Annotated in this window: 51 protein-coding genes (1 of these 51 cut by a window edge); 27 read left to right on the plus strand and 24 right to left on the minus strand. The window is 65.2% G+C overall.

Annotated features, from left to right (window positions below; genetic code table 11):
* The 6 genes from DT069_RS09365 to DT069_RS09390 form a co-directional block, all read right to left on the minus strand.
* On the minus strand, positions 1–460 hold the start of the coding sequence (locus DT069_RS09365) for an SDR family oxidoreductase (RefSeq protein WP_119460025.1). Its footprint begins 509 nt before the window's first position; only the first 460 of its 969 coding nucleotides appear in the window; the start codon lies at positions 458–460; its stop codon lies beyond the left edge, outside the window.
* 269 nt (positions 461–729) lie between these two features.
* Positions 730–1,107, minus strand: coding sequence for a hypothetical protein (locus DT069_RS09370; protein WP_162913082.1), 378 nt, complete (start codon positions 1,105–1,107; stop codon positions 730–732).
* Positions 1,108–1,302: 195 nt separating this feature from the next.
* Entirely contained in the window at positions 1,303–2,400 is a 1,098-nt protein-coding gene (locus DT069_RS09375) for an adenylate/guanylate cyclase domain-containing protein (protein ID WP_162913083.1), read from the minus strand.
* Complete coding sequence (locus DT069_RS09380; RefSeq protein ID WP_119460028.1) at positions 2,397–2,774, minus strand: response regulator; 378 nt, start codon at positions 2,772–2,774, stop codon at positions 2,397–2,399. Before DT069_RS09380 ends, DT069_RS09375 begins: the two co-directional genes overlap by 4 nt.
* Positions 2,775–2,780: 6 nt before the next feature.
* Positions 2,781–5,615 carry a response regulator gene (locus DT069_RS09385; protein ID WP_119460029.1) on the minus strand — a complete coding sequence of 945 codons (2,835 nt, stop codon included), beginning with the start codon at positions 5,613–5,615 and terminating at the stop codon, positions 2,781–2,783.
* A 10-nt stretch (positions 5,616–5,625) separates the two neighbouring features.
* On the minus strand, positions 5,626–6,402 hold the full coding sequence (locus tag DT069_RS09390; RefSeq protein ID WP_425450122.1) for a Tll0287-like domain-containing protein: 777 nt from the start codon (positions 6,400–6,402) through the stop codon (positions 5,626–5,628).
* 348 nt (positions 6,403–6,750) lie between these two features.
* Between DT069_RS09390 and DT069_RS09395 the strand changes: the two genes are divergently transcribed.
* Positions 6,751–7,074 (plus strand): hypothetical protein, encoded by a 324-nt coding sequence (locus tag DT069_RS09395; protein WP_119460030.1) that lies wholly within the window; start codon positions 6,751–6,753, stop codon positions 7,072–7,074.
* Positions 7,075–7,076: 2 nt separating this feature from the next.
* Here the strand turns inward: DT069_RS09395 and ruvB are convergent, their stop codons facing one another.
* From ruvB to DT069_RS09420, 5 genes are read right to left on the minus strand one after another with little or no spacing between them, the layout of a single operon-like run.
* A complete protein-coding gene (gene ruvB / locus DT069_RS09400; RefSeq protein WP_119460031.1) occupies positions 7,077–8,111 on the minus strand; it encodes a Holliday junction branch migration DNA helicase RuvB in 1,035 nt (344 codons plus the stop codon).
* A 21-nt stretch (positions 8,112–8,132) separates the two neighbouring features.
* Positions 8,133–8,444: a hypothetical protein gene (locus DT069_RS09405; protein ID WP_119460032.1), complete on the minus strand. Its 312-nt coding sequence runs from the start codon at positions 8,442–8,444 to the stop codon at positions 8,133–8,135.
* Positions 8,445–8,453: 9 nt separating this feature from the next.
* The gene (locus DT069_RS09410; protein WP_162913084.1) at positions 8,454–8,942 is read right to left on the minus strand and encodes a hypothetical protein; all 489 of its coding nucleotides are present in this window, start codon (positions 8,940–8,942) and stop codon (positions 8,454–8,456) included.
* Positions 8,926–9,351 carry a single-stranded DNA-binding protein gene (gene ssb, locus DT069_RS09415; protein WP_119460034.1) on the minus strand — a complete coding sequence of 142 codons (426 nt, stop codon included), beginning with the start codon at positions 9,349–9,351 and terminating at the stop codon, positions 8,926–8,928. Before ssb ends, DT069_RS09410 begins: the two co-directional genes overlap by 17 nt.
* Positions 9,352–9,405: 54 nt before the next feature.
* Positions 9,406–10,167, minus strand: coding sequence for a hypothetical protein (locus tag DT069_RS09420; RefSeq protein ID WP_425450123.1), 762 nt, complete (start codon positions 10,165–10,167; stop codon positions 9,406–9,408).
* A 452-nt stretch (positions 10,168–10,619) separates the two neighbouring features.
* Here DT069_RS09420 and DT069_RS09425 point away from each other — a divergent pair, with 452 nt between their 5' ends.
* Entirely contained in the window at positions 10,620–11,528 is a 909-nt protein-coding gene (locus DT069_RS09425) for a YqaJ viral recombinase family protein (RefSeq protein ID WP_162913085.1), read from the plus strand.
* 136 nt (positions 11,529–11,664) lie between these two features.
* A complete protein-coding gene (locus tag DT069_RS09430; RefSeq protein WP_119460036.1) occupies positions 11,665–12,300 on the plus strand; it encodes an XRE family transcriptional regulator in 636 nt (211 codons plus the stop codon).
* A gap of 21 nt (positions 12,301–12,321) precedes the next feature.
* On the opposite strand, the gene DT069_RS09435 is transcribed toward DT069_RS09430, so the two are convergent.
* The 4 genes from DT069_RS09435 to DT069_RS09450 form a co-directional block, all read right to left on the minus strand.
* Complete coding sequence (locus DT069_RS09435) at positions 12,322–13,746, minus strand: FAD-dependent oxidoreductase (protein WP_119460037.1); 1,425 nt, start codon at positions 13,744–13,746, stop codon at positions 12,322–12,324.
* Positions 13,721–14,899, minus strand: coding sequence for a polysaccharide pyruvyl transferase family protein (locus DT069_RS09440; RefSeq protein WP_162913086.1), 1,179 nt, complete (start codon positions 14,897–14,899; stop codon positions 13,721–13,723). The genes DT069_RS09435 and DT069_RS09440 overlap by 26 nt, the downstream gene beginning before the upstream one ends.
* A gap of 96 nt (positions 14,900–14,995) precedes the next feature.
* On the minus strand, positions 14,996–16,570 hold the full coding sequence (locus DT069_RS09445) for an alkaline phosphatase family protein (protein ID WP_162913087.1): 1,575 nt from the start codon (positions 16,568–16,570) through the stop codon (positions 14,996–14,998).
* Positions 16,563–17,501 (minus strand): glycosyltransferase family 2 protein, encoded by a 939-nt coding sequence (locus DT069_RS09450; RefSeq protein ID WP_119460040.1) that lies wholly within the window; start codon positions 17,499–17,501, stop codon positions 16,563–16,565. The genes DT069_RS09445 and DT069_RS09450 overlap by 8 nt, the downstream gene beginning before the upstream one ends.
* Positions 17,502–17,860: 359 nt before the next feature.
* Here DT069_RS09450 and cysQ point away from each other — a divergent pair, with 359 nt between their 5' ends.
* Positions 17,861–18,685: a 3'(2'),5'-bisphosphate nucleotidase CysQ gene (cysQ, locus tag DT069_RS09455; protein ID WP_119460041.1), complete on the plus strand. Its 825-nt coding sequence runs from the start codon at positions 17,861–17,863 to the stop codon at positions 18,683–18,685.
* Between the two features lie 267 nt (positions 18,686–18,952).
* Positions 18,953–19,927 (plus strand): L-threonylcarbamoyladenylate synthase, encoded by a 975-nt coding sequence (locus DT069_RS09460; protein ID WP_119460042.1) that lies wholly within the window; start codon positions 18,953–18,955, stop codon positions 19,925–19,927.
* A 25-nt stretch (positions 19,928–19,952) separates the two neighbouring features.
* Here the strand turns inward: DT069_RS09460 and DT069_RS09465 are convergent, their stop codons facing one another.
* Positions 19,953–20,837 carry a LysR substrate-binding domain-containing protein gene (locus DT069_RS09465; RefSeq protein WP_119460043.1) on the minus strand — a complete coding sequence of 295 codons (885 nt, stop codon included), beginning with the start codon at positions 20,835–20,837 and terminating at the stop codon, positions 19,953–19,955.
* A 178-nt stretch (positions 20,838–21,015) separates the two neighbouring features.
* On the opposite strand from DT069_RS09465, the gene DT069_RS09470 reads away from it, so the two are divergent.
* Genes DT069_RS09470 through DT069_RS09490 form a run of 5 tightly spaced genes read left to right on the plus strand, consistent with a single transcriptional unit; the run spans position 21,016 to position 25,868 of the window.
* Entirely contained in the window at positions 21,016–21,963 is a 948-nt protein-coding gene (locus DT069_RS09470; RefSeq protein ID WP_119460044.1) for an agmatinase, read from the plus strand.
* 32 nt (positions 21,964–21,995) lie between these two features.
* A complete protein-coding gene (locus tag DT069_RS09475; RefSeq protein WP_119460045.1) occupies positions 21,996–22,805 on the plus strand; it encodes an ABC transporter substrate-binding protein in 810 nt (269 codons plus the stop codon).
* 10 nt (positions 22,806–22,815) lie between these two features.
* Positions 22,816–23,541, plus strand: a complete 726-nt coding sequence (locus tag DT069_RS09480; RefSeq protein ID WP_425450124.1) for an amino acid ABC transporter permease — start codon at positions 22,816–22,818, stop codon at positions 23,539–23,541.
* A gap of 31 nt (positions 23,542–23,572) precedes the next feature.
* Positions 23,573–24,364, plus strand: a complete 792-nt coding sequence (locus tag DT069_RS09485) for an amino acid ABC transporter ATP-binding protein (RefSeq protein ID WP_425450125.1) — start codon at positions 23,573–23,575, stop codon at positions 24,362–24,364.
* A gap of 55 nt (positions 24,365–24,419) precedes the next feature.
* The gene (locus DT069_RS09490) at positions 24,420–25,868 is read left to right on the plus strand and encodes an FAD-binding oxidoreductase (RefSeq protein ID WP_119460046.1); all 1,449 of its coding nucleotides are present in this window, start codon (positions 24,420–24,422) and stop codon (positions 25,866–25,868) included.
* A gap of 24 nt (positions 25,869–25,892) precedes the next feature.
* On the opposite strand, the gene DT069_RS09495 is transcribed toward DT069_RS09490, so the two are convergent.
* Positions 25,893–27,218 (minus strand): NAD(P)/FAD-dependent oxidoreductase, encoded by a 1,326-nt coding sequence (locus DT069_RS09495; protein ID WP_119460047.1) that lies wholly within the window; start codon positions 27,216–27,218, stop codon positions 25,893–25,895.
* A gap of 119 nt (positions 27,219–27,337) precedes the next feature.
* Here DT069_RS09495 and DT069_RS09500 point away from each other — a divergent pair, with 119 nt between their 5' ends.
* On the plus strand, positions 27,338–27,949 hold the full coding sequence (locus tag DT069_RS09500) for a hypothetical protein (protein ID WP_425450126.1): 612 nt from the start codon (positions 27,338–27,340) through the stop codon (positions 27,947–27,949).
* Positions 27,950–27,964: 15 nt separating this feature from the next.
* On the opposite strand, the gene DT069_RS09505 is transcribed toward DT069_RS09500, so the two are convergent.
* A complete protein-coding gene (locus tag DT069_RS09505) occupies positions 27,965–28,720 on the minus strand; it encodes a hypothetical protein (RefSeq protein ID WP_119460048.1) in 756 nt (251 codons plus the stop codon).
* A gap of 146 nt (positions 28,721–28,866) precedes the next feature.
* On the opposite strand from DT069_RS09505, the gene DT069_RS09510 reads away from it, so the two are divergent.
* Positions 28,867–30,675 carry an acyl-CoA dehydrogenase gene (locus DT069_RS09510; protein WP_119460049.1) on the plus strand — a complete coding sequence of 603 codons (1,809 nt, stop codon included), beginning with the start codon at positions 28,867–28,869 and terminating at the stop codon, positions 30,673–30,675.
* Between the two features lie 81 nt (positions 30,676–30,756).
* Here the strand turns inward: DT069_RS09510 and DT069_RS09515 are convergent, their stop codons facing one another.
* Complete coding sequence (locus DT069_RS09515; RefSeq protein ID WP_162913088.1) at positions 30,757–31,491, minus strand: PEP-CTERM sorting domain-containing protein; 735 nt, start codon at positions 31,489–31,491, stop codon at positions 30,757–30,759.
* 591 nt (positions 31,492–32,082) lie between these two features.
* Between DT069_RS09515 and DT069_RS09520 the strand changes: the two genes are divergently transcribed.
* From DT069_RS09520 to DT069_RS09530, 3 genes are read left to right on the plus strand one after another with little or no spacing between them, the layout of a single operon-like run.
* Complete coding sequence (locus DT069_RS09520) at positions 32,083–32,835, plus strand: ABC transporter ATP-binding protein (RefSeq protein ID WP_119460051.1); 753 nt, start codon at positions 32,083–32,085, stop codon at positions 32,833–32,835.
* Between the two features lies 1 nt (position 32,836).
* Positions 32,837–33,547 (plus strand): ABC transporter ATP-binding protein, encoded by a 711-nt coding sequence (locus tag DT069_RS09525; RefSeq protein ID WP_119460052.1) that lies wholly within the window; start codon positions 32,837–32,839, stop codon positions 33,545–33,547.
* Positions 33,544–34,320, plus strand: a complete 777-nt coding sequence (locus tag DT069_RS09530; RefSeq protein WP_119460053.1) for a tetratricopeptide repeat protein — start codon at positions 33,544–33,546, stop codon at positions 34,318–34,320. Before DT069_RS09525 ends, DT069_RS09530 begins: the two co-directional genes overlap by 4 nt.
* On the opposite strand, the gene DT069_RS09535 is transcribed toward DT069_RS09530, so the two are convergent.
* The 3 genes from DT069_RS09535 to DT069_RS09545 all read right to left on the minus strand — a co-directional run bounded on the left by DT069_RS09535 (position 34,304) and on the right by DT069_RS09545 (position 37,655).
* On the minus strand, positions 34,304–35,326 hold the full coding sequence (locus DT069_RS09535) for a branched-chain amino acid ABC transporter permease (RefSeq protein ID WP_425450127.1): 1,023 nt from the start codon (positions 35,324–35,326) through the stop codon (positions 34,304–34,306). The two genes, DT069_RS09530 and DT069_RS09535, sit on opposite strands and share 17 nt — an antisense overlap.
* The gene (locus tag DT069_RS09540; RefSeq protein ID WP_119460055.1) at positions 35,313–36,188 is read right to left on the minus strand and encodes a branched-chain amino acid ABC transporter permease; all 876 of its coding nucleotides are present in this window, start codon (positions 36,186–36,188) and stop codon (positions 35,313–35,315) included. Before DT069_RS09540 ends, DT069_RS09535 begins: the two co-directional genes overlap by 14 nt.
* 180 nt (positions 36,189–36,368) lie before the next feature.
* On the minus strand, positions 36,369–37,655 hold the full coding sequence (locus DT069_RS09545) for an ABC transporter substrate-binding protein (RefSeq protein WP_119460056.1): 1,287 nt from the start codon (positions 37,653–37,655) through the stop codon (positions 36,369–36,371).
* 553 nt (positions 37,656–38,208) lie between these two features.
* On the opposite strand from DT069_RS09545, the gene DT069_RS09550 reads away from it, so the two are divergent.
* The 12 genes from DT069_RS09550 to DT069_RS09605 all read left to right on the plus strand — a co-directional run bounded on the left by DT069_RS09550 (position 38,209) and on the right by DT069_RS09605 (position 53,718).
* On the plus strand, positions 38,209–39,162 hold the full coding sequence (locus tag DT069_RS09550; RefSeq protein ID WP_119460147.1) for an ABC transporter substrate-binding protein: 954 nt from the start codon (positions 38,209–38,211) through the stop codon (positions 39,160–39,162).
* Between the two features lie 108 nt (positions 39,163–39,270).
* On the plus strand, positions 39,271–40,332 hold the full coding sequence (locus tag DT069_RS09555; RefSeq protein WP_119460057.1) for a quaternary amine ABC transporter ATP-binding protein: 1,062 nt from the start codon (positions 39,271–39,273) through the stop codon (positions 40,330–40,332).
* A complete protein-coding gene (locus DT069_RS09560; RefSeq protein ID WP_119460058.1) occupies positions 40,329–42,353 on the plus strand; it encodes an ABC transporter permease in 2,025 nt (674 codons plus the stop codon). Before DT069_RS09555 ends, DT069_RS09560 begins: the two co-directional genes overlap by 4 nt.
* 85 nt (positions 42,354–42,438) lie before the next feature.
* On the plus strand, positions 42,439–43,221 hold the full coding sequence (locus DT069_RS09565) for a bestrophin-like domain (protein WP_119460059.1): 783 nt from the start codon (positions 42,439–42,441) through the stop codon (positions 43,219–43,221).
* 13 nt (positions 43,222–43,234) lie between these two features.
* Positions 43,235–43,864: an HAD hydrolase-like protein gene (locus DT069_RS09570; protein WP_119460060.1), complete on the plus strand. Its 630-nt coding sequence runs from the start codon at positions 43,235–43,237 to the stop codon at positions 43,862–43,864.
* A 190-nt stretch (positions 43,865–44,054) separates the two neighbouring features.
* Positions 44,055–45,557, plus strand: coding sequence for a protein adenylyltransferase SelO (locus tag DT069_RS09575; RefSeq protein WP_119460061.1), 1,503 nt, complete (start codon positions 44,055–44,057; stop codon positions 45,555–45,557).
* A 1,157-nt stretch (positions 45,558–46,714) separates the two neighbouring features.
* Positions 46,715–48,064 (plus strand): reverse transcriptase domain-containing protein, encoded by a 1,350-nt coding sequence (locus DT069_RS09580; protein ID WP_162913089.1) that lies wholly within the window; start codon positions 46,715–46,717, stop codon positions 48,062–48,064.
* 51 nt (positions 48,065–48,115) lie between these two features.
* A complete protein-coding gene (locus DT069_RS09585) occupies positions 48,116–48,331 on the plus strand; it encodes a hypothetical protein (protein ID WP_162913090.1) in 216 nt (71 codons plus the stop codon).
* A 159-nt stretch (positions 48,332–48,490) separates the two neighbouring features.
* Complete coding sequence (locus tag DT069_RS09590) at positions 48,491–48,979, plus strand: hypothetical protein (RefSeq protein ID WP_162913091.1); 489 nt, start codon at positions 48,491–48,493, stop codon at positions 48,977–48,979.
* Positions 48,980–49,099: 120 nt separating this feature from the next.
* On the plus strand, positions 49,100–51,475 hold the full coding sequence (locus DT069_RS09595; protein ID WP_119460065.1) for a glucose/quinate/shikimate family membrane-bound PQQ-dependent dehydrogenase: 2,376 nt from the start codon (positions 49,100–49,102) through the stop codon (positions 51,473–51,475).
* A gap of 151 nt (positions 51,476–51,626) precedes the next feature.
* Positions 51,627–52,655, plus strand: a complete 1,029-nt coding sequence (locus DT069_RS09600) for an alpha/beta hydrolase (RefSeq protein WP_162913092.1) — start codon at positions 51,627–51,629, stop codon at positions 52,653–52,655.
* Between the two features lie 226 nt (positions 52,656–52,881).
* Positions 52,882–53,718 carry an endonuclease/exonuclease/phosphatase family protein gene (locus tag DT069_RS09605; protein ID WP_119460067.1) on the plus strand — a complete coding sequence of 279 codons (837 nt, stop codon included), beginning with the start codon at positions 52,882–52,884 and terminating at the stop codon, positions 53,716–53,718.
* Positions 53,719–53,727: 9 nt separating this feature from the next.
* On the opposite strand, the gene DT069_RS09610 is transcribed toward DT069_RS09605, so the two are convergent.
* Both DT069_RS09610 and DT069_RS09615 read right to left on the minus strand, forming a co-directional pair.
* Positions 53,728–56,589 (minus strand): cation-translocating P-type ATPase, encoded by a 2,862-nt coding sequence (locus DT069_RS09610; protein ID WP_119460068.1) that lies wholly within the window; start codon positions 56,587–56,589, stop codon positions 53,728–53,730.
* Positions 56,590–56,663: 74 nt separating this feature from the next.
* A complete protein-coding gene (locus DT069_RS09615; RefSeq protein ID WP_119460069.1) occupies positions 56,664–57,059 on the minus strand; it encodes a cupin domain-containing protein in 396 nt (131 codons plus the stop codon).
* Positions 57,060–57,148 lie beyond the last annotated feature (89 nt).

Below are 57,148 nucleotides of genomic sequence, written 5' to 3' on the forward strand. Positions count from 1 at the left end.
CCGCCGCGTACGGCGCCGGCACCCAGGCGCCGAGCGAGATCGTGTTGATCAGGACACCGTGCCCCTGGGCGAAGAAGTGCGGCAGGGCCGCGTGCGCACCGTGAATATAGCCGAGGAGATTGGTCTCGACCACGCGCCGGTGCGCTGCGATCGGCGTGTCGGTGAACAGGCCGACCGCACCGACGCCGGCGTTGTTGACCCATATATCGATCGGTCCGAAGGCGCCCGCGGCGGTTCGCGCCAGGCGCTCGACCTCATCGGGCCGGGTTACGTCGGTGGGAACGGCGATCGCCCGCACGCTCCAGGCGCCGCAGGCGTCCGCAAGCTCGCGGAGCGGCGCCTCGCGCCGGGCCGCAAGCGCAACGTGGGCGCCCTGCCGGGCGAAGGCGTGCGCCGTCGCGCGTCCGATGCCGCTGGAGGCGCCGGTGATGACCACATTCGCGTCGCAGAGGCTACGCATGGGAACGTCTCCGTCGGCTCGGTGTCGGCGGACAGCCTGGATAGAACCGACAACCGTGCCCGACCGAGAATGTTCCCGCGCCGATCGACGAGCCGGTTGTCAAAGAGGAACTGGGTGAACGCTCGAAGCACGAGCATGGGAGATCATCGAGTTGCCGGCGCGCGACCATGCTGCGGCCAGTGAGACCATGCGTCGCCATATGGTCAGCGCCAAGGAAAGGATCCGCGCGGCGTTGACCCGTTGAGAGCACCTAACGGCCGCGGTTCGACTTAGTGATGCGCCCCGGAGCCGGACATCGCCTGCTCCAGGGAGTCGGGCATGCGATCCACATTCCCCGTCCGGAGTTCGATCACCGCGCTACGAGCCGGCATCTCGACATTGGATATCCAGGCCGCGGGTAGAATCTCCAGCAGGCTCTCGCCTTGGCGCTCGATGCAGAGCAGATCATCGCGGAGCTGATAGAGGCCGTCCTCGGTCCGAAGGAGGACCCAGGTCGGGTTGATCGATCGCTCCCGGCAGATCCAGTAGCAGTCGGGGTCAGCCGATGCATCGTGCTCGATGACAAAGGCCTGCGCCCTCAGGCGCGCCGAGATCGATGTTATGACGGCTTCGTCAGCCGCCGTGAAACGGGCCACTGTTCTTGCCATCTTTCCTCCGAAAGGTCCGAGCCTTGTTCAAGCTATCGCCAGCTTGCCGGCACAGTTCATTCAGAGACATATCGCAGGGCCCCCGACTGCGGCGAATCACATCTTGTTACAGATTGTTGCCGACGTGCCGAAGCGGCGCTATGACCTCGTTCACAGTCCCGGCTTCCCCTCGCTAACGGTAGCTTGCGGCTCCGGTCAGGTTTCGATCGGCATCGGGTTGCCGAATTCCACCGCCGGACCGGACCGTTCGAGGATGCCTCGACATTCGATCAGCTCGATCGGCCCCTTGCCCTTTATGTCTACGAAACCGTGGCTTTTCGCGCTGCAGCGATCCCGCACCTGCAGCCATGTCGAGCTCGTCAGGACAACGGCGCCCGGCCTCGCCTTGCTGACCAGGCGTGCCGCCGTGTTGACGGTATCGCCCCACAGATCGAAGAGATACTGCCGGTGGCCGATGATGCCGGCGACCACGGGTCCTTGGTGAATGCCGACGCGCAGCTGCCAATGCGGCGTAACGGCAGCGGCAGCGGCGATCATGTCCAGGCCGCAGGAAACGGACGCCAGCACCGGCTCCTCGACATCGCGAAGCAGTCCCGCGGTCGCGAGAAAGGCGTCGCCGATCGTCTTGATCTTTTCCATGCCGCGCCCGTCGACAATCCGCTCGAACCGATCGACCAGCGCCTGCAGCTCCGACACGACCTGTTCCGGCGGGTTCCGATCGCAATAGGGCGTGAAGTCGACGATGTCGCAGAACAGCACGGCGACACCCTCATACCGTCGCGGAACCACGGCATTGGATGCCTTCAGCTCCTTGACCGCGCCGGACGGCAGGACCGCATGCAACAGGGCGTCGGCCCGCCGCCTTTCGGCATCCAAGGCCTTCAGATGCGAGGCTTCCAGGTCGCGCAACCGCTTCTTCTCCAGACAGGCGCGGACACGAGCCTTAAGCAAGGTCGCGTTGAACGGCTTGGACAGATAATCCTCCGCGCCAAGCTGGATGCAGCGCACGACGCTGTCCAGTTCATCGACCGCCGAGATCATGATCACGGGAATGTCCCGAAGCGCCATGTCGGTCTTGACATGCTCCAGCACATCATAGCCATTCATCTCGGGCATCGCGATATCAAGGAGGATCAGGTCGAAGCGCCGCGCGGCGAGCATGTCGAGGGCATCACGCCCGTTCGTCGCCTCGGCCAGCTCCGTATAGCCCTCACGCCGCAAACGGCGGATCAGCGTATAGCGGTTGTCCTCGTTATCGTCGACAACAAGGATGTTTTCCCCGACCCCGGTCACGAGGTCGCCTTTTCGCCAAGCAATAGCTGTATCTTTTCGAGCAGCCGCCGGAAATCGATCGGCTTCGTATCGAAATCGTCGCACCCCGCCGCCAGCGCCCGCTCGCGATCTCCGGCCATGGCGTGAGCCGACAAGGCGATGATCGGAATGGCGGACGTCTCCGGCGCGGCCTTGATGCGCCTTGCCGCCTCCCACCCGTCCAGAACGGGAAGGCTGAGGTCCATCAGGATGAGCGACGGCGTCCCGGAGCCTGCCGCGGCAACACCCTGCTCGCCGTCGGTCGCGACCACCACCTCATAGCCCTTACGGCGGAGCCGGGTCGTGAGCATGTAGACGTTATCCTCGTTGTCTTCGACGTAGAGGATCTTGGCCATGGCTGCTCACCCGTTACTTCCACCGTCTTGGCCGACATAGCGGCCCAAGAGTCCGCGAAGCTCGCCGAGGAGGTCGTCACGGCTCCCGGCACTCTTCTGAACCACGCGCTCGACGGCGCCCGAGAGCTGCCGATGGTCCTCCTCGGTGAGGTCCGCTGCCGTGATCACGACTACCGGTATGCCTCTCAAGTCGGGATCTTTCCTCAGCTCCACGAGAAACTGGAAGCCGTCCATTTCCGGCATGACCAAATCCAGCAGAATCAGGTCGGGCCGGACTTCGCTCAATCGGGCCAGGGCCGCCCGCCCATTTTCGGCCTCCATGACACGCCATCCCTCCGCCTTGATCGTTCGGCGCAGCAATGCGCGTGTCGGATGGTCGTCCTCTACGATCAGGACCTGCTGACCGTCCGCCGTGTCCCGATATCGCCGCAGGAGCTCACGCAGCCGGACCCGGTCGATCGGCTTGACAAGATACTCGGCGGCCCCGAGCGCATAGCCCTTGTTGCGTTCGTCGACGATCGTCACCATCACCACGGGAATGCCGGCGAGCTGGGGGTCGGATTTGATCTCCTGGATGACCCGCCATCCGTCCATGCCGGGCATCAGAACATCCAGCGTGATGATCGTCGGGTTGACGGCCCGCGCCAGCCGCAACCCCTCCTCGCCGTCCTTGGCGGTGAGCACGTCGAAGCCCTCCTTGACCAGGAAGCGCTGCATCAGGTGGCGCACCGTCGCATCATCGTCGATCACCAGAACCGTGTTTCGTCGTCCGGCCTCGCCGGAAATCTTGTCGCCACCGGCTCTGACCGCCTCGGCGTGAGCCGAGGCAACGGCGTCCGACAGCGTCGCGGGTTGCGTTTCCTGTCGGGCGGGGAGCCGGACGGTGAAGGTCGAGCCGGCGCCCGGCCGGCTGGCGACGTCGATCGCTCCGCCCATCCTCTGGCAGAGGTGGCGCGTGATGACGAGGCCGAGGCCCGTCCCGCCATATTTCCGCGTCGTCGTGCTATCGGCCTGGGTGAATTCCTGGAACAACCGGCCGAGATGCTCGTCGGTCATGCCGATTCCGGTGTCCGAGACGGCGATGGTGATCCAGTCTCCGGTTTCGGACATCGACCGCGACGCCTCCAGCGTGACGGATCCGTTTTCAGTGAACTTGCAGGCATTGCTCAGCAGATTGAGGACGATCTGCCGAACGCGCGTCAGATCCGCATACATGCCGTCGATATCGTCCTGACAGCGAATCACGAGCCTGTTCCCGTTCCTTTCGGCCAAGGGCTGGACCGTCGCGGCGGCCTCCTGGATCAGCGTTCCGACATCGAGGTTCTCCGGATGGAGCTCGAGCTTTCCCGCTTCGATCTTCGACAGATCGAGAATATCGTTGATTAGGTCGAGCAGATGCTTGCCCGCCCTCGAAATGCGCTGAAGCGGCTCGATGAGATCGTCCTGCCCCATATCCACAGCGTCTTCGAGCAGCATCTCGGCGATGCCGATGACCGCATTCAACGGAGTCCGGAGCTCGTGGCTCATGTTGGCCAGGAACTGGCTTTTGGCCTGGGTCGCCTGCATGGCCTCGTCGCGTGCCTCCGCGAGACTAGCCACCAGTTCGCTGAGCTGCGCCTGACGTGTTTTCAACTCGGTGATGTCGGTGAAGACGCCGACGATGCCGCCTTCCGCCGTCTGCCGCTCGCTGATCTTCAGCCATCGACCATCCGATCGCCGCTGCTCGAACGGGCCGGACGGGTGGCGGTGCCGCTTCAGCCGCTCCGCCACCCAGTTCTTTGCCCGACCGGGCGGCGTTACGATCAGCCCTCGCTCGATCGCCGCCGTAAGGATCGAGTGGAAGCTCGTGCCGGGCGTAATGGGAACGTCCAGCGCCTCATACAGTTCGCGGTATCTGCGGTTGCAGATCACCAGGCGATCGTCGGCATCGTATAACGCAAAGCCTTCGGTAATTGCTTCGATAGCCTCCGACAGCTGCACCTGGCTCCGCTGCTGCGCCTCTCTCGCGATCTGCCGCTCGGCGGCAAGCCTGTCGCGCTCGACCAGGCTGTCCCGAAACAGTGCGAGCGTGCGCGCCATCGCACCGATCTCGTCATGGCCCGGCCGTGGGATTGGGACGGCGAGATTGCCGTCCGTAATCGCCGACATGGCAGTCATCAGCTGCCGCAGAGGCACGGTGATCGAACGCAGCACCACTACCGTCAGCAATATGCTCAGAACAGCGGCGACTCCGACAAAGATCATCGAGATCTTCGAAGCGCGCTGCGCCTGCCGTAGGGCAAGGTCGCGCTCCTCGAACGCGCCTAATTCCAGCCTGTTGACTAGCTCCGCAAGCTGTTCGTCGACTCGTTCGATGTGGCTGCGTCCCTGTGCCATCAGGGCGTTCCCCACGACGCGTTGATCGGCCGTGTAGGCATCGACGGCAGCCAACGCCTGCCGCATCAGGGCGGCAACCTCGTCGCGCAGGATGGCGACAGTCTCGGGATAGTCCTCCTGCAGGACGACGAGTCGGCCATCCAACCGGCTCTGCGCTTGTCTTGCCTGCTGCTCCGAGCGCTCCAGGAGACTGACCGCGAGGTCGGTCAACCAGTATTTCAGGTCGCCGAACGCCTTGCTGGCGGCGTTTGCCGTCGTCAGCAGCGACACGATGCGTGCCTGCTCCGCGAGCGCGTCCGCGTTGCGCGCCAGGCGCTCGCTCAGATAGAGGTTCGAGGCAAGGAGAAACCCGAGCAGGATCGCCGAGACAAGAACGAGGCGGCCCGGGATCGACAGTGACGGCACGGATAAGGTCAACGGGACGTTGCCGAGCCGTCCCAAGCGGTCACGCAAGCTGTAGGACATCGTCGCTCACTCAATGGAACAGCGTGATGCTGATGGCACCTCCCAGATCTCCCAGGCTGCCTCCCTCCTTGGGATAGCCGGTGATGTCGATCTCACCCCTCGGCTCGCCATGGCAGGTCAGGCAGCCGGCGGTGTAATACTCGGGCACCATGATCCGGAAGGCGTCACGGCCATTCTTTTCGACCATCGTCGAGAATGGCTGCTTTCTCGGCCAGTCCTCCGACAGGAGCTTCGTCTTGATGATCTCGGTCTCCCACCGGTCGGGGCGTGCCTTTCGGTTGCGGATAAGCTCCGGCGGCGCCGTCACCTTCACATGCACCTCATGGCCCATCTTCTTCTCGAAGGCCTCGTTCACGAGACGTCCGAACACGGCCGGCACGAAGCCTTTGAAGCCCACACCCGGCGCGTTGATAACGTCCTGATGAGCGTCCACCACCTCGGCGATCGCCTCCATCTGGGCATTGAGAAGCCGCCCTCGACGCGTGTTCGCGTCGAGGGCGGCTGGATCGGTCCCGGTCTGCTTTCGGAAGATCGCCATTGCCCGGGCGACGACGACATCACCCGTCAATCCCTTATCAGCGATATCGGGATCGTTGATCAGGTCCTGGTTGCTCGAAATCACCGTACGGGCCGCACTCAGCATGGTCGCGAGTGTGAGCGCAATTTCGGTGTCATCATTTTGCGCTGCGGACAAGCTGCCCGTGAAGCTCCATGCGCCGCCGAAGATCGAGCAGCAGAGAGCGAAGCCGCAGGCGAGCCAAGTGGACCGAATGCCAGGAAAACTCACAGGCACCTCCGTCAACGGAATAGTGCGCCCCGGCCGCTCGGCAGATCTTGCGCCTCTATCCCGCGGAAGGCAATCGCCACGGAACGTCGACGCGCCCGCGATCATGCCGGGTGACGATGGCGATTTGGCCCCAATGCCGATGGCGAAGTTGAGACCGGCAGCGCCATCCCGCACCCCGACAGCGGGATGCATAATAACGCCAACCCGTTGAAAATTTAGCGTTTATCCCCATATTTCTGCTGTCCCCCAGGCCTCCACCGCGCCGCTTTCGGCGCGGCCGCAAGCGATCGGCTGCGCACGCCGTGGCCGCGCCATGGGGCCACGGGCAGGTAACCGGATGAGACGACGATGCAGTATTTCCCGACGATCGAGTTGACCGACCAGACCAAGCTGCTCCTCGCGCGCGGCGCGCTGACGCTTCAGCCGGGGCAGTGGGTCCGGAGCGAGCGCGGCGTGGGGCGGTATCTGCGGACCGACCCGCGAACCGGCGTTCATTATGTAAGCTGGGTTCGACCAGACGACAGTTTCGAGAGCCATTCGCAGCGCTTTCAGCGCGCATGCGAGAAGGGGTTCGTTGGCAAGTATCGCGCTCGCTACGACGCCGTGAAGGCGGCGCGCGATGTGGCGCGGCGCCGGGCCTTTCCCCCCTCCAACGACCCCATGCCGTTCTGAACTCAGGCCTCGACCAGTTCGAGCTCGCGCGCCGGTGCGAGGCCCAGATAGCGATAGCCCTTGTCCGCCAGCGTTCGCCCGCGTAGCGTCCGTTGCAGCAGGCCCTGCTGGATCAGATAGGGCTCGATCACCTCCTCCAGCACGTCCCGCTGCTCGCCGAGCGCCGCGGCCAGCGTCTCGACACCGACCGGGCCGCCGCCATAGTTCTCGGCCACGAGGGTCAGATAGCGCCGGTCCATCGCGTCGAAGCCGAGACGGTCCACTTCCAGCCGGCTCAGTGCCGCGTCGGCGGTCGCAGCATCGATCCGCCCGGCGTCGGCGACCTCAACGAAATCCCGCACACGGCGTAGAAGCCGGCCGGCGATCCGCGGCGTGCCGCGAGCCCGGCGCGCGATTTCCGCAGCGCCGTCCGTGTCGATCTCCAACGCCAGCAGCCGCGCGGCCCGATTCACGATCAGCTCCAGCTCGTCCTGCTCGTAGAATTGCAGGCGCAGGGGAATGCCGAACCGCTCGCGCAGCGGTCGGGTGATCAGGCCCGAGCGGGTGGTTGCGCCGACCAGCGTGAAGGGCGGAAGCTCGATGCGGATCGAGCGCGCCGCGGGGCCCTCTCCGATCATCAAATCCAACCGGAAGTCCTCCATCGCGGAATAGAGAATCTCCTCGACCGCCGGGTTCAGGCGATGGATCTCGTCGATGAACAGAACGTCATGTGCCTGAAGATTCGTCAGGAGCGCCGCAAGATCGCCCGCCTTGACGATCGCCGGCGCGGCCGCCGACCGGAAGGTAACGCCCAGTTCGCGGCTGATGATGCGGGCGAGCGTGGTCTTGCCCAGGCCGGGCGGGCCGAACAGCAGAACATGGTCCAGGGCCTCGCCGCGTGCCCTTGCCGCATCGATGAAGACGCGCAGATTCCCGCGCGCCTGGCGCTGGCCGACGAAATCGGCCAGGCTGAGCGGACGCAGAGCCCGATCGACTCCGGCCTCATCCGTTTGGTCCCCGGATTGGTGATCGGGGGCCATCACGCGGTCCTCCAGCATGCTGTCTGCTGCCTGGGCGGGTTACTCGGCCGCAACCTTGAAGCGTCCGGCGGGCAGATCGGGAATCACGCCCAAGGTCCGGCCGACCTCCTCCTGAGTCGGGCGCCGCCGATAGCCGTCGGCATAGCGATCAAGCGCCGCAAGACACTCCTCGACCGTGCCGAGGCCAACCGCCCGACAGTCCTCGAAGGCGTAGTGCGACGAGCGGAACCAGTGCGTGAGATAGCATCTCGGCTCCGGCTCTTCCTGGTTGATGGTGAAGGAGAAGCGACCTTCGAATCCGATCCGGGCGTGGACGTCTCGAAGCCGCGCCTGCAGTTGTTCAATGGTCATGGTCAATCCCTAATCATCCAGACTTCCGTCAAGGCGATAGCGGGCCCAATCGGCATCCGCCCACAGGGCCTCGGCAATCGCGCGGGTCTGTGGCGCCAGCGTCGATTCCCCTTCGGTATCGAGCAGGCGTTCGAGCCGCATCGCCAAGTTCTTCGCCTCGGCCTGCACCCAGCGGGCAAACTGGCGATCGCGTTCGAGGCTGGACCCGTACCAGCTCGGTATCTCGCCATAGAGATCCGTCAGGTCCGCTTCCCAGGCGCGCCGCGTCAGCAGCCCGCTCGGCGAGGCACCGCCGTCACGCTCGCCGGACTCGACGGCATGGAGATCGACCGGTCGCCTGTCGAAACGCCGAATCTCGGCAGTGACGGCATCAAGCGGCCGAAACGGCGCTGTCCCGGAGGGCTCGTCTGCCGGAAGCGAAGCGTCAAGTCCCTCTCCCACAAGGGGAGAGGGAGCGATGGGCCGTGCCTTGCGGACCTGTCTAGAACGGGAGCTCATCTTCCAGCTCCAGCTCTGTGCCGTAGGCTTGCGTCGGCGCTCGACCGGCAGTCTCGTCGGCGGAGTCTTCCGCGTCCGCCTCGGTCTTCGCGCCGGCCAGGATCTGGAGTCGGCTGTTGAAGCGGTCGAGGACGATCTCGGTGCTCAGAATGTCCCGGCCCTCCTTCTGCCATTTCCGGGTTCGGACTTGGCCTTCGACGGCGAGGAGCGTGCCCTTGCGGGCGCGCCGCTCAAGCACCTCGATCAGCTTCTCGTCCCAGACGACGACGCGGTGCCATTCGGTGCGCTCCTCGCCCTTCACATATTCGGAGGTGGCGAGCCTCAGGGTCGCCAGCTTGGTGCCGCTCGGAATGGTCGAGACCTCCGGATCGCGACCCAGGCGGCCGACACCGATGAAACGTTGGTACATGACAGTCTTCCTTGCGAATTGCTTCTCGAAGAATTGTCTCTCGGCAGGCGGCCCTTAAGCCGCCTGCGACGCGTGTTCGTCCTGCTTCAGGAGCTCCGCCTTCTTCTGCGAGAAGAAGGTGACGATCCGGTTCTGCGCGGCCTTGTCGACCAGCCCGATGTCGCGCAGGCGGGCACTCACGCCGCTGCGCCACAGCTCGTCGAGGCCGTCCAGATCGGTGATCTCCGCCAGCCGGGTCTTGATATCCTGCTCGAACTTCTCGATCGCGGCCGGCTGGGTGTCGGGATTGCTCTTGGCCGTGAAATAGGCCTCGGACTCCATCCGGTACTTCGAATCGTCGAACTGGCCCATATAGATGTCGGCAGCGAGGCCGATCTGCAGCAGGCACTTTCCGACGGCGTCGGTGATCGACATCTTGAAGCACTCGTCGTCCGGCGCCTCCATCCCGTCGCGCCGCCGCCGCACCATCTCCGTGCCGCCCCATTGCGGGCCGGTATAGAGCGTCTCGCCGGTTTCCGGATGGACGTACCAGACGCGCACGCAGATGAAGATCATCCGCTCGGCAATCGTCCATTCGAGCTGCTCGTAGCCCCAGCCCTTGCCGATCGGACCGAACACTTCGGTCATCATCTGCAGGCGCCAGGTCGGGTCGATCTGAGTGCCGCGGAAGCCGCCCGAGCGGGTGAACGGCTTGGTCGCCTTGGGGTCCGTCCGCTTCAGCCGGTTCCAAAGCGCGAGATTGTCGGGCACCGCATTATCGGTCGCGGCGGACCCGGAAGCGGAAGAAGCGGGAGCGGTCTTCGTTGCTTTCACCATGGGTGGCTCTCCTCCTGGCCAGGACAAAGTCCCTTGGGGCAAGGGACGGCGCCGTTGCCCGTCTCGATTGCACTGGCCCAAATTCCGCTGGTCCAAAAGGGAGCGGCATCATCGCCGCATAGCTGCGTTTTCGCCTCTCCTGGCAGCGTTCATTAACCATCATAGCTGCATTTTCGCAGCTTGCAAGAACGAAAAGAGAACTTTGCGACTCGGTAATCGTCGAAATGCCCGGTTTTCCGGGTGCTTCAGGAGGGTTCGGATGAACGGGAAGTGGGATGCGGCCGTGCCGTTTCAAGGCAGGGCTCCACGGTTCAAAGCTCGGAAGATGCAATTATGCAGTTCCATGCGCCGACGCCTTCGCTATACTGGGAACAAATGATGCACATTTGCAGCGACATGAGTTATTGCCCGGGCCGCTTACGAGGGTTCAGGGGCGGCTTGGGAGGGGCGTGATGGCGATTTCCGGTGAACAGCGGGCTTTACGGACCGGTAAGCTCGGATCGTCCGATGCTCCACGCCTCATGGCGGGCCGCTGGAGCGAGCTGTGGCGGGAGAAGACCGGGCGCAGCGCGCCGCCCAACCTCGACTTCGTTCCGTCGGTGCAGATCGGCGTCGCCACCGAGTCGCTTCACGCCCGGTTCTATACTCAGAAGACCGGGATCGGCTGCTATCCCGCCGGCGACCGCACCTATGCCCATCCGGAGCATGCGTTCATCGTCGCCCACCTCGATTTCCTGACCTGGTTCGAGCCGAGCGGCCACTATGACGAGGCTGCCGACACCATCCTGGAGGCCAAGTTCCACGGCGGCTACAAGACCGACGAGGATTTGGCGGAGCAATATTACTGGCAGCTCCAGCACCAGATGCTGGTGACCGGTCTCGCGCAGGCCGTGCTGTCGATCCTTCGGCCCGGCAGCTATTCGATCATCCGGGTGCCCTCCAGCGCAGCCGACTCGGCGACGCTGCTGGAGACGTTGCGGGCGTTCTGGTGGCATGTCGAGAACGACGTCGAGCCGAGCGATCCCCTTCCGATCGAAGCGCCGCGGTTCGAGCAGCTGCGCGTGCTGGACATGTCGTTCCACAACGAGTTCGCCTCCTTCGGCGGCATGCTCATCGATCACCGGACCAGCATGCTCGCCTTCCGGGAGGCGGAGGCCGAGTTGAAGGCCCTGATGCCCGAGGACGCCCGAGTCGCGTTTCTGCGCGGATCCGCAGAGGACGGCACGATGCCGTCGCAGGGCCTGTTCCTGACCCGCGCGAAGGACGGCAAGCTGTCGCTGCGATTCGGCTGCCCACCGAAGAAATATCTCGACAAGGCCGAGCCCTGGATGCCGCAGTGGACGGTCGAGGCGGCCGAATAGCGGGGATGGAACGAAGAATTTCTGCGAACTAGCAGCAAATCGACCTATTTGCGTTAGTCTTCGATAATATTTCTTGCGAATTCGCAGAACAGCCGTACTCTCTTCCGCAGCGCAGCGGCCGCGAAGGGGGAGTATCATGGAGCGCGTTCGGGAAGCCCTGTTCCGATGGATTTCCGGTGTCATGGAGGAGCGCGGCTGGAGCGCCGCCGCCTGGGCGCGCTATGCGGAGGTGACGCCGACGAACCTGACGCGCTTTCTCCGCAATCCGGAAACGGCCAGTCTTCCCAGCGCTGAAACGATCGGGCGTCTAGCCTGGGCGGCCGGACGCGAGCCACGCTTCCTGTCCGACGGCCCCAACACCGAGGTCTGCCGGATTCCGATTCTGATGCCGGAGCAGGTCCGGACCCTCCTGACCCTGAAACACGCCCAGGTGAAGGACTTCATCCATGAGGCATTGCGCGACAACGGCCAATGCATCGCGATCGAGCAGCGGCCGTCGCCCTGCGCCTTCGGCCTTCAGATCACGTCGCACCACATGAATGCCGGCGGGCTGTTGCCGGAGGATCAGATCGTCGTCGAACCCATCGATCTGCTGCCGCCCCGTCAGGGCGATCTGATCGTCGCGATCGACGGCAGCATGGTGTGCGGATACCGCTACTTCCCCCCCTATCTCGTGCCGACCAGCACGGACTCCACCTGCTGCCCGATCGCCCATGACGGCGCAACGGTCGCCGGCGTCGCGATCCACGTCACCCGGTCGCTCTATCACTGAGGACGTACGGAGTCGCGGGACTCAAGCCGCCGTCGGCCGCAGGCTCGCCCCCTGCTCCCGCAGGACCCGCTGAACTTCGGCGGCGGGGATCTCGCGCGGCAGCCGCCCCCGCTTGGCGGCCAGCGCGCCGCAGACGCCGGCTGCCTGGCCGGTTGCCATCGCGGTCGGCGTGACGCGATAGGACGAATGCGCCTCATGCGTTCCCGATATGCAGCGCCCGGCGACGATCAGCCGGTCGACGCCCCACGGCAGCAGGCAGCGCAGCGGGATCTCGTAATAGTCGCCGGGCGGCAGCCGCTTCAGGACCGTGCCCTTGCCGGTCGGGCTGTGGATGTCGACTGGGTAGGAGCCGCGGGCGATCGCATCGTCGAACTTGCGGGCTTCCAGCACATCCTCGGCGGTCAGTCGATAATCTCCGATGATCCGGCGCGTTTCGCGCACGCCGACCGACACGCCGCTTTGAACGATGTAGGCCGTCTTGAACCCCGGCACGTGCCGCCTCAGGAAAGCCGCGATCTGCCCCATCTGCCGTCTGCCTTCGATCTCGGCTTCCGTCAGATCCCAGACGCTGGTGCCTGATACGCCGGTCATGCGCGTGCTGTTGACGCTGAGCTCGCCCTCGTGCGGCGTCGCGAAGAACAGGATGTCCTCCCGCTGCAGGTCTAATTCGCCCGCGAGGGTGGCTTCCGTTACCAAGTCCCACAGGCCGTGGACGCCCCGCCACTGGGACGGATTCTCATGGACATAGGCGGAGAAGGCCTTCTGATCGAAGCCGGCCATTCGGAACATCAGCGTCATCGGTTGCACGCGGTTGTCGCCGTCACGGCCGATATCGAAGCGCGCGCCGGCACGGACAGCGGCGTCGCCGTCGCCCGTGCCGTCGACGATCGCGCCGGCTTCGATCACGACCGGACCGGATTTCGTCTCGAATACCAACCCCTCGGGCCGGCCGGACTTGCCGACAATGCCCGAGACGAAGGCATGGAAGAGAAGCTCCACCCCGGTCTCGTCGAGAAGCTCGAGGGCGACCAGCTTATAGATCTCCGGATCTGCCGGCACGGTGTAGCCGGTCTCGGAGGACGGCGAGACCGCGCCTCCGGCCGCGATCAGGCGCTCGAGAAAGACGGCCAGCGCCCCGGCCACGATCGGTTCGCCCGGGCCATGGTCGGTCGGGAACAGGCGGGTGCTGTCCGCGTCGTTCGGCGCCCCGCGCTGGGTATGAAACGACATCAGCGGCATTACCAGCGCCGCCGTCGGATTGCCGCCGAGGAAGCCGAAACGCTCGACCAGAACGACCTTGGCGCCGGCCCAGGCAGCGCCCAACGCCGCCCCCATGCCGGCCGGCCCGCCGCCGACGACCAGCACATCGGCCCGTCCTCCATAGGTCGCGGTGCGCGGCGGCAGGGTGATCGCCGGCGCGTCAAGTAGAGGTCGCAGCGCCGGCAATTTCACCTCCGTTCGCGGCTCTGGCCATAAGCGCGGCTTCCGCTACCGGCCGCCCCTGCCGGATCACTTCGGCAACCAGGGGAACCGTCCGGCCGGCCATCTCCTGAATCTCCGGCATGCGGTCGGCGACCAGCCGCTGCTGCTCCTCGCGATGGTCCCACAGCCGGTCGATATCGGCGAGGACGGATCCCGCATGCGCCTCACCGATCATCGACTGGTCCACGACGCCAAGGGCGTCCAGGAAGTCCGAAACCTTGGGCGAATAGGGCATGGCCATCAACGGAACGCCGCAGCGCGCGGCGAAGATCAGGAAATGCAGCCGCATGCCGACCGCCAGGCTGAAATGCTCCATCAGGCCGAGGATCTGACGCGGGCCATAGTCGCCCTGCAGGATATATGCGCGATCGGGCGCCGCCATGCGGGCGATCACCGTATGGGCCTCGCGCAGATCCGCGCGCTCCATCGGGACGAAGACCACGCGCGCGTCGAAGCGGCGAACGATGAAGTCGGCCGCCTCGGCGATCAGCCGATGATACTCGGACTCGCCCAACTCCGGCGCCGCCGGACCTCGTTCGCGGACGGACATGCCGACGAGCGTCGCGCCGTCCGGTATTCCGGCCAGGCGCAGCATATCGTCGGTGAACGGTTCAGGAGTCAGCAGCAGCGCCGGATCGCCCGTCACCACGACCGGACACTTCACGCCGATCTCTTCGAGCAACCGCTTGGCGCTGAGTTCCCGCACCGTGACGCCCGCCATCATATTCAGGCCGTCGCGAACGGCCCGCTGTTCCTCCAGCCCGTCCAGCGGCCCGATGCCGATTGCGAAGGCGAAGGTCGGCACGCCGCAGGCCTGCGCGATCATGATCTCGCGCAGATAGGTCTTCGCCTCGGCGTCGTAGAGGATGCCGCCTCCGCCGAGCAACAGGATATCGAGCCGCTCGATCTCCGGCGTGATCTCCTCACGCAGCGCGGTTCGCGGGCACAGCGTACGATCAACGTCCTGATGCAGCCGCGTATGCTCCGCATTGCGCGAGAACGCGACGATCTCGACATCGGGAATGGCGGCGCGGAACAGGGCGGTCGTCGATGCCAGAATAGCCTCATCGCCGAGATTCAGCCCGCCATAGGATCCGGATATACCGATAGTGGTCACGCGCGATCCTCCACCTGTCTTTTCCAACGCAGCGCTCCAACCACGTCGTCTGATTGCCAACAAGGGGCATAAAGGTTGGTTCCGCGGAAAAGCGGATCAGAGGACGGCAGCGGCCTCGTCGACGCAGTCGAGCAGCGGCTGACCGTCCACATCCCCCGACACCGGCACGCCCAGGAGATGGCTGATCGTCGGCCCGATATCCATGATCGTCGGCTCCTCGTCCCGCGGTCTTCGCCGGAGCCCCGGTCCCGACGCCAGGACGAAACCGTGAAAGCTGTGCGCGCCCGAGCGCTTGTCCTCGAGATCGCCGCGGACGGTGCCAATTTGCGGCGCGTAGAGCGCGGTAATCGGCGCGTCCCGCGTCCATTTCACGATCAGGTCCGGAAGCTCGTCGACATGCTCGCCCGACACCAGATTGCGCAGCTTCAGGACCTCGACGACCGCCTTCCGACCCGACTCCGGATCGACGAGCGCGCCGAACGCCTCTGCGAGTTCGGCGCATAAGGCGTCATACTCCTGCCCCGGCTCCACCAGGCCGTTCGGCTCGCGGCCCTTGAGGTTGATCCGGATCGCTCCCGTGAAGTCGCTCGGCAGGGCAAAGGCGCGGCTCCGCTTCCAGCCGTTTCCGATACCGAGAAGCCGCCGCGTCCCGACGTCCCAGATCCGCTCCGGCACGATCTTCTTCACCCGCTCGATGATTCTCGGCGAGACGATCCTTTCGATCCGCGTCACGGCATCGAGCCTGTGGCGACCCGAGCCACCCCTGCCCGGCCTATCCGCCGTCATTCCGAGCCGCTTCAGAATCTCGGGCACCAGATGCCGGCCGCTGTAGTTCGGTCCCATGCCCGTGTTCGAGAAGACGAGGAGGGTCGCCCCGGGCATCCGGCGCGCCAGTGCCGCGATCGCGCCGTCGATCTCCTTATAGACTTCGAGCATAGCGTCGCCGAAAGCCTTGGCCATGGTCGCATCATGCTCGGGATGCGTCTCGTCGAGGAGGTGCCAGAAGAAATGGCCCGCCCAGTGGGTTTCGGCGAAGGCGACGAGGCAAAGGTCCCAGCGCTCCCGGCCCAGAACGTCGCTTGCGAGGGACGTCCGCGCCCGCAGGCCGGCGACCAGATTCCCGAGAAGCTCCTGCCACTCGTCGATCGTCTCCGGACGCGCCTGGTACCAGCCGGCCAGCGGATGCTTTCCGAACCGCGCTTCCAGATCCCGCAGCAGATCGGGCGGCGTCGAGGACGGCTTCCAATTCAACCCTTCGGCGCCCCAGCCGACGATCTGCATCCCGGACATCTCCGGTATCGGATAGGTCTCCGGAACGTCCAGGATCGCGACCCTCTTGCCCGCCCGGCTCAGCGGCATCCAGAACGGCTCGCGCCCGATCTCGTCCGCATATTTCTTGCGAATCTCATAGGACCCGGGACGGAGCTGACGATGATAGAACGCCATGCCGTGCTTAGCGGGGTTCACGCCGGTGATCACGGATGCCCATGTCGCGCCGCTCGAGATATCGGTCGGGGAAGCGAGGCGCGCCCATGCGCCCCGCCGCTTCAGGTATGCCAGGAACGGAAGATGACCGGCCGCGCACCATCGTTCGATCAGCCCGGGATCGGCGGCCTCCAGGCCGATGGCGAGGATGCGCGGCCCCGCGCCCGGATGATGCGGGTCACTCATTGATCGATCCGCCTTCGGCCTTGATACCCCCTCGCCGCCTCCACAGGAGTCCTTCATAGAATCCGCGGAGCTGGGCAAGGACGATCCCGGCGTTCCCGCCATGGATCAGCCGCCCGATAATGACACATGCCCTTACCGGAAAGCAGATGGCGCAGGTGATCTTCTGCCATGGCGTCGTGTGGCGCCTGAGAAGGAGCAGATAGTTCTTGACCTTGTACCGCTCGTAAAGCGGCACCGGCCCGCGCCCGATCTTCGCGCCTTTATGATGGACGATGGCGTCGGGCGCATAGAGGCATCGGTACCCGAATCCGCGCGCCCGGAGGCACAGATCCACCTCTTCCCAGCCGTAAGGGTCGAGCGCTTCCCAAAATCCGCCGACTTGCGCAAGCGCTTCCCGCCTTATGAGAAATCCGAAGGCGCCGCAGGCGTCGACATAGCGCCGTATATCGAACTGACCGCGGTCCAGCTCGCCGCTTCCTATATCGCAGATAATTCCGGTGTAGAGATCAACCTTAATGCCTGCCGACATGATGACGTTCGACGGAAACTCGGTGTAGGCCTTGCCGCAAGCGAGACCCGCTTGCCGATCCTCGGCAAACGCCGCGAGTAGCCGGGAGAGAAAGTCCCGATGAACGAGGGTATCGTTATCCAGAAACAGGACATGGTCGAAGGGCAGAGTTTCCTTCGCATACCGGATGCCGGCATTGCGGCCCGCCGATGCGCCGAGATTCTCCCGATTTCTTACCAGATGCACATTGGGGAAACGTTCCGCGACCGCATCGGCCGAGCCGTCCGTCGAACCGTTGTCGACGACCACGATTGCATTGTTCCTGTTGTCCCACATCGAAACGCTTTCGAGGCAGGCGAGCAGATCCGACTTCTTGTTAAGGTTGAGAATGATGATGACGACGCGTTCCTGATGCGCCCCCATGACAGTCTCTCCTGCGCCAAATACGCCAATCGATGCCTAATTTACACTAACACACCATATACTCACTCATCCAATATTTAGGTTGTTCAGGAGAAAATGATTTCGAAGCAAAGCGGTTTGACGTGAATAGTTCTCCGCGCTCCTGCGGCAGGTCAGGCCGCCGACCATCGACGATACCCGGCCAGAAAATCTGTTGGTCGAGGCCGCGGCACTGTCTATCATCCGCGTCCTTTCCAGCAACCACGGGGCACGAACGCGCTGATGAGAGTCCTCAGCATTGGTCAAGCCGTTCGCGGCTGTTTTCCCGGCAGGGTCGACCCGAGTGAGCCACGGTCACAGACCGGCGATCGGAGGGGCGCATGACGGCTGCCTCTTCCTCCCCCCCGAGCGAGGCGGCGCTGCTTGAGGCGTTGCGGACGATCGCGCGGCGCGCCGGAGACGAGATCCTTCAGTTCTATGGCAACCAGCCCGAACGCCAGGACCTGGATCTGCGTCGAAAGGGCGATCACTCACCTGTGACCGCCGCCGATGAGGCGGCCGAGCGGCTGATCCTGCCGGAATTGCAGGCTCTGCTGCCCGGCGTGCCGATCGTGTCCGAGGAAGCAGCGGCAGCCGGGTTCATCCCCGAGATCGATGGCCCGGACAATCCGCGGCGCCGCTTCTGGCTCGTCGACCCCCTCGACGGCACCAAGGAGTTCCTCAGCGGCAATGGCGAATTCACAGTCAATATCGCGCTGATCGAGGGCGGACGCCCTGTGCTGGGCGTCGTTCACCTGCCGACGCTGAACGCCACTTACACCGGCGCCGCGCCGGGCAGCGCGCTGGTGCAGCACGGCGCGGCGGCGCCGGAACCCATCGCCGCCCGACGCCGTCCGACGGACGGCGCCATCGTCCTGGCGAGCCGGTCGCATCGCGACAAGTCGTCGATCGAAGAGTTCATGATCGCCGAGCAAATCAGCGAGCAACGCATCGCCGGCAGTTCGCTGAAGTTCTGCCTGGTGGCCGAGGGCGTGGCCGACCTCTATCCGCGGTTCGGCCGGACCATGGAATGGGATACGGCCGCCGGTCATGCCGTGCTGACCGCGGCGGGCGGCAGCGTCACCACGACGGACGGCCAGGACTTGCGCTATGGCAAGCCCGGATTCGAGAACCCGCACTTCATCGCACGCGGGCGAACGACGTGACTTGCGTCGCGCATGCTGCGGCGCACGACCATGGGGTTGACTCTCCCGTCAAGGGGGCGCATCGTTCCCTCACTGTGGCTGCGCATGCGGTCACTTCATTAGCCGCCGCAAGTCCTGTGCGGTGACTTTGGTGTCGGCATCACTACCGCGGGTGGGCTGAACCAAGGAGAAACGATCAGGAGCCGCCCTGCCAAAGGCGGCTCCTTTGTTGTCTGTGCCCCCACAGTTTGCTGATTCCTGCAGCTTTCCGGTGCTCGCAGCTTTCCGATGACGGAGTCCGCTCCCATTCTTCCGCCGACGGCGGACGCTCTCGCAGCGGCCGGCCGCGCTCTCGCCGCGGGGCGCCTCGTCGCCTTCCCCACTGAGACGGTCTATGGCCTCGGGGCCGATGCGACCAACGACCATGCCGTGGCGGCGGTGTTCGCGACCAAGGGACGGCCGCGCTTCAACCCTTTGATCGTGCATTTTGCGGAGCCGGACGCGGCACGCGGCGAGACCGACTTCGACGACCGCGCCGACGCGCTCGCGCGCGCCTTCTGGCCCGGCCCGCTGACTCTCGTGCTGCCGCGTCGCGCCGAAAGCCGGATCGCACTGCTGGCGAGCGCCGGGCTCGACACGCTGGCGGTCCGCGTGCCCCGCCACCCCGTCGCCCAGGCCTTGCTGACGCGCTGCGAACGGCCGCTCGCGGCGCCCAGCGCCAACGTCTCGGGCAAGATCAGCCCGACCACGGCGGCCCATGTCGCTGACTCGCTCGGCGGCAAGGTGGCGATGATCCTCGACGGCGGTGCCTGCTCGGTCGGCGTCGAATCGACGGTCGTTGATCTGACCGGGGACAAGCCGCGCCTGCTGCGCCCCGGCGGCATCACGGAAGAGCAGCTCGCTGCCGTCGTCGGCCCTCTCGCGACGGTGTCGACCAGCGCCGGCGACGAAGCACGGCCGTCTCCCGGCATGCTGGCGAGCCATTACGCCCCGGATCTGCCGCTCCGCCTCGACGCGGGCACGCTTCGTTCCGGGGAGGCGCTTCTGGCCTTCGGGCCGCAGCCCCTTCCCGGCGCCGCTGCGGTGGCCAATCTCAGCCCGTCCGGCGACCTGACCGAGGCGGCGGCGAACCTGTTCGCGATGCTGCGCACCCTCGACCGGCCGGGCCTTACGGGCATCGCCGCCATGCCGGTTCCGGACCACGGCCTCGGACGGGCAATCAACGACCGCCTGCGCCGCGCCGCGGCGCGGCGGTCGGGCTGAGCGACGGATAGGTCCCCGGGGACCCTCAGAGATACGGCTCGATATGCCGCCGAAAGGCGGCCATGAACTCAGCCGCCACGCGCGAGGGCGGCCGATGGTGCGGGCGGAACATCGCGAAGGAATAGCGGATGCTGGGGCGGAACGGACGCGCGACGAGACCGCGACATTGGAAGTCAGCCGCCGTGAACGGATCGACGATCGTGACGCCCGCGCCATGTGTCGCAAGAGCGCAGGCCGTCGCGAAAAACTCGGTCTCGGCAACCACGTTCCATTCGGCCGACGCGAAGGCGAATGCGCGTCCGATGCTTTCATAGGTCATATGCTCGCGGTACAGCGTGATGAACGGAAATCCCGCAAGCGCTTCTGGAGTGATGATGTCCCGTATCGCCAGCGGATGGTCGTGTGTCAGCATGCACACGCATTCCAGATCGAAGATCTCGGTGCTGGCGGCTGATGAATCGAGCGGCAGCTCGGCGAATCCCACATCGAGCGCCTGAAGATGGGTCAAGTCTCTTACGAGTTGCGAGCTTCGGGTGAGGAATCGCACCGTCATGCCAGGACGATCCTTTAGAAACTCGGAAACAAGCTGCGGCAGCAATGTCGTGGCGACGCTCAGCTGGCTCGCAATCAGCAGCGGGCCGGTCTTGGATCGATAGATTTCTCGCCCGGTCTGCATGGCCCGGTCGAAGCTTGCGAGCGTACGACAGGCTTCGTCATAAAACAGAGCGGCTTCCGGCGTCGGCTCGAATTTGCCGCGCCCCCGGTTGAACAGGTTAAAACCGAGTTCATCCTCAAGCCGGCTGATGAGGTTGCTGACCGCCGGCTGGGATTTTCGAAGCGCCTTGGCCGCGCCGGTCATCGAGCCGTTGTCGATGACGGCCCGAAAGGCCTCGAGGTGACGAGTATCCATAATCAGTCCCGGACTCGACGCGCATATGGGAGAGCATCAGAAGAGCATCCTTCGGGGCCGATTATAACTCTACATTATAACTTATCGAGAGATTCCGGTTTGACGGAGATCCCAGGGCTGACCCCATAGTCTTCTGACGTGATCGATCAGCCGCGTCTGAAGTTTGGAGTAGGAGGAAATGGGTCGTCCGCAGCAGGATAAGCTTTACGCGCAACCGATGTCGTTCATGGGAACGCCGGTTTCCCGCGATCTGTCGCGCAGCAAGGCCGCTGTGCTGGGCATCCCGTTCGACTGCGGAACGCATCCGGTGCGGATCGGCTCCCGCCTCGGTCCGTCGGCAATCCGCGAGCAATCCGCTCTGGTCCGGCCGTATCAGCCCGAGCTTGCCGATTATAACCCGTTAGCGCGTCTCGGCCTCGTCGATTGCGGCGATGTTCGCCTGACGCCGAGCCGGATCGAGGAGGCGCATCGGCAGATCGAAGCCGCTGTCGGGGGAATCGTCGAGGCCGGCGCGATCCCGGTGACCATGGGCGGTGACGGCAGCGTGACCTTGCCGCAGCTCCGGGCGGTCCATCGCAGGCACCCGGACCTCGTCGTGCTGCATATCGACGCCCATACCGACGCCTATCCGGACGAGGGCTACAACACGGCCACGACTTTCACGCGCGCGGCGGAAGAAGGTGTTCTCGATGTGGCGAACTCGATTCATCTGGGCGCCCGTGGCTCGACCTACATGCCAGGCGTCTTCGCCTTTACGCGCCAGAAGGGCTATCAGCTCATCAGCATGGCCGATCTCGGGGAGATCGGCTACGGGCGCGTGATCGAGCAGATTCACGAGAAGCTGGCCGGCCGGCCAGTCTATCTCTGCTTCGATATGGATTTCTTCGACCCCTCCTGCGCGCCGGGAGTCTGCACGCCGACCTGGGGCGGCGCAAGCGCGCGCGAAGGGCTCGATCTTCTTCATGCCCTCAAGGGCCTCAACTTCGTCGCCTTCGACGTGAACACGGTCAGCCCGCCGCAGGATCTCGGCGGAATGACCGCCTTTCTCGCGGCAACGGTAATGTATGAATGCCTGATCCTGGCCTGCATCGCCCTGGGACTTGATCGGGACGAGATTCAGCAGTGATCAACGACAAGAACCAAAGGAGGAGGCTTTCGATGACAATCTCGACGACTGGAACACATGTTGCGGCGGTCCTCGTGGCGGCTCTCGGCGGTATTCTCGCGAGCGGGACTGCGGACGCCCGCAGCCTCGAAGAGATCAAGGAGTCCGGCGTCATCAGCATCGTGACCACCTCCTCCTCGCCGCCGCATGGATTTCTAAGCCCCGACTCCGGCGAGTTGGAAGGCATCATGTTCGAAGTCGGCAGGGCGGTGGCCGACAAGCTCGGTGTCGAGGCGGAGTTCACCGAAGTCCCGTTCAACGGCCTGATTCCCTCTCTGAGGTCGGACCGCGCCGACTTGATGTCGGGACCGCTGTTCATTACCGAGAAGCGCGAGGAGGTCGTCGACTTCACGCAGCCGGTCTATGGCTGGGGCGAAGGGCTTGTCACACAAGAGGACAGCGACACGACCTATGCCAACCTGGAGTCGCTCGGAGGCCAAACCGTCGGAACGCTGATCGACAGCGTCCAGTACGAGATGATCAAGAACGTCCCGGACGTCGAGGGCATCCGGACCTACCGCGACTATATCAGCCTGATTGCCGATATCAGGGCCGGCCGGATCGACGTCGGCGTCATCGACCCGCCAAGCATCGCCTACCAGATCAAGCTGCACGGCATCGAGGGGGTCCGGCTGGCGGAGGATTATAAGCCGGTGAACAACTGGAAGGTCGGGATGGCCGTCAACGAAGGCAATGCGGAGCTTCTCGAGGCGGTGAACAATGCGATCGCCGAGTTGAAGTCCTCCGGTGAGCTGAAGCGCATTCTCACCGACTGGGGTGTCGGCAATCTCATCGCCGAATGAGGGAGCTCTCGTGCTTTCTTCTCTGATTGACGATCTGATCACCTTTGCGCCACCGCTGGCCCAGGGAGCGGTCCTGACGATCGCGCTCTGTCTCGTATCGTCGGTCCTGGCGGTGGCCATCGGGCTGTTCGTCTGCATCTGCCGGATGTCGCGCAACCGGGTCACCTCCAAGATCGCATCAATCTATATCGACCTGATCCGTGGCACGCCCCTTCTTCTCCAGCTCTTCTACATTTACTATGCGCTGCCCGACATCGGTATCGTTCTGCCAGCGTTCATCGCCGGTGTTATGGGGCTCAGCCTCAATTTCGGAGCCTATCTGGCCGAACTCTTCCGCTCGGGAATCCAGTCGATCGAAGGGGGACAGTCCGATGCCGGCAGTGCGCTCGGCCTCTCGAAGTGGCAGCGGATGCGCTATATCGTGCTGCCGCAGGCCCTGCGGAACATCTACCCGGCTCTCGGCAACTACGCGCTCGTCCTGATCAAGGAGTCGTCGCTCGTCGCGGTGATCAGCGTGCTCGAACTGATGCGCGCGGGAGAACTGCTGGCGAGCGCCACGTTCGAGGCCATGAAGGTCTACACCATCGTCGCGCTCTTCTACCTCGCCATCTCTTATGTCGTGGCGAAGATGTTCGCGATGGGCGAAACCGCTCTCGCGGTGCCCGGCATGTGGGGAACCGCCGTCAGCCGGGATGACGATCGCCAGCGAGGGCAGATTGGAGCAGGCCCGGCATGAGCGAGGGAGCGGGATGAACGTGAACCGGAGGATGAAGCACCCTGGATCCAAGGGAGTCGACTCGGTCTCGGCGCCGACCGAGCGGGAGATGATCCGCATCGTCGGGCTCAGCAAGTGGTTCGGCCGCTTTCAGGTGCTGAACGACATCAATCTGGTCGTGAACCGCGGCGAGCGCATCGTCATCTGCGGGCCGTCCGGCTCCGGCAAATCGACCCTGATCCGCTGCATCAACCGGCTGGAGGAGCATGAGCGCGGCCAGATCTTCGTCGACGGCACCGAGGTCAAAAGCAGCAGCAAGGACAGGGAGATCGACGCGATCCGCAGCGAAATCGGCATGGTCTTCCAGCACTTCAACCTGTTCCCGCATCTGAGCATCAAGGAAAACTGCACGCTGGCGCTGACCGTTGTTCGGGGCATGAGCAAGGCCGAAGCCGATGCCGTCGCGATGCGATATCTCGAGCGCGTCCGCATTCCGGAGCAGGCGGACAAATATCCGGGACAGCTCTCCGGGGGCCAAAAGCAGCGCGTCGCCATCGCCCGGGCACTCTGCATGAATCCGAAGATCATGCTGTTCGACGAGCCCACCTCGGCCCTCGATCCTGAAATGATCAAGGAGGTGCTCGACGTCATGGCCGAACTGGCCGAGAGCGGAATGACGATGATCGTCGTCTCGCACGAGATGGGATTCGCGCGCATGGTGGCGGACCGGGTGATCTTCATGGACGGCGGCGAGATCATCGAGCAGAACGACCCCGAGACCTTCTTCAACAAGCCGCAGTCCGACCGCACGAAGCTGTTCCTCAGCCAGATCCTGAAACACTGAGAAGAGCGGCTCGCCTCGACTGGCCTTGCCGGAAGCTGCGCGCTACTGTTCCGGCATGACATATCGAAATGCTCCCGGAATCGGCCAGCCCGCTTCGGACCTGCTGGCCGCGATCAAGATCGCCGTCGGTCCGCAGGGCTGGACCGACGAGCCGGAGGTGATGGCGCCGCATCTGACCGATCAGCGTGGTCAGTTTCACGGCCGCGCGGCGCTGCTGGTGCGGCCGGATTCGACGGCGGCGGTGGCGGAGGTCGTGCGGCTTTGCGCCGAGGCCGGCGTGCCGATCGTGCCGCAGGGCGGCAATACCGGCCTCGTCGGCGGTGCAACACCCTCTGAAGGCGGCGAGATCCTGCTCTGCCTCTCGCGCTTGAACCGCATCCGCGCGGTCGACGCGCTGAACTATACGATGACGGTGGAGGCCGGCTGCATCCTCCAGCAGGTGCAGGAGGCCGCGGCGGCGGCTGAGCGGCTGTTCCCCCTCAGCCTCGGCGCGGAGGGAAGCTGTCAGATCGGCGGCAACCTTTCGACCAATGCCGGCGGCATCGCCGTGCTGCGCTACGGCAATGCGCGGGAGCTGGTGCTAGGCCTTGAGGTCGTGCTGCCGGACGGCCGGGTCTGGGACGGCTTGCGGGCGCTGCGCAAGGACAACACCGGCTATGACCTGAAGCAGCTCTTCATCGGCGCCGAGGGCACGCTCGGCATCATCACCGCGGCGGTGCTGAAGCTGTTCCCGAAGCCCTATGAGCGAATCACCGCCTTCGCTGCGCTCGACGATCTACCGTCGGCTCTCGAGCTCCTGACCCGCTGCCGCGCCGCGAGCGGCGACGCAGTCACCAGCTTCGAGCTGATCCCGCGGATCGGCATCGACATGGCGCTGCAGCATGTCGCCGGAACCGTGGACCCGCTGGCACGGCCGGCGCCGCATTATCTGCTGATCGAGCTGACGGCGACGAAGCCGGACAGCGGATTGCGGGCGGTGCTAGAGCAGATGCTGGCCACGGCGCTGGAGGATGGGCTGCTCCTGGATGCGACTCTCGCCGAGAGCGGCGAGCAGGCGCGCCGGCTCTGGCACCTGCGCGAGGCGATCGTCGAGGCCCAGAAGCTCGCGGGTGGCGGCATCAAGCATGACGTGTCCGTGCCGGTCTCGCGCATTCCGGAATTCGTCGATCGGGCCGGCCGCGCCGTGGAACGGGCGCTGCCCGGCATCCGCCCGGTCGCCTTCGGCCATCTCGGCGATGGCAACATCCATTTCAATCTGTGCCAGCCGACGGGCATGGACCGGGAGATCTTCTTCGCCCGCCGGCCGGACTTGACGCGGATCGTCCACGACATCGCCGCCGGTCTCGACGGCAGCATCAGCGCCGAGCACGGCCTCGGCCAGCTGAAGCGCGACGAAATCGCGCGCTACAAATCGCCGGTCGAACTGGACCTCATGCGCCGGATCAAGAAGGCGCTCGACCCGCAGGACATCCTGAATCCGGGCAAGCTGCTGCCGCGCGACTGACGACCATCCGCTGTTTGTCGACTCTCATTTTGAAGGCCCGCGCCGCGCGTCCCAACGGTCCAGCCAATTGAAGACGCGCATCACCTGCGGCACGAACCACGGATTGCCCGTGTAAAGGGGAACCGTCGGGAACGGACGGTCGAACACCGTCCTGGCTTCGGGCGACCCGAGGATCTTCAGGGCGACCTTCTGCCCGAGATAGGTGCCCATCGGGACACCCGCGAAGTTGTAGCCCATCGCGAAATGTAGCCCGTCCCGCGCGCCGACATGCGGCCAGAAATCGAACGTCCCCGCGCACAGCCCGGTCCAGGCATGGCTGAGCTTCACGCCTTTGAGATCGGGTAGCGTCCGCTCCAGCAGCGCCTGCAGCCTCGCCGCCATCGGCCAGAGCCCGTCGGTCCGGCGGCCGGTCAGCCCGCCGAACAGGAGCCGCTCTCCATCCGGCGATCGGCGGACGAAGTTGGGATCGTGGTTGGAATCGATGCAGGTTCGATCCTTCGGCAGGACGCGACCGATGAGCTCGGCGGGTAAGGGCTCCGTCGCGACCATGTAGCCGTTGAAGGGAACGACCCGCCGGGCGAGCCAGGGCGTCGCCCGCCCCGTATAGCCGTTCGTGGCGACGATCACCTCCCGCGCCTGTGTCGCGCCGCGCGCCGTCGCGAGGGTGAAGCCGCCGCCTTTCGGCTCGCGGTCGATGCCGGTGACGCGCGTGTTCGCCACGACAGTGGCGCCGGCCTTCCGCGCACGGTCGAGCAGGCCTCGATAATAGAGCCCGGGATGGAGCCCGCCGAGGTCGGGCATGACGGCCCCGCCGTGATAGAGGTCGGTCGCCAGCTCGCGGTGCTGAGCCCGGCGCGGCACCATCTCGAACTCGCTGCCGAGATGCCGGCGGCGCGCCTCGAGCTCGCGCGCCATGCTCTCGTAATGCGCCGGCGACGCCGTCGGCATGTAGCGGCCATCGATCCGGAATTGGCAGTCGATCCGCTCGTCGCGAATCACGTCGCGGACACTGTCGAACGCGGCCTGCATCTCCTTATAGGTGGTGACGGCATAATCGAGGCCGTGTTGCCGCTCGAGATCCAGAAAGCTGTGCTTCAGCGTGCGTGCGACATAGCCGGCATTCCGGGAGGATGCCCCCTCGCCCGGATCGCCGGCCTCGAAGACCGCCACGCTGCGGCCCGCCCGCGCCAGAATCCTCGCGGCGTTGAGGCCGGTGAGGCCGCCGCCGACGATCGCGACGTCGACCCGCGCCGGCACGGGTACCGGCGCCAGCTTCACGAGCGGCGCCGCCTCCCACCAGTAAGGCGTTTCCTTGAAGTCGGCGGTGACGTGCGCCTCGGCAATCTTCATCGCCCTACGCTATCGCGCGGACAACGACAGTACTAGACTCGATGATGTGCGAGCGTGGCGTCGTCCCGCCGCCCTTCTTACGCGCGACACGTTCGTTTGCGGCTTTCATGGAGGCGAGTATGGGCATGTCCGAACTGCGCGAGGCCGTCGGCCTCTTCCATGACGAGAACCAACTCCAGGCGGCGGCAGACGAGTTGCTCGTGAACGGCTTCGATTATTCGGATCTCAGCCTGCTTGCCGCTCATCGCGTGGTCGAAGACAGGCTGGGCCACATTTACCGGCGCGCCGCCGATCTGGAGGATGATCCGCACGTCGCCATCCAGGCTTATATGGACAGGGATTCGCGTGTCGAGGGGCAAAGCGCGCTCGTGGGCGGCCTCGTTTATGTCGGCGCAGTTGCGGCCGCCGGGCTGGTGGTCGCGTCGGGCGGAACCATGGCCGCTCTCATCGCCGGTGCGGCGGCCGGCGGCGGTAGCGGCGGCCTGATCGGTACGTTTCTCGCGCGGTTCATCGGACAGCATCACGCCAAGTATCTGCAGGAGCATCTCGACAAGGGCGGCCTGCTGCTTTGGGTCCGGGCCGCCGATGCGGATCATGAACACCGGGCGATCAAGATTCTGCGCAGGAACGGGGCCGAGGACGCCCATGGCCATACCCTGCCGGAGCCAGAATACTCGTTCTCCGGCGACACCTCGAAGCGGCTGAGCTTCATGAACAGACTCGGGCTTTAGGGGCAAAACCGGACCTTACGCCGCCAGCAGCAGGGCGGTATAGACCGCGGCACCGGCAACGAAAGCAGAGAAGCGGCTTTCGCGCTCCTCCGGCAATTCCTCCTTCAGCACGTTCAGCACGACTCCACCGGCGAGAAAGGCGAACAAGGTCGAGACCAGAAGCTGTGGGATATCTATCAGAACGCCAATGAGCCAGCCGAGCAAGGGAGCGGCCGCGAGGACCCATTGACCATATCGCCGATAGGCGGCGCCATGGTCCTGACGAAGCCCTCGATCATTGACCAGGAAGTGAAAGCCCATCGCGATGGCATAGAAAAGCAGCGCCTGTAGGCCCTGCTCCTCCCGATGCAGCAGGAGATAGCCGATCAGGAGGTTGTAGAGACTGTAGGACCCGAGATGAAGCCAGAACACGGCGGGCTCCGCTTCGCGTCCTCGCCCCCTTGCCTCCTGTCGCCGGGCGGAACTCCGGGCCACGCGTTCCAAACCGTAGAAGATAACCAAGCCGAGCAGCGCGACGAGGTAGGAATGCCGCTCGATGGCGCCGAGCGGGCCGCTTCCGAACGCGCCGCGGAAATGCTCCTGAGCGGCGCTCAACTCCGGCAGAAGATGGATGAAGACATAGGCGACGGCCACGCCGCCGGCGGCAGACAGCCAGCGGCTGCGTGGCACCGTGTCGAGGAAACGGAGCCGGTCGCCGGCCAAGTGGATCGCGGCGAAAACAAGGGCAACGAGAAAAGAAAGGATTGTCTGGAGGGTGAGAGCTAGGGGCAAACGATACCCTTCTGCCGTTCGTTGTCGATGGTGATTGCGGGGAAACCGCTTTTATCCCGCTCTGCGGAACGGGTCCGCGTGCCATCGGGTTCCCGGCGCGTCACCGGTCTTTCCGCGCGCCCTCGGAACCGGTATCCTCACGCGGGATGACCGACTACACCGCACCCCTCCGCGACATGGCCTTCATGCTGGAGGAGATCGCCGGACTCGAGGCGATCTCCACCTTGCCCGGCTATGGCGAGGCGACGCCGGACGTCGTCGCGCAGATCCTGGCGGAGGGCGGCAGGTTCGCCGGGGAAGTGCTGGCGCCGCTGAACCGGGTCGGCGACGTTCAGGGCAGCCGGCTGGAGAACGGGCAGGTGCGCACGCCCGACGGCTTCCGCGAGGCCTATGCCCGCTTCGTCGAATCCGGCTGGAACGGCGTGCCGTTCGACCCGGCCTATGGCGGGCAGGGTCTTCCCTGGGCGGTCACGGCGGCCCTGCAGGAGATGTGGAGCGCCGCGAACATGTCGTTCGGCCTCTGTCCGCTGCTGACCCAGGCCGCGGTCGAGCTGCTGCAGATCCACGGCACCGAGGAGCAGCGGCGCGTCTATCTGCCGCCCCTCGTCGCCGGAAGCTGGGCCGGGACGATGAACCTGACCGAGCCGCAGGCCGGCTCCGACGTCGGCGCGCTACGTGCCCGTGCGGTTCGCGAGGGCGATCACTACCGGATCACCGGCCAGAAGATCTTCATCACCTACGGCGAGCAGGACCTCACCGAGAACATCATCCATATGGTGCTGGCCCGCACGCCGGACGCGCCGCCGGGCGTCAAGGGCATCTCGCTCTTCCTCGTGCCGAAGTTCCTGGTCAAGGCTGATGGCAGCCTGGGCGCGCGGAACGACCTCCGCTGCGTCTCGCTCGAGCACAAGCTCGGGATCAAGGCGAGCCCGACCGCCGTCATGGCCTATGGCGACAATGAGGGGGCGATCGGCTATCTCGTCGGCGCCGAGAACCGCGGCATCGAGCTGATGTTCGCGATGATGAACAATGCCCGGCTCTCGGTCGGCATCGAAGGGCTCGGCATCGCCGAGCGCGCCTACCAGCAGGCCCGCGCCTATGCGCACACGCGGGTCCAGGGGCGCGCCGCGACCGGTCGCGATCCGGAGCCGGTTTCGATCATCCGCCATCCCGACGTCCGCCGCATGCTGATGACGATGCGGGCCTCCATCGAGGCGATGCGGGCGCTGATCTATGACACGGCCGGCACGCTGGACCGCGCCCGGCGCCACCCCGATCCGGCCGAGCGGACACGGGCGCAGGCGCGCCTCGACCTCCTGATCCCGGTGGCGAAGGCCTGGTGCACCGACCGCGGCTGCGACGTCGCCTCGCTCGGCCTGCAGGTCCATGGCGGTCTCGGCTTCATCGAGGAAACCGGGGCGGCGCAGCATTACCGAGACGCGCGAATCGCCCCGATCTACGAAGGGACCAACGGCATTCAGGCCAACGATCTCGTAGGCCGCAAGCTGATGCGCGACGGCGGCGCGGCCGCCAACGCCTTTATCGCCGATCTGCGCGAAACCGGGACGGCTTTAGGCGCCGCGCCTGGCGCCGTACCCGGCGACGACATGGCGGCGATCCGGCAACGGCTCGCCGACGGAACGGAGGCGCTGGCCCGGGCGACCGACTGGCTGATCAAGACCTATCCCGACGACCCTGCGCGGGCGCTCGCCGGCGCCACTCCCTATCTCGATTTGTTCGGCACCGTCGCCGGCGGTTGGCTGCTGGCAAAGGGCGCGCTGGCGGCCCAAAGGAGGCTCGCCGAGGTGCCTGCCGACGACCGCGGCTTCTATGAAACGAAGCGGCTGATCGCCCGCTTCTACGCCGAGAACATTCTGCCCCGATCGCATGGCCTTGCCGCCATGGCGATCGAAGGCGCCGACAGCGTCCTGACCTTGGCCGAGGACCGTTTCTAGAACCTGAACCGGTTCCACAAAAAAGAGCGGCGGTTCCGGTCGGGAACCGCCGCCAACGGACTTCAGCAACGAACCCGGACGTCAGGCCGCCTTGCGGCGACGCCCGAAGAAACCGAGGCTCGCCAAGCCGGCGCCGAGGAGCGCCAGCGTGCCGGGCTCCGGAACCGCAGTCACCCGCAGCTCACCAATGTCGAAGCCGTCGATGCTGTTCCGGGTGCCTCCTTGACCAGGATATGCGTCGCTCCCGAAGAGATCGCCGGAAGCATCCGAGAAAACGATCGTGTTGAAGGTGCCCGAGTTGATCAGGATCTCGAAGAAACCACCATCGCTGCCGGCAACAGGGGTGGCCAGCAGTTCGGCGATCGAGGCATCCACCAAGTTGAATACACCGGGCGCATCGATGCCATTGGCCTGGTTATTGGCCGCCTGGTTCAGGAAGTAGCCGACATCCGTCAGCGGACCGACCAGATTGCCCTCCGAATCCGTGAGGCCGAGCTGGACGAAAAGCGCCTCGCGATGGCTGCCATTGCCCGGGAAGGTGATCTCGATCACCGTTCCGCTGGTCAGCTTGTAGTGGTTCGGGTTGGCCGTGAGCGACACGGAGCCGCCGAAGCCCACGCTGTAGAACGTGCTCGAGTCGCCGTCGAACATGTTCGTTGCGTCGCCGCGTTCGCCGCCGATGGCGTTGCCGCTGCTGTTGACACCCGGATTGACGACATAATCGCTCAGGTCGTCATAGACGATCGTCCCCGCCTGAGCAGTGCCTGCGATGAAGGTCGCGGCAACCGCCGCAAGACCCAACTTAACGATATTCATTGCGTTCCCCTTGTCGGAGCATAAGTTCGAAAGCTCGATACGCCGCACTTGCGTGCTCGCGCCCCTCTTGATGCAAGCAGCGGGCCAGATCTCCATACTCACCAGACCCAGAATTTATGAGATATATTTCATTGACTTACTTCTATAGTTAATTATTTAAGAATATATGATATGAATTAGTAATATCGCCTAACCATTTTCTGTAAAATAGTTCGACAAATCAGCAAAATCGGGAGGTCGGCCGCTCGATCTGACACTGGGCCAGCAGCCGCCGGCAGGTTCAGCGAACCTGTCGCGACGACCGCGGCAACCGTAGAGCACGTGTGTTTGCGCCTCGAATCGGATCGGTGCTCGACGGCTGCCCTTCAAGCGACGCCCTGTAAAATTCCTCGACAATAGCTGCAAGACCCGGCGGGCTGTCGTCATCACTCCAGCAGGAGATCAGTTTCAGATCAGTTTCAGGCCGACTTTGCCCAAGACGGCCAATTTCACTTGCACCCGCGCAGACGAGCGGGTTTCATCGACGGGTTCGGCAAATCAGGACCGGGCCGCTAGAAAGCAAGAACAAGAACAGGGAGAGCGCGGGACGCCATGGGCATTCTTGCGATTCAGGACCTCAGCAAGCATTTCGGCGGGCTGACGGCGGTGAACGGGCTGAACCTTACCGTCGATGAAGGCGAGATTCGCGGCCTGATCGGCCCGAACGGCGCCGGCAAGACGACGATCTTCAACCTGATCAGCGGCTTCTATCGGCCGAGCGGCGGGACCATCCTCTATCGCGGCGAGAATATCGGCGGGATGAAGACCAGCCGGATCGCCGAGCGCGGCGTGATCCGCACCTTTCAGCACACCACGCTGTTCCAGGAACTGACGGTTCTCGAGAATGTCCTGGTCGGCCGCCACCTGCAGGCCGAGTCCGGCTTCTTCAGCTCGCTGTTCGGCTCGGACCGCCCGAATGCCGAGGCCGCGGAGGAGCGGGGCCTGGAGATTCTCGCCTTCATGGGGCTTGCCGACCGCAGCGACGAAACGGCGTCGAACCTGCCGCACGGGCTGCAGAAGGCGCTCGGGCTTGCGATCGCGCTCGCCGCCGATCCCAAGCTGCTGCTGCTCGACGAGCCCTTCGCCGGCATGAATTCGGAGGAGACCCGGCACATGATGACCCTGATCCGACGGGTCCGAGACGCGGGCATCACCATGCTGCTGGTGGAGCACGACATGCAGGCGGTCATGGGCCTGTGCGACCGGATCACCGTCGTCAATTTCGGCGAGATGCTGGCCGAAGGCACGCCGGCCGAGATCCGCGCCGACGCGCGCGTCATCGAGGCCTATCTGGGGACCGCCTGACATGTTCTTCCGAATCAGTAACCTGGTCGTCCACTACAACAAGGTGGCGGCCCTGCGCGGCATCTCGCTGCAGCTCGAACAGGGCGACATCGTCACCCTGATCGGCGCCAACGGCGCCGGCAAGAGCACGACCCTGCGGACGATCTCCGGCCTGTCGCGCCCGACCAGCGGTGAGATCTGGTTCGAGGGCGAACGCATCGACGGCGTGCCCGCCGAGCGGCTCGTGGGACGGGGGATCGCGCATGTGCCGGAGGGGCGCCGCGTGTTCCCAGACCTGACGGTTCTGGAGAACCTTCACACCGGCGCTTACTTGCGCAAGGACAAGGACCGGATCGCCCGCGACCTCGATGAGGTGTACGCCTATTTCCCGCGCCTCGCCGAACGGCGACAGCAGCTCGCGAAGACCTTGAGCGGCGGCGAGCAGCAGATGCTCGCGATGGGCCGGGCCTTGATGTCGCGTCCGAAGCTGCTCCTGCTCGACGAGCCGTCGCTCGGCCTCTCGCCGGTGATGGTGAAGGAGATCGCCCGCATCGTGATGGCGATCAACGAGCGCGGCGTGCCGGTGATCCTGGTCGAGCAGAACGCCGAGGTCGCCTTGCGGCTCGCGCGGTACGGCTATGTTCTGGAAACGGGAACAGTGGCGCTGGAAGGCCCGGCGAGCGAGCTCCACGAGCATGACCATGTCCGCGCCGCCTATCTGGGCGGGCATTGACGGAAGCGCTCGCAACCGAGGCGGCGCTCACCCCTCCCCTGCCGCCCTGCTTGGTGATGGATGTCCTGTGGGAGGCATTCACCGAGGAGGGCGCTGCCGCATTCGAGGAAAGTCGGTCGAGCGATGCGCTTTCATTCTGGCGCGTGGCCGAGCAGATGGCGGTGGCCTTTGCCGACTCCGACCCGCGCCGCGGCGCAAGTCTCGCCAATCTCGCAGCGGCGATGGACGTCAGCTTTACTGACGACCCTCAGCCGATCGAAGCGCGGTACCGCCACGCCCTCGCCTGTTGGGACCAGACGCACGACTGGATCGAGCGGATGATTCCGGACCACAAACCGCACAGCTCGCTTTACCATCACCGTCTCGAACGAAAATATGCCGGCGCCTATGCTGAGATCGCCCGCCGGGGCTATCGGCGATTGGCCGAGGGCGGACGCGCGGCCTGTCTCGGCAATCTCGCTGGCCTGTTGAATCGCCTCGGCCGAACAGACGAGGCGGAATCGCTCTACCGCGACGCCGTCGCCGTGCGCGAACCGGCGCTCGGCGCGCGTGACGTGGGGACAATGTATCTTTTCGAGACTCTGGCGGCCCTGCTCGCTGCGAGCGGCCGTGCTGACGACGCCGAAGCGGCGCGCGCGAAGGCCGAGGCGATCGCGGCGAACCATCCGTTGACGCCGCGCCGACGCTGGCGCAGCGAGAAGCCGGTCCGGATGTCCGACGACCGGCGATTGCTCGCGGCCGTCTATCTGACGCCGGTCATTCGCCGCCGCTAGCGGGCCTCGGTCTCTCCGCCGCGGTGCGTGGGCCGCCTGTGAGTCGGTCGCGCAGGCCCAGCAGCTTCGCCGGCAGCGCCTCGAGCCCGTTCGGCAGGAAGCGCACCGTCAAGATCAGCAGAACACCGTAGATCGCCGGCCGAAACTGGTCGAAGGCCCGGAACGCCTCGTCGAGTACCGACAATGCGACGACGCCGATGATCGGGCCGGCGAAGGTGGCGGTGCCACCGACGATCGTCCAGACCAGGACGTAGAGCATCATGGCAAGGCCGAAGCGGTCCGGATTGATCGTGCCGATATAATGCGCGAGCAGCGCGCCGGCGATACCGGCGAAGAACGAGCCGGTGACGAAGGCCAGCATCCGGTAGCGCCAGACATCGACCCCCACCGACTCGGCGAGGACGTCCTTCCAATGGATGGCATTGAGGGTCAGTCCGATCCGCGACTTCTCGAGCCGGTACATGATCCACAGGCACAGGGCCATGATGATGGCGGTCAGGAAGTAATAGTTGATCGGCGGGAAGGTGAGGTCGATCGTCTCGAGGCCCGGAAGAGTGAGCTCCGGCGACGGAATCAGCTTGATGCCCTTCGGCCCGCCGAAGGGTTCGCGGAACTGGTTCCAGGTGAGGCGGATCGCCTCGCCCGCGGCGAAGGAGCCGATCAGGAAATAAAACCCCTTCATGCGGAACAGCGGGAAGCTGAGGACATAGGCGATCAGCGCCGCCGCCACACCGCCGAGCGGCATCGCGAGCCAGACGGACAGGTCCAGATCCTTGGCGAGGATCGCGCTGGTATAGGCCCCCACGCCCATCATCACGACATGGATCAGCGACCACTCGCCGGTGATGGTGACGAAGCGGTAGCTGACCACCAGGATGATGTTGATCAGCAGAAAGATCAGGAAGATGAGCTGATAGGGATGGACGATGAACGGCAGGGCCGCCACGAGAGCGGCCAGCGCCGCTAGGCCGAGCCACCGCAAGAGCGTATTGTCAGACTTTCTCACTGGTTCCCATGATCCCTGTCGGCTTCACGATCAGCACCAGCAGCATGATGAGCAGCCCGAGGATGGTTGCGATGGTGCCGTCGTAGAAGGTGGTCACGAAAGTGTGGAAGAAGGTGTACAGCACGGCTGCCAACACGGCGCCCTCGAGACTGCCGACACCACCGACGATGATGACGATGAAGGCCGTGACGATCACGGAGTGGCCCATATAGGGATCGACACGGACGAGCGGTGCCATGACACCGCCGGCCGCCCCGGCGAGCCCGGCGCCGAGCCCCATCGCGATCAGCGAGAACTTGTTGATGCTTATGCCCTGCAAGGCGGCGGCTTCTGGGTCCTGCGCGCAAGCGCGCAAGGCAAAGCCGACCTTCGTTCGATGGAGGAAGAGCCACAGCAGTATCAGCAGCACCGCCGACACGCCGATCACGACAACGCGCTGCCATGGGACCAGGACGCCGGTGCCGAACAGATCGACCGTGCCGCGAACGGCCGACGGCACATGCTTCATCAGGCCGACCCCGCCGAACTCTACGGCGACGACCTGCAGGATGAACAGCACGCCGACCGACATGATCAGTCCGCCCAGCGGGTTCCCGCGCATCGGCCGGAACAGGAAGCGCTCCATGACGAGGCCGATCAGCAGGACGACGACCAGCGCCGCGGCGATCGCCGCCATGAATGGCCAGCCGTTCTGCGCATAGAGGTACCAGACGGCATAGGCGCCGACCATGAACAGTTCGCCATGGGCGAAGTTGATGACCCGCATGACGCCGAAGATCAGCACCAGCCCCACCGCCATAAGCGCCGTGGCACTGCTGGCGACGAGGGCGTTGACGATAGTTTGGAGAATGAGCTCGAACATATGCGTCCCGGCTAGGTTGCCATCCGGTGGGTCTGGACACAGGGATCAAGAAACCGGGGCCGGCCCTCACCCTTCGACAGGCTCAGGGTGAGGCCCGTATGGTGAGCTTCCTCATCCCGAGCCTGTCGAGGGACGAACCATGAGGGCCGGGGCCCAATCGCAGGCTTCTTTTCCGCGCGCCTAGGTCCGCTGATCCCAGAGCTGGCCCAGATCGCTCATATGCTTCAGCAGCAGGTCCTTGTGCTTGTCCCACCAGGCGGGAATGCTGCGGAACTCCTGGATCTGCGCCTTGCCGTCGCGAATCGCCACGACCGGCCAGTCGCCGACCAGCGCATTATCGATGCCGAACAGCTCCTCGCCCCACCAGGTGGCCGGGCCGAAGACGTGCTGGCCCTTGCCGCCTTCCGTCATCGCCTCCAGAACATCCAGGGGTTCGACGCTGCCTGCCTTTTCCGCGGCGTTCTTCCACTGCTCCATGATCGCGGCATATTCCCACGACACCGCCGACCAAGTTCCCGGATAGCGGCTTTGATAGGTTTCGTAGAACGCCTTCGGGTTGCTGAAGTTGATCTGCTCCTGCTGCATCGCCGGATCGTCGAAGTCCGGGAACTGGAAGACGAAGCCTTCCATGAACTCGGGCGATGTCTTGTCGACGATCTGCTGATAGTTGTCGCAGGTGCAAGAAATCATCTGCCCCTTGAAGCCCTGCAGGAAGGCCTGTTCGGTCAGCAGGTTCACGAAGTCCGGATAGGCGGTGTCGAGACAGATGATGTCCGGATTGCTCGCCAGCATGGCGGTCATGATCGGCGCGAAGTCGGTCGTCGAGATATCGAAGAACTTGTCATAGACGATGTCGATTCCCGCCGCCTCGAACGCCGCGCGATAGGTCGCGATCGACGGGAGGCCGAGCGCATCCTCCTGCGCGCACATCGCGACCGTCTTCAGCTCCGGCCGCTGCTCCGCCAGCCATTCCACGCCCGTCACATTGTAGATCGGGTGGACCTCGGCGGGCGCGATCAGATAGGGCGTATCCGGCGACAGGTCGCTCGGCAGCAGGGTCGAGACCAGCATCTTCGCCCGGTTGGCGAAGGGCTGCACGCCCGGCCAGGGATCACCGCCCAGCATCATGATGAACTTGACGTCGTCTTCCAGCACCAGCTTCTGGGCACCCTGCAGCGCCTTGTCGGCCAGATACTCGTCGTCATAGGAGGAGAACTCGATCCTGTGCGGCTCGCCGTTGATATTGACGCCGCCGGCGGCATTCACCTGCTCGGCCCAGATCTGGCAGCCATACAGGCCGGGCAGGCCCCAGGCGGCCACCTCGCCGGTCAGCGGCGCAAGAAAGCCGATCCGAACCACCTTGTCGGCCGCGAAGGCCCGTCGCGTGAGTTTGGTGCTACCCGCCAGCGCAAGACCCGCCGCGGTGCCGCCGAGAAACTGACGGCGATTGACTCCCAATCCTTTCATCCTTCAGCGCTCCCTCTGTTATTGCCGAGTCTTTGATAGACCGCTTTTTTATTCGGCCCTGGTCGCCGCAACCGGGCCGGGCTCGTTTTTAGGCCGCATGAAATCATGCGACCATTGTCGCACCGAAGTCCACACCATAATCGACGCCAAAGACCAATTCTGTTCCGCTTGTGATAAGATTTCCGCCAAATGGCGGGTTTCGGCGAGCCATTTCCCAACCAATCCAGCCGAACGGTTGATCGCCGCGGCGGCTTGGGTGATCGCCTTCGGATTACAGGGCGTCCGCATGCTGACACATCGCGAGACGCACTCCGTTTCCCATCTCAATTTCCCACAGGCGCCGATGCCGCAGACGCCGCGGCGGTTCGCGAAGCGTTTGTGGATTTGATCCCGCTTCCGCCGGGGTTTTATGGATTCTTGTGGATTTTAGGCAATTCCTCTTGAAAAGCCTTGCCGATCGGCGGCTTGATTTTTGGACGGCATAGGCGAGGTCGCGCTGCAGCCGATCCCGGCCGTACCGAACGATAATCGAAATAATGGGAGGAAGGCGTTCATGTTCGACAATTTGAGAGCGGCCGCGATCGCTGGCGCCGTCGCCTGCGGGCTTGCGCTGTCCGGCCCGGCCGCTCATGCGGTCGAATCGTCGGATCCGATCAAGATGACGCTGCATGACTGGACGGGACAGCTGATCACCACAAAGATCATGGGCAAGGCCCTGGAGAACATGGGCTACACCGTCGAATATGTTCAGGCCGACTACCTGGCCCAGTTCGCCGGCCTCGAATCGGGCGACCTCCATGTCGCGATGGAGATGTGGGAGACCACTGGCAAGGAAGCGATGGAGGCGTCGCTGGCCACCGGCAACACCGTCGACCTCGGCGAGACCGGGATGAAGGCAGTCGAGGAGTGGTGGTACCCGATCTACATGAAGGAGCAGTGCCCCGGCCTACCCGACTGGGAGGCGCTGAACGAGTGCGCCGAGCTGTTCGCCACGCCGGAGACGGCGCCGAAAGGCCGTTATCTGGGCGGGCCGGTGACCTGGGGCGGTTTCGACGACGAGCGCGTCGAGGCCCTGGACCTCGATTTCGAAGTGGTGCATGCGGGCACGGACGCGGCCCTGTTCGCCGAGATCAAGTCGGCCTACGAGCGCAAGGCGCCGATCATCGCCTGGGTCTACACGCCGCATTGGGCGCCGATCCTCTATGAAGGCGAATGGGTCGAGTTCCCGGCCTATACCGAGGAATGCTACGACGATCCGAGCTGGGGCTCGAACCCCGACATGGCCTATGACTGCGGCAAGCCGCGCGGCTGGATCAAGAAGGTCGGTTGGGCCGGCGGCGAGAAGAAGTGGCCGGGCGCCTATGAAGCGATCCGGAACTTCAAGATCGACAACGAGACGATGGGTCGGCTGATCGACCAAGTCGACAACCAGGGTCGCGACCTCGACGAGGTCGTCAACGAGTGGATGGCCAAGAACGAGGCCACCTGGACGGCCTGGACGGAGTAGGATCATCGAGCACAGGGGAGTCGGCCCCCATGGTTCGACAGGCTCACCATGAGGGCCTTTCCTCATCCCGAGCTTGTCGAGGGACGAGGGGCGAAGAATGAGGCCCTCATGACGTCCGCATCCGCTTCGGCAGACCACGAACGGCCGGTCAAGCTGGCCTGCCGGAATGTGTGGAAGCTGTTCGGCGCGGGGGCGGAGCGGCTGTTCGCCGACGGCGCGGCCGCGCCGTCGGCCGAGGCGCTGGCGCGGGCCGGGCTGATCGCAGCGGTCCGCGAAGCCGACCTCGCGGTGCGCGAGGGCGAGATCTTCGTGATCATGGGGCTGTCGGGCTCGGGCAAGTCGACGCTCGTGCGCTGCATGTCGCGGCTGATCGAGCCGACGGCCGGCGCCGTGCTGTTTGAGGGGCAGGACCTGCTCAAGGCCTCGGAGGCCGAGCTGATCGCGCTGCGCCGCCACAAGATGGGCATGGTGTTCCAGCATTTCGCGCTGCTGCCGCATCTGACGGTGCTGGGCAACGTCGCCTTTCCGCTGGAGATCCAGGGGGTCCGGCGAGCGGAGCGCGAGCGCCGGGCACGGGCGATGATCGAGCTGGTCGGCCTCGGCGGTCGCGAGTCCTATTACCCGCGCCAACTCTCGGGCGGTCAGCAGCAGCGCGTCGGCATCGCCCGCAGCCTCGCGGTCGAGCCGGAGGTCTGGTTCCTCGACGAGCCGTTTTCGGCGCTCGACCCGCTGATCCGGCGCGAGATGCAGGACGAGTTCCTGCGGCTGCAGCGCTTGCTGCGTAAGACCATCGTCTTCATCACCCATGATTTCGACGAGGCGATCCGGCTGGCCGACCGCATCGCCATCATGAAGGACGGCGCGATCATCCAGAGCGGCACGCCGGAGGAGCTGGTGATGCAGCCGGCGACCGACTATGTCGCCGAGTTCACCCGCGAGGTGTCCCGCGCCAAAGTGCTGTCGGCCCGCTCGGCGATGGAGCCGCCGGTGCCCGGCGCGCGTCTCTCCGGCAGCGTCCCGGCCGACGCCAAGATCCAGGATCTCGCGCGCCGGGTCATCGCGAGCGACGGCGCGGTCGCGGTCGTCGATGCGGACGGGCGGCCGATCGGTCAGCTGACGCGCGACGCGGTCCTCGACATTCTAGCCGGGCAATCGGACAGGCCGGCATGAGCGCCACCGCCGGCATCGCCGGCGCGCAGCCGGCGCGGCTCCAGCCCTGGCCCGTTCTTTGGGCCGTCCTGCTGGGGGCGACCTTCCTGCTGTTCTTCTCCGAGGGGCTACACGACGCGCTGGAAGGCCTCGCGCCCTGGGCATTCGAATATCCCCGTGCCTGGGTAATTCCGCTGCGCGACTGGGTCAGCGGCTTCATGCAGTGGCTGATCAACGATTTCGACCTCGGCCTCTTCACTTTCAAGGAGTTCACGCGGTCGATCTCCTGGCTGCTGACCTGGCCGTTCGCCTTCGCCAACAGCCTGCTGGCGGAGGGTTTCATCCATGGCCGGGGCGATAAGGCGGTTCTGCTCTGGCCGCGCCTGTCCTGGCTGGCGGTGATCGCGATCGCCGTCCTCATGGGCTTCTATGCCCAGGGCTGGCGGCTGGCGCTGCTGGTCGGCGCCTGCTTCGCCTATCTCGCCGTCTTCGGGCAGTGGACGAGCGCGATGGTGACGCTGAGCTCGATCGCCATCGCAGTGCCGTTCGGCGTGGTCGGCGGGCTGCTGCTCGGCATTGCCGGGTTCCGTTCGGCGCGCGTCGAGCGGGCGATGGCGCCGGTGCTCGACCTGATGCAGACGGTGCCGATCTTCGCCTACTTGATCCCCGCCCTCTATCTCTTCGGCTTCGGGCCGGTCGCCTCGATGATCGCGACCATCATCTACGCCACGCCGCCGATGGTGCGCATGACCATCCTGGCGCTGCGCCAGGTTCCTGACGAGATCGTCGATTTCGGCCGCATGGCCGGCTGTTCGCGGCGGCAGCTTCTGTGGAAGGTGCGCATTCCCGCGGCCCGGCAAAGCCTGATGGTCGGCGTCAACCAGGTGATCATGCTGTCCCTCAACATGGTGATCATCGCCTCGATGATCGGCGCCGGGGGCCTCGGCTATGACGTGCTGACCGCCCTGCGCCGGCTCGACATCGGTGCCGGGCTGGAGGCGGGCATCGGCATCGTCGTGCTGGCGATCGCGCTCGACCGGCTGAGTCAGGCCTTCGCCGCCCGCCCGCCGGAACAGCAGCGCGAGGACAGCGCCGGCCTGCTGCGGCGGCACCCCTATCTCGCGGCCGGACTGGCCGCCGCCGCCGTCACCTGGATCGGCGGCCTCGTCCTGCCGGCGCTGGGCAGCTACCCCGAGTCCCTCACCCTCACCACGGCGCCGTTCTGGGACGGGCTGGTGAGCTGGATCAACATCAACTTCTTCGACGCGCTCGAGGCCATCAAGACCTTCCTGCTGCTCAACCTGATGATCCCGGTGAAGCGTTTCCTGCTGACCCTCCCCTGGCCGCTGGTGGTGGGGCTGGTGGCGCTCGCCGGCTATCAGCTCGGGGGCCTGCGCCTCGCCGCGCTGACCGCGGCGCTGGTGCTCTTCCTCGCCGTCACCCGGCAGTGGGAGAACGCGATGGAGACGGTCTATCTCTGCGGCGTGTCGGCACTGATCGCCAGCCTGATCGGCTGGCCGATCGGCATCTGGGCGGCACGCAAGGCGCGGGTGAACGCGGTGGTCCAGCCGGTGATCGACACGCTGCAGACCCTGCCCGCCTTCGTCTATCTGATTCCCGCCGTCATGCTGTTCCGGGTCGGCGACTTCACCGCAATGATCGCCGTCGTCGCCTATGCCGTGGTGCCGGCGATCCGCTATACGATCCTCGGCATCCAGCGGGTGCCGCCGACGCTGATCGAGGCGGCGACGGCGCAGGGCTGCACCCGGCGGCAGATCCTGTGGCGGGTGCAGCTTCCGCTGGCGCTGCCGGAGATTCTGCTGGGCGTCAACCAGACGATCATGATGGCGCTCAGCATGCTGGTGATCACCGCGCTGGTCGGCACGCGCGACCTCGGCCAGGAAGTCTATATCGCGCTGACCAAGGCCGACACGGGCCGAGGCATCGTCGCCGGCCTGTGCGTCGCCTTCATCGCCATCACCGCCGACCGCCTGATCGGCGCCTGGAGCGGCCGGCTCAAGACCCGGCTCGGCCTCGCCTGACGGCTCCGGCCTCGGGGCTGCTCGCCCGTGACGGCCGGTCGGCCGAGGCGCCGTCTGCAGCCGTCTGCCAAGGAGAGCCGCCACGATGCTCACCGATTGGATCTACGCCGCTCCGATTTGGCTGATGGGGGGCGTCGTGATCGGCATCGCGGTCGCCCTTTCCGCTACTGGCCTGCTCCTCGTTGATCGGCTGTTCTCGAACGAACGACGGCGCGAACATAATGATGTGGCCGGCTTCCTCATCGCCGTCGTCGGCATCTTCTATGCCGTGCTGCTTGCCTCGATCGCGGTCATGGCGTGGGCGGATTACAGCGATGCCCGGGCGACGATAGGCCGCGAGGCGGACCTCATCGCCGATCTCCACCGTATTGCCGGCAGCTTGCCCGCCGCAACTGGCCGACCCATAAGGAACGCTCTGGTCGAGTACGCGCAGGTGGTGGTCGAGGAGGAGTGGCCCGCGCTCCAACACGGCGAGCGCCCGCGTCGCATCGTCGAGCCGCTCCAGCGCATCCAGAGCCAGCTCGTAACCTACCGGCCCGGGACCAAGGCTGCAGAGGTACTATTGGCGACGATGTTGAGCCGGCTCGGCGACCTCTATGACGCCCGGACCGATCGGCTTTTGGCGGCCGACGATAAGATCCCACCGGTCGTCTGGTGGACGGTACTTCTTGGTGCTGCTCTGACCATCGGGTTCACCTACTTTTTCGGCCTGCGAAGCCGAGGCACACACATGGCCATGACCGGCATTCTCGCCGCGTCATTGGCGAGCGTCATCGTCATGACCATTGCTCTCGACCAACCTTTCCGCGGTGGTGCCAAGTTCACGCCGGAGCCGTTCCTCGAGTTGCTCGACCTGCTCGTGCCATGAATCGGACCTGACCGTGGTGTACCGGCTGGCCATCTTCGATTTCGACGGCACGCTCGCCGACAGCGCCGCGTGGACGCGAGGCGTCCTGAACCAAGTGGCGGAGCGCTTCCGCTTCCGCCAACTCAGCGACGCCGAGTTCGCAATGCTGCGCGGTCGCGACAGCCGCGCCATCGTCCGCTATCTCGGCGTGCCCGCGTGGAAGATTCCGCTCATCGCGCGTCACATGCGGATGCTGGCCGGCCGCGACGCATCGAAGATCCCTCTTTTCCCTGGCACGGCGGACCTCCTGCGGACGCTGCAGGCTCACGGGGTAAGCGTCGCCGTGGTCAGCTCGAATTCCGAGGCGAACGTTCGACAGGTGCTGGGCGCCGAGAACGCCGCGCTCGTCCCTCATTTCGCGTGCGGCGCCGCGATCTTCGGCAAGGCGGCCAAGTTCCGCCAAGTGCTCAGGCGCAGCGGCGTCCCAGGCGCGGAGACGATCTGCATCGGCGATGAGACGCGCGACATCGAAGCGGCCAGGGATGCCGGTCTCGCAGCCGCCGCGGTGAGCTGGGGATACGCGACGCCCGAGCTTCTGCGCAGGCACCAGCCGACCTTCCTGTTCGAGCATATGGACGAGATCGCCCCGGCGCTTATCGCCTGACGCCTTCGGAGCGGGGGACGAATCGCCGGAACGCGAAAATAACCCCATGCAAAGGGGAAAGCGACATGGCTTATGTCGCTTTTGCGATATGTTGAGCGCCGCGGGGTCGCCGGGCCCTTGTTTTCGCGGCGATCGGAAACGATCTGTGGCAGGCGGCACGCCCTGCAGCTTTCCAGAGACAGAACGGCCCATGACGCTTCAATCCCCTGGTCAATCCCCGGTTCAGTTCCCGTTCGACAACAGCTACGCCCGTCTGCCCGATCGCTTCTTCGCGCGCGTCGCGCCGACGCCCGTGGACGCGCCCAGGCTCGTGCGGCTGAACCGGGACCTCGCCTTGGCGCTTCGCCTCGATCCCGACTGGCTCGCCAGCCCGCAAGGGGTCGAGATCCTCGCGGGCAAACGCGTTCCGGACGAGGCCGAGCCCATCGCGATGGCCTATGCCGGGCACCAGTTCGGGCAGTTCGTGCCGCAGCTCGGGGACGGCCGCGCCGTCCTCCTCGGAGAGGTCATCGACCGCGAGGGCGTCCGCCGCGACATCCAGCTCAAGGGCTCGGGTCCGACACCGTTCTCGCGCCGGGGCGACGGGCGCGCGGCGGTGGGTCCGGTCCTGCGCGAATATGTCGTGAGCGAGGCCATGGCAAAGCTCGGCATTCCGACGACGCGCGCGCTCGCCGCGGTGACGACCGGGGAAACCGTCGTGCGGGAGAGGTTTCTCCCCGGGGCGGTCCTCACCCGCGTCGCGTCGAGCCACGTCCGGGTCGGCACCTTCGAGTTCTTCGCGGCACGCGGCGACACCGAGGGGGTGCGCCTTCTCGCCGACCATGTGATCGCCCGGCACTATCCGCAGGCGGCCGAGTCGGAGCGGCCCTATCGCGCGCTCCTGGACGCGGTGGGCGCGCGCCAGGCCGAGCTTGTCGCGCAATGGCTGCTCGTCGGCTTCATCCACGGCGTCATGAACACCGACAACATGTCGATCGCGGGCGAAACCATCGACTACGGCCCGTGCGCCTTCATGGATACCTACGACCCCGCGACGGTCTTCAGCTCGATCGACCATGCCGGCCGCTACGCCTACGCCAACCAGCCGCGGATCGCCCAGTGGAACCTGACGCGGCTGGCAGAGACCCTTCTGCCGCTCCTCGACGAGGATGACAGCCGGGCCATCGCCGAGGCGCAGGAGGCGCTCAGCGGCTTCGCGACGCGGATCGACGCGGCCTATCACGCCGGCATGAGACGCAAGCTCGGCCTGGCCACGGAGCGCGACGGGGACATTGCGCTGGAGCAGGACCTTCTGAAGGCGATGGCCGAGAACCAAGCCGACTTCACGCTCACCTTTCGGCGCCTGAGCGACGCGGCGGCGGGCCCCGCCGGCGACGAGGCGGTCCGGCGCTTGTTCGCCGACCCGACGGCCTATGACGCCTGGGCCGCCCGCTGGCGGCAGCGGCTCGCCGACGAGCCGCAGGACGGCGCGGCGCGGCAGGCCGCGATGCGGGCCGTCAACCCGGCCTTCATTCCGCGCAATCACCGGGTGGAGGCGGTCATCGAGGCCGCCGTGGAGCGGGACGATTTCGGCCCGTTCGAGGAGCTTCTGACGGTTCTCTCCAAGCCCTACGAGGACCAGCCCGCCTTCGCGCCCTACGCCGACCCGCCCGAGCCGCACGAGCGCGTCCTTCGGACGTTTTGCGGGACGTGATCTAACTACGTTCCAAGCTGCGCAACGGGAGCCGTGGTCCTCAAGAGGTGCACGCGCAGCGATTCACCCCGGCGACGTCGAGCGACTGCCCCAACGTCCTCTCCCCTACTTGCGGCGCTGTATCGTTGATGAGCGTCAGTCGTGCGTAGCGCAGCTTCATCGTCGCGTATCAAAATTCTCAGGGCGGCAGGTCACTCCAAAACAGCAAGACGTAAGAACCCGACGGCACCCGGACATTGTGCTGATCGGCCACGAGACGATCTTCCGCGACCGAAGGTACATCGGCTGGCTGAGCAGCGGCGGCTATGGCGACAGGGTGTGACGCAGCACAGGCTATGGTCATGTCCGCCAAGCCGAGGGAATGCGCGACAATTCCCTCGCAGCGATCAAGCAGCAGTTAATGCACCGAGCAACGTCTGGGAAAAGCGACATTTTCTTAAAAATTAACTAATAAGCGCGACCTCCGGTGCATGTTCCGCCTATACACGACCCCAATTCGGTTGTTGCACATATATAAAATTAACCATTTTGGCGAAAAACTAGTATTGTAGCTAATTTTCACAAGCTCTATACTTGCGCAGTTGATCTACCCGCTTCTGGTTGCCGGGCTCGCATGGAGCGTCGGTTGTGCCGGGGGCGTGGACCGCGGAGCGGCTGCTTCGGCGGATCGGGTCGCACCCGCTGGTTGCGTTGAGCGCCTTCGGAGCCCTGAGGATCGACCTTCGCGCCCGGCGGAAGTGCAAGTCACCGGAACCCTTACCATTACTGGGTCTTATCGGACGGTCGACAACATTTCTCTTTCGGTAGGCGTGGAGGGGCGCTGGCGTTTGTTGACGACTAGCCCAAAAAGGCTAGGACTGAACAGCACAAGAGCAGGAGTCGCCAGATGACCCATTCATGCAAAAACGTGCCAACTCACTGGCGCGTTGGGCCGCCCGGCTTGCCGCCGCGGTCCTGATCTACCCGCTTCTGGTTGCCGGGCTCGCATGGAGCGTCGGTTGTGCCGGGGGCGTGGACCGCGGAGCGGCTGCTTCGGCGGATCGGGTCGCACCCGCTGGTTGCGTTGAGCGCCTTCGGAGCCCTGAGGATCGAAAACCGAGCTTCTGCCGGGGGCGGGTTTACCGATAGGGCCCCCAGACACGGACAAGGGGGGCTCCGTGGATCTCTACAAGCGACTGCGCACGAAAGCCGTTTTACATCGTGCTTGGGCCAGAGTCAGAGCCAGCGGCCTCAGTTCTACTAGCAAGAAAACTGTGCATGACACCCGTCAGTTTGAGGTGGACTGGTTCAATAATCTCCAGAAGCTCAGCAAGCAACTTAGGCTGGAAACCTTTGTCTTTACAGGCGAAAAGGGTATCACCCTACCCAAGGGAAATGGCAAAACCGACGTCCGCCCACTAGTCATATCTCCAATTTGCAACCGGGTTGTCAGGCGCGCAATTCTTGAGGTGCTTCAAGGATATGGAGAGGAGACGGACAGCCCCTATCATAGCTGGGCGGGTGTACAAGCAATCCGGCATCGCTGGGCAGGAGTCCAAGCAGTCCGTGATATTATGGCAACACCGACAAGCATCGGTGGCATCCCAAAGCGCGGCGTTCCGCATGGTCTTGCCCTTATCCGTAAAGCTATACAGAACGGCAATCACTGGTTCGTTCGTTCAGACATAAAAGGTTTCTTCACCCGCATTCCAAAAGGAGACGTCAACGCCTTCATCCGCGATGCGGTGAACGATAAGAAATTCGCCGATTTGTTTGAACGGGCGCTCGCCACGAATCTTGAGAACGAGGAAGAATTGGAGGAGCGGAAGTTATTCACGCTGTTCCCCGATCCTGAGATAGGCGTCGCGCAAGGCTCAGCGCTTTCCGCTTTGGCCGGAAATATTTCGCTGCGAAAGTTTGATGAGAGGATGAATTGCCGAGACATTCACTGCATCCGTTACATAGACGACTTTATTTTACTTGGCCCTTCGGAAGCTAAAGTTCTGGCAGCATTTAAGTCAGCTGGAAAAATGCTGAACAGTATGGAAATGAACGTCTATGATCTAAGCGATACAGAGGCTCGTAAAGCCGGCAAAGTCGATGCTGGAAATATCTATAGCGGGACAGATGTTTTAGGCTATCGAGTCTCAGGTATGTCTTGTCAGCCTTGTCGCGCAGCTCGGCGCAAGTTACTTGAAAAGCTGGATGCCGTGGTGAAGGACGGCAAGCACGAGATGAGAGCCGCTGCAAAGGGTAACGCCTCGTCTCATCTGCGTCGCTACCATCAGTCGATGGTACTCTTACACAAGACAGTATGGGGCTGGTCTCAATCTTTTAAATATACGACAGCAAAGCATGTATTTGAGCATCTGGATGCAGAGGTCGACAAACGAATTCTATGCCTCCGCAAAGAAGCGGAAAAACTAATTCCGGCGGGTGATGCGATCACCCACCGGCGGGTGATGGGCATACATTTATTGGCAGACACTGGTGAACACATGCTTCCTGCTGCGAGTCTCTCTACCTGAGTACGCGACGGCGCCGGAATAGGCGGCAGCTATTCCCAATATGCGGTCGTGGTGCTCGGCTCGCTCGGCTGGGCGGTGTGGGAGGTCGGGCTCGACTGGTGGCAGCTCGCGCCGCGCGGCGACGTGATCGTCCTGATCGGCCTTTACCTGCTGATGCCCTGGATCACCCCGCGGCCTGACGCGGCCAACCGGACCCCGGGGAACCCGATGAATGGGGTGAGAAAGACATCGCGATTCATTACAATCTCCGGTTGTGAAGCGCCATGACATCTTGCAAGATGCTGCATGACCTACGACGAACTGACGAATGACGAAGCGAACGCGATAAAGGCCTTTTGGGAGCAATCCATCCGGCCGCTCACGCGATCGCGAAACTATGGAGACGCCGCCTCTATCGTCCGAGCTCGAGTGGAGAGCGAAACAAAGGTGGCCGTTCGTGCGCGCCTGCTTCAGGATCTCGAGGTTCTCTTGCTCATGGACGGCCGGGAGGACGAAGCGCTGGCCGTCATCCACGAACACATCGATCTGGAGCCGGACAATCCGTTGAGTTGGTGCGGCTTGGCGTCGTGGCACCACAGTCTCGGAAAGTCGCCCAATGCACCTGCGCTAACATCCGCTCTCGAAGCCATCGATACGGCGGTGGAAAAGGCTCGCCGGCGCCGACGCTGGCTGCGCTACTGCCTCAACGCCCGCTGCCGCATCGCGGTGACGATGCAGCGGTACGATCTGCTCGCGGAGTCTCTCCGGGCCATCCTGGAAATTCCGTTGCGCGCGAATCTGCCGGATATCTGGCTCGAGGATGATTTCCTCCGCCGGCTTCCCGATGGCGCCGTCGAGCCGGACTTGCTGGGAGCGTACCGCGCCGCGCTGGACGACCAGAAGGCTTGGCTCGCCAAGCATGGCTCCTGGGCCTGACCGGCGAGATGACCTCCCGGGAATTGACGGCGACGCAAGCACACTGCGTCGATAGCTGCAACCATTGCGCCCCCAAAACGTTGACGAGGTGTCTGCTTAGTCCTTCGCGAGGGGAGCTCCATGAACAGCGGCCGCCTGCGTCCCGTGCTCTGGATTTCGGGCATCGTCATTGTGCTTCTCGGGATCGCGCTCGGCGCCGGTGGTGTCTGGCTCATCGATCTGGGCGGCTCCTGGTATTATCTGCTCGCCGGTCTCGGGCTCGTTCTGACGGGCCTGCTGCTGATCGTCCGCCGGCCGGCGGCACTCTGGGTCTATGCGATCGTGGTTCTCGGCACGCTCGGCTGGGCGGTCTGGGAGGTCGGGCTCGACTGGTGGCAGCTCGCGCCGCGCGGCGACGTGATCTTCCTGATCGGGCTTTACCTGCTGATGCCCTGGATCACCCGCGGCCTCGTTCGCGGGCCGGAGGGCCGGGCGCCCGCGGCCTGGCGCGGCGCCGGCCTGCCGCTCGCGGCCTCGCTCCTCATCGCGGGCGTTGTCGCCGTCGGCTCCTGGTTCGCCGAACCGCACGACATTGACGGCGCGCTTCCCGGGCCGCGCGCCGACGTCCCCGAGAATTATAACGGCGTTCCGGCGGGCGAATGGCATGCCTATGGCCGCAGCGGCTATGGCGACCGCTGGTCGCCGCTCGACCAGATCACGCCGGAGAATGTCGACCAGCTCGAGGTCGCCTGGACCTATCACACGGGCGACATCCGCGGGCCGAACGACCCGTTGGAAACCACCTATGAGGTGACGCCGCTCAAGATCGACGACACGGTCTATCTGTGCACGCCGCACGCTTTCGCGATCGCGCTGGATGCGGAGACGGGCGAGGAGCGCTGGCGCTTCGATCCCGAGGTCCAGGGGCCGCTGGCGCTTCAGCACCTGACCTGCCGCGGAGTTTCCTATCACGCGGCGGAGGGCGCGGTAGATGACGCCGCGGGGGATACGGAATGCGCGCGGCGGATCTTCCTGCCGACGCCCGACGCGCGGCTGATCGCGCTCGACGCCGAAACCGGAGAAATCTGCCCGGAGTTCGGCGAGAACGGCCAGGTGAATCTGTGGGAGAACATGCCGCATGTGCAGGCGGGCTTCTACTACTCGACCTCGCCGCCGGTCGTGACGCAGGACCTCATCATCATCGGCGGAGCGGTCAACGACAACGTCTCCACCACCGAGCCGTCCGGCGTGATCCGCGCCTATGACGTCAACACGGGCGAGCTCGTCTGGAACTGGGATTCGGGCAACCCGCAAGCGACGGAGCCGATCGCCGAGGGGGAGACCTATACCGAGAACTCCCCCAACAGCTGGTCGATCATGAGCGTCGACGAGGCGCTCGGCCTCGTCTATGTGCCGCTCGGCAATCAGCCGCCGGACCAGTGGGGCGGCAATCGCGACCCGGCGGTCGAGCGCTTCTCGTCCTCGGTCGTGGCGCTGGACCTCGCGACCGGCCAGGTGCGCTGGGTCTTCCAGACGGTGCATCACGACCTCTGGGACTATGACGTGCCGTCGCAGCCGAGCTTGGTCGATCTCGAGATCGGCGGAGAGACCGTGCCGGCCCTCGTCCAGCCGACGAAGCAGGGCGAGATCTATGTCCTCGACCGCCGCACCGGCGAGCCGGTCCTGCCGGTCGAGGAGCAGCCGGTGCCCCAGGGGGCGGCCGAGGGCGATTTCACGGCGCCGACCCAGCCGGTGTCGGCCCTGTCCTACGACCCGCCCATGCTGGAGGGCCGCGACATGTGGGGCGCGACCCCGTTCGACCAGCTCTATTGCCGCATCGCCTTCCACCGGCTGCGCTACGAAGGGCGGTACACGCCCCCCTCGACGCAGGGCACCCTGGTCCATCCCGGCAATTTCGGCGTGTTCAACTGGGGCGGCGTCGCCGTCGACCCGGAGCGGCAGGTCGTCTTCGCCACGCCGGCCTATCTCCCCTTCGTCTCAAGGCTCATCCCGCGCGAGGACCCGGACGCGACTCTCGTCTCCGAGGGCTCCACTCCCGCGCTCAACGAGAATTTCGGCTCTCCCTTCGCCGTCGAGCTCGTTGCCTTCACCTCGCCGCTCGGCCTGCCCTGCACCGCGCCGCCCTGGGGCTATGTGGCGGGCGCCGACCTGCGCACGGGCCAGACGGCCTGGATGCACAAGAACGGGACGGTGCGCGATCGCGCGCCGCTGCCGCTGCCGTTCGAGATGGGCGTGCCGGACCTCGGCGGGCCGATGATGACGGCGGGCGGCGTCGCCTTCATGAGCGGAACGCTGGACTATTACGTCCGCGCCTATGACGTCACGACCGGAGAGCAGCTCTGGGAGGACCGCCTGCCGGCCGGCGGCCAGGCGACGCCGATGAGCTATGCCGGGGCGGACGGACGGCAGTATCTGCTGGTGGTCGCCGGCGGCCACGGCTCGCTCGGCACCAAGGCGGGGGACGCCATCATCGCCTACGCCCTGCCGGAGGGTTAGAGCATCCAAAGAGGTATGACGCACGAGCCGACGGCCGCGGCCGAACTATGATAGCATATTCCCGCGTGGCGGGGGCGGACTCTTGGTGTGATGGTTCCAACGCTTGGGAACCAGGCGTTGCGATAAGACCATCGGTTGCCGGAGGTGCAGTGTGCGGCTCCCCTTTCCCCTGCTGCTGCTCGCTCTGCTCTGCGTTCGGCCGGCCGCCGCCGAACTGCCCAGCGCGGAGGCCTTCGGTGAGGGGCTGGCGCAGTTCCAGCGGCATTATGCCGGCCTGCTGAAGTCGGGCGCGCTGAAGCTCGGGAACGAGCCGCGCCTCCTGCATCATGGGCGGCCGACCGAAGATGCGATCGTCCTCGTCCACGGCCTCTCCGACTCGCCCTTCTACATGCTCGCGGTCGCCCGCGCGTTCCATCGCGCGGGTGCCAATGTCGTCCTGCCGCTGCTGCCCGGCCACGGGCTGAAGGCGCCCGGCGCGGCGATGCGAAAGCCGGACCTGTTCGAGGGATGGCGGGCCGAGGTCGACATGGCGGTCGCGGTCGCGCGGCTGCTCGGCGGCCGCGTCTCGATTGGCGGGCTGTCCACGGGTGGCGCGCTGTCCGTCGACAAGGCATTGCGCAGCCCGGCGGAGATCACGGGCGGGCTCTTCCTGTTCTCCGCGGCGCTCGAGCTGCGGCACAAGGGGGAGATCGCCGGCCGGTTCGGGACCGCCGCCCACATGGTCGCCGAGTTCGTCGATTGGAACACGCTCCGAAAGCTCGGCTGCGATCGGTTTCCGGGCATCGGGCGAAACCCGTACCGCTATCCGCTGGTCCCGCTCGTGGGGGCGGACGAGCTTGCCGACCTCATCGAGAGCGTGAACAGGTCCTATGGCGCGGCCGGGCAGCCCCTGACGCAGCCGGTCTTCGCCGTGCATTCGACGCATGACGACGCGACCCGCGTCGACGGCGTGCTGCGGGTGCTCGGACACACCAGCGGCAACACGGCGCTGCTGCTTCTGTCGACGCCGGTTGTGTCGCATGCCAGCGTCGTCCTGGCCGAGGATGTTCCCCTGGACCAGGACGCGAAGGTTCCGCCCTGCGTGGAGGGGCGCGAGATCGTCGCCGACCGAAACCCGCTCTTTCCGGAGATGATGCGCGCCGCGATCGGCTTCTTCGACGGGTTCGTCCGGACGCGGTGACGTCACCTTGCGGGCGGGCCGGATCCCCGACCCCGTTTCGTCCCATGACAAAAGCCGCGCGCGGGCCTATGTTCATGTCACCGTTGACGCGACGCGGGGGATGCAATCCAATCCGTTTCGGCGATGTGCCGACCTGCCCCATGACGCAGGCATCTTTGTCCTGAGCCGGGGCCGGCGCCTTGATATGTGAGAAGCGAGGGCGAAAGACGCGGTGCTGAGAAGAATCATGGGACGACCGAGAACATCCCGGCGATCAAGCCTTTTTTCTGCTTTGCAGCAGGGGAAAACCTACATATCGGGCAGCGGCGAGTGGGAGCCGGCGGGCACGGCGATCGCCTCCTACAACGTCCATAAATGCGTCGGCCTGGACAAGCGGTTCGATCCCGAGCGCATCGCGACGGTCATCGGCGAGATCGACGCCGATATCATCGCCTTGCAGGAAGCGGACCGGCGGTTCGGAGACCGGGCCGGGCTTCTCGACCTCGCCCGACTGGAGCGCGACTGCGGCCTTCTTCCCGTCCCGGTGACCGGCCGATCGAACGGCCACGGATGGCACGGCAACCTCCTGCTTTTCCGGGACGGAACCGTTCGCGACGTGCATCAGATCAGGCTGCCGGGCGTCGAGCCGCGCGGGGCGCTCGTGGTCGATCTGGACCTGGACGCCGGCCCATTGCGCATCGTCGCGGCACATCTGGGATTGCTGCGCCGGTCACGCGCGCAGCAGGCCGAAGCGATCCTCGCGGCCGTCGAGGCAGACGGCGCGATGCCGACGCTGCTGCTGGGAGACCTCAATGAATGGCGGCTCGGAAGCCGCTCCTCCTTGCAGAGCCTCAATCCGGCCTTCGGGCCGTTGACCGCCGGCTTGCCGAGCTTTCCGTCGCGGTTCCCCCTGTTTGCGCTCGACCGCATTCTCGGGAATCCTCACAACCTAGTTTCCGCCATCGAAGTGCATGACACCCCGCTGGCGCGGATCGCTTCGGATCATCTGCCGATCAAGGCCTGGATCGATCTTGACGGCGCCGCGTCGCAGGTCCCGTCCCAGGATGGGAAGATAGCCGCCTGAACATCGGCATCAGGCGACCGAAGGGGGCCGGCGACCACCCTGGCCCGTCATACGAATAACGACCTTGCTCAATTCGCGCAGCCACAGCACCGAGCTCGCAACCGCCGCGCAAGTTAGCCAGTCGGCGACGCTCAGGCTCACGGTCGAGAACGCTTCGCGCAGGAACGGCAGGTAGATCACCGCGGCCTGCAGGAGGAGCGACAGGGCGATAGCCGCCCAGAGCCACCGGTTCCGGAAGAGCCCGCCGAACGCGCTTCGGTCGTCCGAGCGTGCGTTGAAGACGTTGAAGAGCTGAAACAGCACCAGCGTCGTGAACGCCATGGTCTGCGCGTAGGCCAGGCTGCCGGAGCCTTCGATCAGGCCGCCGGGAAGCGACGCATCGAATATGATGAGCGTTCCAACCGCCATCACCAGGCCGACGAAGACGATGCCGGCCCACATGCGGCGCGTGATCACCCCTTCGCCGCGCGGGCGCGGCGGCCGCCCCATCGTTTCCGTATCCGCCGGGTCGACGCCGAGCGCCAGAGCGGGCGCGCCGTCGGTGACCAGATTGATCCAGAGGATCTGCGTCGCCAGCAGCGGCAGAACGAGGCCGCCATTGCCCTCGGCCGTCAGCCCGATCACCTCCGCCAGCAGCACGCCGAAGAACATCGTCATCACCTCGCCAATGTTCGACGAGAGCAGGTAGCGCAGGAACCTCCTGATGTTCGAGAAGATCGCCCGCCCCTCCTCCACCGCCGCGACGATCGACGCGAAATTGTCGTCTGCCAGCACCATGTCGGCGGCCTGCTTCGAAACGTCCGTTCCGGCAATGCCCATCGCCACGCCGATATCGGCGGCCTTCAGGGCGGGCGCGTCGTTGACGCCGTCGCCCGTCATCGCGACCGTCATTCCCTCGCGCTGCAATGCCTTCACGATCCGCAGCTTGTGCTCCGGATTGACGCGCGCATAGACCGACAGGTCCCGAACCGTCCGGTCGAGCGCGTCCTCCGGCATGTTCTCCAGCTCCGTGCCCGTGACGGCGCGGCCTTCGCCCGCAATGCCGAGTTCGGCGGCGATGACCGAGGCCGTCTTGGGATGGTCGCCCGTGATCATCATCGGGCGAATGCCGGCGCCCTTCGCGCGGGCGACCGCATTCCTCGCCTCGTCGCGCGGCGGATCGATCATTCCGATCAGGCCGAGGAAGACGAGGTCCTGCTCGACGCGCTCGTCGAAGGCCTTGCCCCCGGGCGCCTCGTCCCCGGGCGCATCCTTCGGCAGCAGGCGGAAGGCGGCTCCGAGCGTGCGGAGCCCCTCGCCGGCAAGGTCTTCGTTGTTCGCCAGAATCTCCTCGCGGCGCTCCGCCGTCAAAGTCCTCGCCTCCTCGCCCACCAGTTCCTGCGAACAGCGCGCGAGCAGGACGTCCGGCGCACCCTTGGTGAAGGCGACCAGCCGCTTCTCCTTCTCGGCGTCGCTGTGGATCGTGCTCATCAGCTTGCGCTCGGACGAGAAGGGCACCTCCGCGATCCGGGCGAAGCGGGCGGCGAGCGCTTCATCCTCCAACCCCGCCTTGCGCGCCGCGACGATCAGCGCGCCCTCGGTCGGATCGCCCTGCACCGTCCAGCGCCCGTCCTGCTCCTGCAGCACGGCGTTGTTGGCGCGATCGGCGGCGGAGAGAGCGCGCGCGAACTCGACCCGGAGCGGGCCATCGATCGCTCCGCGCCCGTTCCGCCCCCCGGCCCGCCGCACATCGCCTTCGGGTGCGTAGCCCGTGCCGCTCAAGTCCACGCGGCCGCTTGCGGTGACGACCCGACGCACCGTCATCTCGTTCCTGGTCAGCGTGCCGGTCTTGTCGGAGGCGATGACGTCCGCCGAGCCCAGCGTCTCGACCGCCGCGAGGTGGCGGATGATCGCGTTCCGCTTCGCCATGCGCTGCACGCCGAGGGCGAGCACCGCCGTCACCACCGCCGGCAGCCCTTCCGGCACCGCCGCCACTGCGAGCGCCACGCCCAGGATGAGCACGTCGAAGATCGCGGAGAAGCCGCGCACATCCTCGACCAGAAGGATCGTCGCGATCATCACGGCGGCAATGACGACGACGATGATCCCGAGCAGCTTGCCGACCCGATCGAGTTCCTTTTGCAGCGGCGTGGTCTCATCCGGCGCTTCCTTCAGCATGCCGGCGATGCGCCCCATCTGGGTGTGCATGCCCGTCGCCGTGACCACCGCGCGCCCGCGCCCATAGGTCGCCGCCGTGCCGCTGAAGATCATGTTGTGCTGGTCGCCCAGCCCCTTCTCCTCCGGAATCGCGGCGATGTCCTTCGCCACCGGCAGGCTCTCGCCCGTGAGCGCCGCTTCTGCCGTTTGCAGTGCGGAGGACTGAATCACTCGCGCGTCGGCGGGAACGGTATCGCCTTCCTCGACGAGGATGATGTCCCCGGGGACGAGTTCGGCCGCCTGCACGCTCTGTTGGACACCGTCCCGAACGACGCGGGCCTGCGCCGCCGACATCTGCCGCAGCGCCGCCACCGCCTGCTCCGCCCGAGCCTGCTGAAGATAGCCGATCAGGGCGTTGAGCAGCACGATGGCGAAGATCGCCATCGCCTCGTAAGGCAAGGCGGAGCCGCGCTCATAGAGCCACAGCCCCGCGGAAACCGCCGCCGCGACAAGCAGCAGGATGACGAGCACATCCGTGAACTGGCCGAGGAACTTCTTCCAGGCGGGTACGGGCTTTTCCGCGACCAACCCGTTCCTGCCATATCGTTCGAGCCGCGATCGCGCCTCGTCCTGACTCAGGCCGCGCTGCGCATTGATGCCGAGTTCGGCCAATACATCGTCAACGGACTGCCGGTATGGAGTCATCGGAGTTGGCGAAGAGGTCGCTCTGCCCATCCTGCTCTGCGGGCCTGCTTGGCTCTGCCGGAGTCTGCACGCTTCGACGGCGGAGCACGCGGCGGGCTCCCGGATTACTCCGTCGTCTTCCCGTCGAAGTGCTCGTGCTCGGCCTCGGCTTCGGTCTTGGTCCGATGCACGACCGCATCCCGGTGCTCGGGCGGGCCGTAGAGGGTATAGAGCTTCAAGGGCTCGGCGCCGGTGTTGATCACGTTGTGCCGCGCGCCGGCCGGCACGATGACGGCGAAGTCATCCTCGATCCGGTGGCGGGTGCCGTTGATCAGGACCTCGCCGTTCCCGTCCTCGACGCGGAAGAACTGGTCGCGATCCTCGTGCGTCTCCTCGCCGATCTCCTCGCCCGGCTGCAAGGTCATCAGCACCAGCTGTAGATTCTTTCCGGTATAGAGGACGCGGCGAAAGTCGTCGTTGCGCTTCGTGGCCTTCTCGATATCGTCGACGTAACCCTTCATGGGGTCCTCTTTCTGACGGTTGAGCGGAGCGCATTGGCAGTCTCAGTAGAACGCCGGGGCAAAGCTGGGGTTCCCGGCCGTCGCGCCGG

It is taken from the genome of Virgifigura deserti (assembly GCA_003576685.1).
Lineage (GTDB): Bacteria > Pseudomonadota > Alphaproteobacteria > Dongiales > Dongiaceae > Virgifigura > Virgifigura deserti.

What these genes read in the sequence shown, in the direction of transcription:
- DT069_RS09380 (WP_119460028.1), bottom strand. Translation starts at nt 2,774, where the DNA reads ATGGCCAAGATCCTCTACGTCGAAGACAACGAGGATAACGTCTACATG.
- DT069_RS09465 (WP_119460043.1), bottom strand. Translation starts at nt 20,837, where the DNA reads ATGGATACTCGTCACCTCGAGGCCTTTCGGGCCGTCATCGACAACGGC.
- DT069_RS09605 (WP_119460067.1), top strand. Translation starts at nt 52,882, where the DNA reads ATGGGACGACCGAGAACATCCCGGCGATCAAGCCTTTTTTCTGCTTTG.
- cysQ (WP_119460041.1), top strand. Translation starts at nt 17,861, where the DNA reads ATGACGGCTGCCTCTTCCTCCCCCCCGAGCGAGGCGGCGCTGCTTGAG.
- DT069_RS09410 (WP_162913084.1), bottom strand. Translation starts at nt 8,942, where the DNA reads ATGAGCTCCCGTTCTAGACAGGTCCGCAAGGCACGGCCCATCGCTCCC.
- DT069_RS09485 (WP_425450125.1), top strand. Translation starts at nt 23,573, where the DNA reads ATGAAGCACCCTGGATCCAAGGGAGTCGACTCGGTCTCGGCGCCGACC.
- DT069_RS09560 (WP_119460058.1), top strand. Translation starts at nt 40,329, where the DNA reads ATGAGCGCCACCGCCGGCATCGCCGGCGCGCAGCCGGCGCGGCTCCAG.
- DT069_RS09565 (WP_119460059.1), top strand. Translation starts at nt 42,439, where the DNA reads ATGCTCACCGATTGGATCTACGCCGCTCCGATTTGGCTGATGGGGGGC.
- DT069_RS09510 (WP_119460049.1), top strand. Translation starts at nt 28,867, where the DNA reads ATGACCGACTACACCGCACCCCTCCGCGACATGGCCTTCATGCTGGAG.
- ssb (WP_119460034.1), bottom strand. Translation starts at nt 9,351, where the DNA reads ATGTACCAACGTTTCATCGGTGTCGGCCGCCTGGGTCGCGATCCGGAG.
- DT069_RS09450 (WP_119460040.1), bottom strand. Translation starts at nt 17,501, where the DNA reads ATGGGGGCGCATCAGGAACGCGTCGTCATCATCATTCTCAACCTTAAC.
- DT069_RS09555 (WP_119460057.1), top strand. Translation starts at nt 39,271, where the DNA reads ATGACGTCCGCATCCGCTTCGGCAGACCACGAACGGCCGGTCAAGCTG.
- DT069_RS09525 (WP_119460052.1), top strand. Translation starts at nt 32,837, where the DNA reads ATGTTCTTCCGAATCAGTAACCTGGTCGTCCACTACAACAAGGTGGCG.
- DT069_RS09520 (WP_119460051.1), top strand. Translation starts at nt 32,083, where the DNA reads ATGGGCATTCTTGCGATTCAGGACCTCAGCAAGCATTTCGGCGGGCTG.
- ruvB (WP_119460031.1), bottom strand. Translation starts at nt 8,111, where the DNA reads ATGCTGGAGGACCGCGTGATGGCCCCCGATCACCAATCCGGGGACCAA.
- DT069_RS09420 (WP_425450123.1), bottom strand. Translation starts at nt 10,167, where the DNA reads ATGGTGAAAGCAACGAAGACCGCTCCCGCTTCTTCCGCTTCCGGGTCC.
- DT069_RS09425 (WP_162913085.1), top strand. Translation starts at nt 10,620, where the DNA reads ATGGCGATTTCCGGTGAACAGCGGGCTTTACGGACCGGTAAGCTCGGA.
- DT069_RS09445 (WP_162913087.1), bottom strand. Translation starts at nt 16,570, where the DNA reads ATGAGTGACCCGCATCATCCGGGCGCGGGGCCGCGCATCCTCGCCATC.
- DT069_RS09495 (WP_119460047.1), bottom strand. Translation starts at nt 27,218, where the DNA reads ATGAAGATTGCCGAGGCGCACGTCACCGCCGACTTCAAGGAAACGCCT.
- DT069_RS09395 (WP_119460030.1), top strand. Translation starts at nt 6,751, where the DNA reads ATGCAGTATTTCCCGACGATCGAGTTGACCGACCAGACCAAGCTGCTC.
- DT069_RS09500 (WP_425450126.1), top strand. Translation starts at nt 27,338, where the DNA reads ATGGGCATGTCCGAACTGCGCGAGGCCGTCGGCCTCTTCCATGACGAG.
- DT069_RS09385 (WP_119460029.1), bottom strand. Translation starts at nt 5,615, where the DNA reads ATGTCCTACAGCTTGCGTGACCGCTTGGGACGGCTCGGCAACGTCCCG.
- DT069_RS09430 (WP_119460036.1), top strand. Translation starts at nt 11,665, where the DNA reads ATGGAGCGCGTTCGGGAAGCCCTGTTCCGATGGATTTCCGGTGTCATG.
- DT069_RS09490 (WP_119460046.1), top strand. Translation starts at nt 24,420, where the DNA reads ATGACATATCGAAATGCTCCCGGAATCGGCCAGCCCGCTTCGGACCTG.
- DT069_RS09595 (WP_119460065.1), top strand. Translation starts at nt 49,100, where the DNA reads ATGAACAGCGGCCGCCTGCGTCCCGTGCTCTGGATTTCGGGCATCGTC.
- DT069_RS09550 (WP_119460147.1), top strand. Translation starts at nt 38,209, where the DNA reads ATGTTCGACAATTTGAGAGCGGCCGCGATCGCTGGCGCCGTCGCCTGC.
- DT069_RS09370 (WP_162913082.1), bottom strand. Translation starts at nt 1,107, where the DNA reads ATGGCAAGAACAGTGGCCCGTTTCACGGCGGCTGACGAAGCCGTCATA.
- DT069_RS09405 (WP_119460032.1), bottom strand. Translation starts at nt 8,444, where the DNA reads ATGACCATTGAACAACTGCAGGCGCGGCTTCGAGACGTCCACGCCCGG.
- DT069_RS09545 (WP_119460056.1), bottom strand. Translation starts at nt 37,655, where the DNA reads ATGAAAGGATTGGGAGTCAATCGCCGTCAGTTTCTCGGCGGCACCGCG.
- DT069_RS09475 (WP_119460045.1), top strand. Translation starts at nt 21,996, where the DNA reads ATGACAATCTCGACGACTGGAACACATGTTGCGGCGGTCCTCGTGGCG.
- DT069_RS09615 (WP_119460069.1), bottom strand. Translation starts at nt 57,059, where the DNA reads ATGAAGGGTTACGTCGACGATATCGAGAAGGCCACGAAGCGCAACGAC.
- DT069_RS09540 (WP_119460055.1), bottom strand. Translation starts at nt 36,188, where the DNA reads ATGTTCGAGCTCATTCTCCAAACTATCGTCAACGCCCTCGTCGCCAGC.
- DT069_RS09515 (WP_162913088.1), bottom strand. Translation starts at nt 31,491, where the DNA reads ATGAATATCGTTAAGTTGGGTCTTGCGGCGGTTGCCGCGACCTTCATC.
- DT069_RS09575 (WP_119460061.1), top strand. Translation starts at nt 44,055, where the DNA reads ATGACGCTTCAATCCCCTGGTCAATCCCCGGTTCAGTTCCCGTTCGAC.
- DT069_RS09470 (WP_119460044.1), top strand. Translation starts at nt 21,016, where the DNA reads ATGGGTCGTCCGCAGCAGGATAAGCTTTACGCGCAACCGATGTCGTTC.
- DT069_RS09610 (WP_119460068.1), bottom strand. Translation starts at nt 56,589, where the DNA reads ATGGGCAGAGCGACCTCTTCGCCAACTCCGATGACTCCATACCGGCAG.
- DT069_RS09460 (WP_119460042.1), top strand. Translation starts at nt 18,953, where the DNA reads ATGACGGAGTCCGCTCCCATTCTTCCGCCGACGGCGGACGCTCTCGCA.